44 protein-coding genes and 2 tRNA genes are annotated in these 40,711 nt (G+C 64.7%); 22 read left to right on the top strand and 24 right to left on the bottom strand.

What is annotated here, in order from left to right; genetic code table 11:
- A partial coding sequence (locus QZ189_RS03165) for a 4-hydroxy-3-methylbut-2-enyl diphosphate reductase (protein WP_296420902.1) occupies positions 1 to 890 on the bottom strand: 890 nt, incomplete at its 3' end.
- A 25-nt stretch (positions 891 to 915) separates the two neighbouring features.
- Positions 916 to 1,686, bottom strand: a complete 771-nt coding sequence (gene sfsA / locus QZ189_RS03160; protein ID WP_296420900.1) for a DNA/RNA nuclease SfsA — start codon at positions 1,684 to 1,686, stop codon at positions 916 to 918.
- Positions 1,687 to 1,731: 45 nt separating this feature from the next.
- Here sfsA and murJ point away from each other — a divergent pair, with 45 nt between their 5' ends.
- Positions 1,732 to 3,354, top strand: a complete 1,623-nt coding sequence (gene murJ / locus QZ189_RS03155; protein WP_296420899.1) for a murein biosynthesis integral membrane protein MurJ — start codon at positions 1,732 to 1,734, stop codon at positions 3,352 to 3,354.
- Here murJ and QZ189_RS03150 read toward each other — a convergent pair.
- From QZ189_RS03150 to QZ189_RS03140, 3 genes are read right to left on the bottom strand one after another with little or no spacing between them, the layout of a single operon-like run.
- On the bottom strand, positions 3,351 to 3,605 hold the full coding sequence (locus QZ189_RS03150) for a hypothetical protein (RefSeq protein WP_010314477.1): 255 nt from the start codon (positions 3,603 to 3,605) through the stop codon (positions 3,351 to 3,353). The two genes, murJ and QZ189_RS03150, sit on opposite strands and share 4 nt — an antisense overlap.
- Positions 3,606 to 3,630: 25 nt before the next feature.
- Complete coding sequence (locus QZ189_RS03145) at positions 3,631 to 3,918, bottom strand: DUF3181 family protein (protein WP_010314479.1); 288 nt, start codon at positions 3,916 to 3,918, stop codon at positions 3,631 to 3,633.
- Between the two features lie 23 nt (positions 3,919 to 3,941).
- Positions 3,942 to 4,181 carry a hypothetical protein gene (locus QZ189_RS03140; protein WP_010314480.1) on the bottom strand — a complete coding sequence of 80 codons (240 nt, stop codon included), beginning with the start codon at positions 4,179 to 4,181 and terminating at the stop codon, positions 3,942 to 3,944.
- A gap of 83 nt (positions 4,182 to 4,264) precedes the next feature.
- Between QZ189_RS03140 and QZ189_RS03135 the strand changes: the two genes are divergently transcribed.
- From QZ189_RS03135 to QZ189_RS03105, 7 genes are all read left to right on the top strand, one after another.
- Positions 4,265 to 4,338 (top strand) — tRNA-Arg (locus QZ189_RS03135).
- 107 nt (positions 4,339 to 4,445) lie between these two features.
- On the top strand, positions 4,446 to 5,735 hold the full coding sequence (glyA, locus tag QZ189_RS03130; RefSeq protein ID WP_247476331.1) for a serine hydroxymethyltransferase: 1,290 nt from the start codon (positions 4,446 to 4,448) through the stop codon (positions 5,733 to 5,735).
- A gap of 116 nt (positions 5,736 to 5,851) precedes the next feature.
- Positions 5,852 to 6,949, top strand: a complete 1,098-nt coding sequence (locus tag QZ189_RS03125; protein ID WP_296416384.1) for an MraY family glycosyltransferase — start codon at positions 5,852 to 5,854, stop codon at positions 6,947 to 6,949.
- Positions 6,939 to 8,180: a competence/damage-inducible protein A gene (locus QZ189_RS03120; RefSeq protein ID WP_296420896.1), complete on the top strand. Its 1,242-nt coding sequence runs from the start codon at positions 6,939 to 6,941 to the stop codon at positions 8,178 to 8,180. Before QZ189_RS03125 ends, QZ189_RS03120 begins: the two co-directional genes overlap by 11 nt.
- A gap of 32 nt (positions 8,181 to 8,212) precedes the next feature.
- The gene (gene leuC, locus QZ189_RS03115; RefSeq protein ID WP_296420894.1) at positions 8,213 to 9,622 is read left to right on the top strand and encodes a 3-isopropylmalate dehydratase large subunit; all 1,410 of its coding nucleotides are present in this window, start codon (positions 8,213 to 8,215) and stop codon (positions 9,620 to 9,622) included.
- 25 nt (positions 9,623 to 9,647) lie between these two features.
- Positions 9,648 to 10,271 carry a 3-isopropylmalate dehydratase small subunit gene (gene leuD / locus QZ189_RS03110; RefSeq protein ID WP_296420891.1) on the top strand — a complete coding sequence of 208 codons (624 nt, stop codon included), beginning with the start codon at positions 9,648 to 9,650 and terminating at the stop codon, positions 10,269 to 10,271.
- A 54-nt stretch (positions 10,272 to 10,325) separates the two neighbouring features.
- Positions 10,326 to 10,829, top strand: a complete 504-nt coding sequence (locus QZ189_RS03105; protein ID WP_296420889.1) for a pentapeptide repeat-containing protein — start codon at positions 10,326 to 10,328, stop codon at positions 10,827 to 10,829.
- On the opposite strand, the gene QZ189_RS03100 is transcribed toward QZ189_RS03105, so the two are convergent.
- The gene (locus QZ189_RS03100) at positions 10,823 to 14,086 is read right to left on the bottom strand and encodes a DUF3769 domain-containing protein (RefSeq protein ID WP_296420887.1); all 3,264 of its coding nucleotides are present in this window, start codon (positions 14,084 to 14,086) and stop codon (positions 10,823 to 10,825) included. The genes QZ189_RS03105 and QZ189_RS03100 overlap by 7 nt on opposite strands.
- 96 nt (positions 14,087 to 14,182) lie before the next feature.
- Positions 14,183 to 14,302 carry a photosystem II reaction center protein I gene (locus QZ189_RS03095; RefSeq protein WP_010312075.1) on the bottom strand — a complete coding sequence of 40 codons (120 nt, stop codon included), beginning with the start codon at positions 14,300 to 14,302 and terminating at the stop codon, positions 14,183 to 14,185.
- A gap of 100 nt (positions 14,303 to 14,402) precedes the next feature.
- Here QZ189_RS03095 and QZ189_RS03090 point away from each other — a divergent pair, with 100 nt between their 5' ends.
- Positions 14,403 to 17,381, top strand: coding sequence for a glycoside hydrolase family 38 C-terminal domain-containing protein (locus tag QZ189_RS03090; RefSeq protein ID WP_296420885.1), 2,979 nt, complete (start codon positions 14,403 to 14,405; stop codon positions 17,379 to 17,381).
- Here QZ189_RS03090 and psbN read toward each other — a convergent pair.
- Positions 17,378 to 17,518, bottom strand: coding sequence for a photosystem II reaction center protein PsbN (gene psbN / locus QZ189_RS03085; RefSeq protein ID WP_010314488.1), 141 nt, complete (start codon positions 17,516 to 17,518; stop codon positions 17,378 to 17,380). The two genes, QZ189_RS03090 and psbN, sit on opposite strands and share 4 nt — an antisense overlap.
- An 86-nt stretch (positions 17,519 to 17,604) precedes the next feature.
- Between psbN and psbH the strand changes: the two genes are divergently transcribed.
- The 4 genes from psbH to QZ189_RS03065 are packed head-to-tail and all read left to right on the top strand — an operon-like array spanning position 17,605 to position 18,966.
- Positions 17,605 to 17,805 (top strand): photosystem II reaction center protein PsbH, encoded by a 201-nt coding sequence (psbH, locus tag QZ189_RS03080; RefSeq protein ID WP_010314489.1) that lies wholly within the window; start codon positions 17,605 to 17,607, stop codon positions 17,803 to 17,805.
- A gap of 4 nt (positions 17,806 to 17,809) precedes the next feature.
- Complete coding sequence (locus QZ189_RS03075) at positions 17,810 to 18,061, top strand: TatA/E family twin arginine-targeting protein translocase (RefSeq protein ID WP_296418256.1); 252 nt, start codon at positions 17,810 to 17,812, stop codon at positions 18,059 to 18,061.
- A gap of 8 nt (positions 18,062 to 18,069) precedes the next feature.
- On the top strand, positions 18,070 to 18,702 hold the full coding sequence (gene pth / locus QZ189_RS03070) for an aminoacyl-tRNA hydrolase (RefSeq protein ID WP_029626095.1): 633 nt from the start codon (positions 18,070 to 18,072) through the stop codon (positions 18,700 to 18,702).
- A gap of 6 nt (positions 18,703 to 18,708) precedes the next feature.
- Entirely contained in the window at positions 18,709 to 18,966 is a 258-nt protein-coding gene (locus tag QZ189_RS03065; protein WP_010314492.1) for a DUF3146 family protein, read from the top strand.
- Here QZ189_RS03065 and QZ189_RS03060 read toward each other — a convergent pair.
- From QZ189_RS03060 to rph, 4 genes are all read right to left on the bottom strand, one after another.
- Positions 18,963 to 19,400 (bottom strand): resolvase, encoded by a 438-nt coding sequence (locus QZ189_RS03060; RefSeq protein ID WP_296420883.1) that lies wholly within the window; start codon positions 19,398 to 19,400, stop codon positions 18,963 to 18,965. The two genes, QZ189_RS03065 and QZ189_RS03060, sit on opposite strands and share 4 nt — an antisense overlap.
- Entirely contained in the window at positions 19,397 to 20,578 is a 1,182-nt protein-coding gene (locus QZ189_RS03055; RefSeq protein WP_296416444.1) for a DUF3084 domain-containing protein, read from the bottom strand. Before QZ189_RS03055 ends, QZ189_RS03060 begins: the two co-directional genes overlap by 4 nt.
- 75 nt (positions 20,579 to 20,653) lie before the next feature.
- A complete protein-coding gene (gene ntcA, locus QZ189_RS03050) occupies positions 20,654 to 21,394 on the bottom strand; it encodes a global nitrogen regulator NtcA (protein WP_029626096.1) in 741 nt (246 codons plus the stop codon).
- Positions 21,395 to 21,458: 64 nt separating this feature from the next.
- The gene (rph, locus tag QZ189_RS03045) at positions 21,459 to 22,193 is read right to left on the bottom strand and encodes a ribonuclease PH (protein WP_296420881.1); all 735 of its coding nucleotides are present in this window, start codon (positions 22,191 to 22,193) and stop codon (positions 21,459 to 21,461) included.
- A gap of 117 nt (positions 22,194 to 22,310) precedes the next feature.
- Here rph and QZ189_RS03040 point away from each other — a divergent pair, with 117 nt between their 5' ends.
- Together QZ189_RS03040 and dcd are read left to right on the top strand one after the other, a co-directional pair.
- Complete coding sequence (locus QZ189_RS03040) at positions 22,311 to 22,889, top strand: cob(I)yrinic acid a,c-diamide adenosyltransferase (protein WP_296416446.1); 579 nt, start codon at positions 22,311 to 22,313, stop codon at positions 22,887 to 22,889.
- Positions 22,889 to 23,482: a dCTP deaminase gene (gene dcd, locus QZ189_RS03035; RefSeq protein WP_010314503.1), complete on the top strand. Its 594-nt coding sequence runs from the start codon at positions 22,889 to 22,891 to the stop codon at positions 23,480 to 23,482. The genes QZ189_RS03040 and dcd overlap by 1 nt, the downstream gene beginning before the upstream one ends.
- A 3-nt stretch (positions 23,483 to 23,485) precedes the next feature.
- Here the strand turns inward: dcd and thyX are convergent, their stop codons facing one another.
- Together thyX and QZ189_RS03025 are read right to left on the bottom strand one after the other, a co-directional pair.
- On the bottom strand, positions 23,486 to 24,208 hold the full coding sequence (thyX, locus tag QZ189_RS03030; RefSeq protein ID WP_010314505.1) for an FAD-dependent thymidylate synthase: 723 nt from the start codon (positions 24,206 to 24,208) through the stop codon (positions 23,486 to 23,488).
- Positions 24,209 to 24,262: 54 nt separating this feature from the next.
- The gene (locus QZ189_RS03025) at positions 24,263 to 24,802 is read right to left on the bottom strand and encodes a thioredoxin domain-containing protein (protein ID WP_296416448.1); all 540 of its coding nucleotides are present in this window, start codon (positions 24,800 to 24,802) and stop codon (positions 24,263 to 24,265) included.
- Positions 24,803 to 24,886: 84 nt separating this feature from the next.
- Between QZ189_RS03025 and QZ189_RS03020 the strand changes: the two genes are divergently transcribed.
- Together QZ189_RS03020 and QZ189_RS03015 are read left to right on the top strand one after the other, a co-directional pair.
- A complete protein-coding gene (locus QZ189_RS03020; protein WP_010314511.1) occupies positions 24,887 to 25,315 on the top strand; it encodes an NIL domain-containing protein in 429 nt (142 codons plus the stop codon).
- Between the two features lie 11 nt (positions 25,316 to 25,326).
- Positions 25,327 to 25,842, top strand: a complete 516-nt coding sequence (locus tag QZ189_RS03015; RefSeq protein WP_156797807.1) for a hypothetical protein — start codon at positions 25,327 to 25,329, stop codon at positions 25,840 to 25,842.
- Between the two features lie 9 nt (positions 25,843 to 25,851).
- Here QZ189_RS03015 and QZ189_RS03010 read toward each other — a convergent pair whose 3' ends face one another.
- Complete coding sequence (locus QZ189_RS03010; protein WP_296420879.1) at positions 25,852 to 27,867, bottom strand: transglycosylase SLT domain-containing protein; 2,016 nt, start codon at positions 27,865 to 27,867, stop codon at positions 25,852 to 25,854.
- 97 nt (positions 27,868 to 27,964) lie between these two features.
- Here QZ189_RS03010 and glmM point away from each other — a divergent pair, with 97 nt between their 5' ends.
- Positions 27,965 to 29,341, top strand: coding sequence for a phosphoglucosamine mutase (gene glmM, locus QZ189_RS03005; protein WP_296418267.1), 1,377 nt, complete (start codon positions 27,965 to 27,967; stop codon positions 29,339 to 29,341).
- Here the strand turns inward: glmM and QZ189_RS03000 are convergent.
- Genes QZ189_RS03000 through QZ189_RS02985 form a run of 4 tightly spaced genes read right to left on the bottom strand, consistent with a single transcriptional unit; the run spans position 29,320 to position 33,570 of the window.
- Complete coding sequence (locus QZ189_RS03000; protein ID WP_296420878.1) at positions 29,320 to 30,279, bottom strand: BadF/BadG/BcrA/BcrD ATPase family protein; 960 nt, start codon at positions 30,277 to 30,279, stop codon at positions 29,320 to 29,322. The genes glmM and QZ189_RS03000 overlap by 22 nt on opposite strands.
- On the bottom strand, positions 30,272 to 31,579 hold the full coding sequence (locus QZ189_RS02995; protein WP_296420875.1) for an IctB family putative bicarbonate transporter: 1,308 nt from the start codon (positions 31,577 to 31,579) through the stop codon (positions 30,272 to 30,274). The genes QZ189_RS03000 and QZ189_RS02995 overlap by 8 nt, the downstream gene beginning before the upstream one ends.
- Positions 31,576 to 32,286 (bottom strand): tRNA (guanosine(46)-N7)-methyltransferase TrmB, encoded by a 711-nt coding sequence (gene trmB, locus QZ189_RS02990; protein ID WP_029626098.1) that lies wholly within the window; start codon positions 32,284 to 32,286, stop codon positions 31,576 to 31,578. The genes QZ189_RS02995 and trmB overlap by 4 nt, the downstream gene beginning before the upstream one ends.
- A 9-nt stretch (positions 32,287 to 32,295) precedes the next feature.
- Positions 32,296 to 33,570 carry an FIST N-terminal domain-containing protein gene (locus tag QZ189_RS02985; RefSeq protein ID WP_296420872.1) on the bottom strand — a complete coding sequence of 425 codons (1,275 nt, stop codon included), beginning with the start codon at positions 33,568 to 33,570 and terminating at the stop codon, positions 32,296 to 32,298.
- Positions 33,571 to 33,620: 50 nt separating this feature from the next.
- On the opposite strand from QZ189_RS02985, the gene QZ189_RS02980 reads away from it, so the two are divergent.
- Positions 33,621 to 34,238 (top strand): DUF3177 family protein, encoded by a 618-nt coding sequence (locus tag QZ189_RS02980; RefSeq protein WP_010314528.1) that lies wholly within the window; start codon positions 33,621 to 33,623, stop codon positions 34,236 to 34,238.
- Between the two features lie 9 nt (positions 34,239 to 34,247).
- Entirely contained in the window at positions 34,248 to 34,562 is a 315-nt protein-coding gene (locus QZ189_RS02975; protein WP_296420870.1) for a hypothetical protein, read from the top strand.
- Here QZ189_RS02975 and ileS read toward each other — a convergent pair.
- A complete protein-coding gene (gene ileS, locus QZ189_RS02970) occupies positions 34,559 to 37,423 on the bottom strand; it encodes an isoleucine--tRNA ligase (RefSeq protein ID WP_296420905.1) in 2,865 nt (954 codons plus the stop codon). The two genes, QZ189_RS02975 and ileS, sit on opposite strands and share 4 nt — an antisense overlap.
- 114 nt (positions 37,424 to 37,537) lie before the next feature.
- Positions 37,538 to 38,095 (bottom strand): Ycf66 family protein, encoded by a 558-nt coding sequence (locus QZ189_RS02965; RefSeq protein ID WP_010314535.1) that lies wholly within the window; start codon positions 38,093 to 38,095, stop codon positions 37,538 to 37,540.
- 51 nt (positions 38,096 to 38,146) lie between these two features.
- On the opposite strand from QZ189_RS02965, the gene QZ189_RS02960 reads away from it, so the two are divergent.
- Both QZ189_RS02960 and crtR read left to right on the top strand, forming a co-directional pair.
- Positions 38,147 to 38,228, top strand: a tRNA-Leu gene (locus tag QZ189_RS02960).
- 47 nt (positions 38,229 to 38,275) lie between these two features.
- Entirely contained in the window at positions 38,276 to 39,301 is a 1,026-nt protein-coding gene (gene crtR / locus QZ189_RS02955) for a beta-carotene hydroxylase (protein WP_296416457.1), read from the top strand.
- A gap of 3 nt (positions 39,302 to 39,304) precedes the next feature.
- Here the strand turns inward: crtR and gatC are convergent, their stop codons facing one another.
- The 3 genes from gatC to QZ189_RS02940 are packed head-to-tail and all read right to left on the bottom strand — an operon-like array spanning position 39,305 to position 40,569.
- Complete coding sequence (gatC, locus tag QZ189_RS02950; RefSeq protein ID WP_010314539.1) at positions 39,305 to 39,598, bottom strand: Asp-tRNA(Asn)/Glu-tRNA(Gln) amidotransferase subunit GatC; 294 nt, start codon at positions 39,596 to 39,598, stop codon at positions 39,305 to 39,307.
- A 9-nt stretch (positions 39,599 to 39,607) separates the two neighbouring features.
- A complete protein-coding gene (locus QZ189_RS02945) occupies positions 39,608 to 40,384 on the bottom strand; it encodes a creatininase family protein (RefSeq protein WP_296416458.1) in 777 nt (258 codons plus the stop codon).
- A gap of 47 nt (positions 40,385 to 40,431) precedes the next feature.
- Positions 40,432 to 40,569: a hypothetical protein gene (locus tag QZ189_RS02940; RefSeq protein ID WP_247476292.1), complete on the bottom strand. Its 138-nt coding sequence runs from the start codon at positions 40,567 to 40,569 to the stop codon at positions 40,432 to 40,434.
- Positions 40,570 to 40,711 lie beyond the last annotated feature (142 nt).

Raw genomic sequence — 40,711 nt, 5'->3', positions numbered from 1 at the left:
TCGCAGATGGTGTTGAAGGCCAGGAAGTGGTCGTTGAGCTCAGCGGGACCAAAGCGCTTGAGCATCGTGCGCTCGAACAAGCGACCGATTTCTTCGGTTTCGCTCTTGAGCATGGTGGTCTGGTTCGCCACGCCGACGCGAGCGAGATCCCGGTCGGGATCAAAGCCCGGTGAGCAGGCATTGGAGAAGCGCTCCATAAACGCCTGACGTTGCTCCGCGCTGGGGTTTGCTCCACCGCTGCTGGCGAGGATGTAATCGCAGACCAGCTGCGCTTCGGCCAGATCGAGCACCACCAGGTAGGTGCCGGCAAAGGAGCTGGTGGCGAGGGTCTCCTCGTGCTTCACCTTGCCGTGAATGATCGAGGTGATGTCGTGCTTCTTGTGCTTCTCCACGGTGTTCCACACCTTGGAGACCCAGGGGCAGGTGGTGTCGACGATGTGGCAGCCCCGCTCGTTGAGCAGTTGCATCTCCTGGACGGTGGCGCCAAAGGCGGGAAGGATCACCACATCGCCACTGGCGACCTTGGAGAAGTCTTTGACTCCGTTCTCAACGTCGATGAACAGCACGTCCATCTCCCGCAGGTGATCGTTCACCGAGGGGTTGTGAATGATCTCGTTCGTGATCCAGATCCGCTCAGTCGGATAGTGCTTGCGGGTTTCGTAGGCCATGGCCACGGCCCGCTCGACCCCCCAGCAGAAACCGAAGGCTTCGGCCAACTTCACCTGAAGTCGGCCATGTTTGAGCTCGTATCCGTTTTCACGGATGCTGGCGATCAGATTGCTTTGGTAAGCCTGCTCAAGGCTGCCGGCCACCTCTTCCCCCAGACCAAAGCCGCGGCGGTTGTAGCGATCGGAGTGATGCAGCGATCGCTTAAACGCGCGGGTATCCACAGCGGCTGGCTCGAGGTCCCTAACTCTATGAGCCCTCGCTCTGGGCTTGGACGCTGGCCACCCCAAGCCAGTCGATGCTCGTTGCACTGAAGCTGTAGCGGCAGGGCAGGACTTCCACACCAGCCTCCAGGGCTTCGCGGAAGAGTTCGCCGTAGCGCGGGTCGGCTTGATCGCCGGGGGCGAAGCGCCCGAGATCGGAGCGGCTCAGGCAGGGCACCAGCACTGCTCGGGCCTCTGGGAGGACCCCCATCAGCTCCTGCAGGTGTTTCTGCCCCCGTTCCGTGACCGTGTCTGGGAAGAGCGCGAGATCGCCGTCGCACCAGGTGGTGTTTTTGACCTCGAGGTAGATCGGGCGCGGGTCCTCCGCACCCTCGGCTGGGGTGAGCAGCAGGTCAATGCGGCTGCGGCGATTGAGGCCATAGGCCACCTCCGCGCGAATGCTCTCGATCGGACCGAGCCAGGGTTCAAGGCAGCCGGTCTCGATCGTGGCGCGCACCAGTCGGTTGGGCAGGGCCGTATTGATCCCGACCCAGACCGGCTGGCCATCGGCACCGGGCACCTCGGCCTGCTCCCAGGTCCAGGCGAGCTTGCGGGTCGGTGATGGGGCGTAGCGCAGCCTGACGCGCCCGCCGACGTGCAGCACGCCGGTCATCGGTCCGGTGTTGGCGCAGTGGGCCGTGACGACCTCGCCGCTGCTCAGCTGCACATCCGCGAGAAAGCGCTTGTAGCGCTTGAGCAGGACCCCCTCATGCAGGTCCTCCAGTGCCAGGACTGGCAGGGAAGTGGCAGCTGGCATGCAGAGCGGCAAGAATCGCCCGAGTTTGGGCCCTGCGGCGCCTCGATGAGCCAAGCCAACCGCTCACTGCGGCGAATCGCCCTAATCGTGGCGGTCGCAACGGCCCTCAGCAAATTGGCTGGCCTGGTGCGCCAGCAGGCCATCGCCGCTGCCTTTGGCGTGGGGGCGGCCTACGACGCCTACAACTACGCCTATGTGCTCCCGGGCTTTCTGTTGATCCTGCTCGGAGGGATTAACGGCCCGTTCCACAGCGCCATGGTCAGCGCCCTGGCCCGTCGTCCCCGCGAAGAAGGTGCCCATGTCCTCGCCGCCATCAACACCCTGGTCGGTGCGGCGCTGATTGGCGTCACCCTGCTGTTGTTTGTGGCTGCTGATCCGCTCATCGACCTGGTGGGTCCGGGGCTGGATGCCGAGCGCCATGCGATCGCGGTGCTGGAGCTGCGCTGGATGGCGCCGATGGCGCTGTTCGCCGGCTTGATTGGGCTGGGCTTTGGCGCCCTGAACGCCGCCGATGAGTTCTGGCTGCCCTCGGTCAGTCCCCTGCTCTCCAGCGTGGCGGTGATCGCCGGCCTGGGGATTCTGTGGTTGCACCTGGGTTCCGACATTGCTCTTCCCCAGTACGCCTTCCTGGGCGGTGCGGTCTTGGCGGGAACGACCCTGCTGGGGGCCATCTTTCAGTGGTTGATTCAGCTGCCGGCCCTGGCCAAGCAGGGGCTGCACAAATTCCAGTTGGTCTGGGATTGGAAGCACCCTGGCGTTCAGGAGGTGCTTCAGGTCATGGGTCCGGCCACCCTCTCGTCGGGGATGTTGCAGATCAACGTCTTCACCGATCTCTTCTTTGCCTCAGGGATCGTCGGTGCGGCGGCGGGTTTGGGCTACGCCAACCTTCTGGTGCAGACCCCTTTGGGTCTGCTCTCCAATGCGCTGCTGGTGCCGCTGCTGCCGGTCTTTGCCCGGCTCACAGCCCCTGGGGATCGCCCGGAGCTGATCGCTCGGATTCGCCAGGGCTTGATGCTCTCGAATGCCTCGATGCTCCCGCTGGGGGCGCTGATGGTGGCCTTGGCGGGTCCGATCGTCGCTTTGGTCTACGAGCGCGGCGCCTTCAACGCTGGAGCGGCGGCCCTGGTGGGCGGTTTGCTGATGGCCTACGGCGTCGGGATGCCGGCCTACCTGGGGCGGGACGTGCTGGTGCGCGTCTTTTATGCCCTCGGCGATGGCACGACCCCGTTTCGCTTCTCGATGGCGGGGATCGCGCTGAATGCCCTGTTCGATTGGGTCCTGGTGGGTGGTCCGACGCCCTGGGGGCTGCAGCTGCCCGCGTTGAACTTCGGCGCGCCTGGGCTGGTGCTCGCCACGGTTGGCGTGAATCTGATCACCTGCTTCGGTCTGCTGTTGGCCCTGCAGCGCCGCGTTCCAGGGATGCCGCTCGCCAACTGGGCACGGGACAGCGTGCTCTTGCTGGCGGCCGCTCTGGTGGCTGGTTTGATCGCTTGGGCGACGGCCCAGGCGATTGCCTGGCCCCAGGATCTGCTCGGCTTAGTGCTGCAGTGCAGCTTCAGCGGTGGCCTGGGCCTCTTGGTTTATGGCTTGATTGCAGGCGGCGCGAAGGTGCCTGAGGCCCTAGAGATCGGCCGTCAGCTGCGGGCGCGTCTGCCCGGCCGGGGTTAGAGCTCGACGACCCGCTCCTCGCGGACTTGGATCGGCAGCTCCAGGTGGCTTTTGCCGACCATCGCTGGACCATCGACGGAGTAGATCCGGGCTTCGATGCCGAAGTCGCGAAAGGCCGTTTCCATTTCTTGGATCAAGGCTTTCTCGACCTGAGCCTCCGCATCGACGACTTTGCCGATCAAACGGCTGCCCAGACGACCGATGCGCTGACGCACCACCTCGCGAGCGTTGGTGACCTCGATGACCAGCACTGGGCCCTGGCAGGTGGGAGCAACCCTAACTGTGGTTCTCCAGCAGATCCTCCAGGTCCTGCAGTTGTCCGGCCGGGACCAGGCGGGCAAGGGGAAGCTTGCTGCTCCCGCCACCAATCGGAACTTGCACGGCTTCGAGGGACTGCCGTGCGCAGACACCGGCGCCTTGATCGAGCCTGGCGGCGCATTCAATCGCCAGGGTTTCGGCGAGGCCAGCGTCTCCGAGGTAGAGGTGCCAGCCTCCGATTTGGATGTAGAGGCGATCGGCAATCGCGAGTTGCAGGTCGCGGATCTCGCCAGGGGAGAGGGCCATGCCAGCCGAGCTCAGAGCTGCGCTCAGGATGACGCCTTCGGACGTTGCGCGGCCACGCTGATCAGGTGGGCCATCAACAGCACGGCCCAGGTGCTGGTGAGCCAGTTGAGGTGGCTCCAGGGGTGCCGCATTTCCTGGACAAACCAGAGGCCGCTGTTGAGGGCGGCAAAGACCATGCCGTGCAGCACCAGATTCACGATCCGGTTGAAGTGCCGGTAGGTGGGGTCCTCAGGGTTGGCAGGGCCATACCAACGGATCGGCATGTCTGGGCGGCTCCTCGTTGACTCCAGTCTGGTCGGTTGACGTGTGGGCCCTCGATGTGGGCAGAATGTCCAGGCAAGCGCAGGCGCTTGTAGCTCAGCGGATTAGAGCATCTGACTACGGATCAGAGGGTCGGGAGTTCGAATCTCTCCAGGCGCGCCTTCAAAGAGTCGTCCTTCGGGGCGACTTTTTTATTGGCGAGGCACCGGCCAGCGAGCAGTGCTGCGGTTTCTTACGATTCAGGTCAACCTGAGCCCTGATTTGTCATGGCGGAGTCCACCGCAGCAGCCACCAATCGCCCCTTGGCTGCCAGCGATCCCGCCATCGCTGCCCTGATTGGCAAGGAGCTGCAGCGTCAGCAGACCCACCTGGAGCTGATCGCCTCGGAGAACTTCGCCTCCCAGGCTGTGATGGAAGCCCAGGGCTCCGTTCTCACGAATAAGTACGCCGAAGGTCTGCCCTCGAAGCGCTACTACGGCGGTTGCGAGCACGTCGATGCGATCGAAGAGCTGGCGATTGAGCGGGCCAAGGAGCTCTTTGGTGCGGCCTGGGCGAATGTCCAGCCCCACAGCGGCGCTCAGGCCAACTTCGCGGTGTTCCTGGCGCTGTTGAAGCCCGGCGACACGATCATGGGGATGGACCTGAGCCATGGCGGTCACCTGACCCACGGTTCACCGGTCAACGTCAGTGGCAAGTGGTTCAACGTCGTCCAGTACGGCGTCGATGAGACCACCCAGCAGCTCAACTTCGAGTCCATTCGCAAGCTGGCGCTCGAGCACAAGCCCAAGCTGATCGTCTGCGGCTACTCCGCCTACCCCCGCACGATCGACTTCCAGGCCTTCCGAGCCATCGCCGATGAGGTCGGCGCCTACCTGCTGGCCGACATGGCCCACATCGCTGGCTTGGTGGCTGCGGGTGTTCACCCCAACCCGGTGCCCGTCTGTGATGTGGTCACCACCACCACCCACAAGACCCTGCGTGGTCCCCGCGGCGGCCTGATCCTTTGCCGTGATGCGGAGTTCGCCAAGCAGTTCGATAAAGCCGTCTTCCCCGGCAGCCAGGGCGGTCCCCTGGAACACGTGATCGCGGCCAAGGCAGTGGCCTTTGGTGAGGCCCTGCAGCCCAGCTTCAAGGCCTATGCCAAGCAGGTGGTTGCCAACGCTCAAGCCCTGGCGGCTCGCATCAAAGAGCGCGGCATTGACGTGGTGAGTGCGGGCACCGACAACCACATCGTGCTGTTGGATCTGCGGGGCATCGGCATGACCGGCAAGGTCGCCGACCTCCTCGTGAGCGATGTGCACATCACGGCGAACAAGAACACGGTTCCCTTTGATCCCCAGTCCCCCTTTGTGACGAGCGGTCTGCGGCTGGGAACCGCTGCTTGCACCACCCGCGGCTTCGATGAAGAGGCCTTCCGTGAGGTGGCCGATGTGATTGCCGATCGCCTGCTCAACCCGGAGGACGCAGCGATTGAGGAGCGTTGCCGCCAGCGCGTCGCTGCGCTGTGTGAGCGTTTCCCCCTCTACGCCCACCAGCGCGAGCTGCAGCCCGCTTGAGCGACTGGCCCCTCAGGGGGGCCTTGCCTATCGCCGAACTCCCAGGCCCTGCTTAAGCTTTGGCTGGCAGGGCCTTTTGTTTGGGCTACTGCGCACTGCATTGAGCACCGCCTTCGATGATTTCCAGCCGGCCGGATCTTGCCGCTGTTCTGGCCTTCGGAAGCGCTGCACTGCTGACCGCCTTGATCGTCCCTCTGGTGCGGCAACTCGGGCTGCGCTGGGGCCTGATTGACCAGCCTGACCCCAGAAAGCAGCACACCACGCCGATGGTGCGCCTGGGGGGTGTTGGGATCGTTTCCGGCTTTGTGCTCGGGCTGCTCTTGATCTGGCGTCTGGGTGGCTTTGTGGAGCTGCCGCCTCAGCGGGATGCCCTGATTTGGACCACCCTGGCCGGCTCCCTTTGCTACTTCGTCATTGGCCTGGCCGATGACCTGTTTGCCTTGCCCCCGTTGCCCCGCCTCGGAGGGCAGGTCGCGGTGGCGATGGCCGTCTGGAGTCAAGGCGTTCGTATTGGTGCCATCGATCTGCCCTTCGCTGGCAGTGCAGGGGTCATTCCCCTGTCTGAACCGCTGAGCCTGCTGTTCACCGTGATCTGGCTCGTGGGGATCACCAACGCCATCAACTGGCTCGATGGCTTGGATGGCCTGGCCGCCGGTGTCAGCGGCATTGCAGCGGTTGCCTTGCTTTCGGTGAGCTACAGCCTCTCGCAGCCGGCCCCTGGTCTGCTGGCCGCGGCATTGGCTGGCAGTTGCCTTGGCTTTCTGCGCCACAACTTCAATCCAGCCAAGATTTTTATGGGCGATGGCGGCTCCTATTTCTTGGGCTTTGCCTTGGCCGCCATCAGCATCATTGGCCCGGCAAAGGGTTTGACGAGCGTCAGCCTGCTGTTCCCCTTATTGATCCTGGCCCTGCCGCTGGCGGACATGTCCGCCGTGATCATGGGCCGGGTGAGCGAGGGGCACTCTCCCTTCTATCCCGATCGCCGCCACCTGCATCACCGCTTGCTCAGAGCAGGCTTCAGCCACCGCCGCACGGTGCTGCTGATCTATGCCTTTACCCAGTGGCTGGCGGCTCTGGCTTTGGTCTTTGCCGGGGCGGAACTGCGTTTCCTTTGGTTGACGTTGGCGACCGCGGTCTTGATTGCTGCGGTGACGATCTGCCGCCGCAGCTTGAGCCGCGAGCGGGCCCAGCAGGACCAGGGCGTTGACGGCTGAGGTCCTCTGCGTCGGCAGCGAATTGCTGCTGGGCAACATCACCAACGGCAATGCCCGCTGGATTGCGGAGCAATTGGCAGCCCTTGGGGTCCCCCACCAGCGCCAGATGGTGGTGGGGGATAACCGAGAGCGCTTAATGGCTGAGGTCCGCCAGGCGGCTGGGCGCTGCCGCGTCTTGATCACCACCGGGGGGCTGGGTCCCACCCCCGACGACCTCACAACGGAGGCCATCGCCGCTGCGTTTGAGACCCCCTTGGTGGAGCATCCCGAGATCTGGGCCGAGATCCAGGCGCGCCTCTCTGCTCGCGGCCGAATCTGCTCCCCGAGCAACCGCCGCCAGGCCTTTTTGCCTGAGGGTGCTGCCGTGCTGCCGAACCCCACCGGAACGGCCCCGGGAATGATCTGGAGCCCAGTTCCAGGCTTCACGGTCCTGACCTTCCCGGGGGTTCCCAGTGAGATGAAGGCGATGTGGCAGCAGACCGCGGCCCCCTGGCTGCGTCAGTCCGGCTTGGCCGCGGGGGTCTTCGCCAGCCGGATGCTGCGGTTCTGGGGGGTCTCGGAATCAGCCTTGGCAGAAGAGATGGCGGATCTGCTTGAGCAGGCCAACCCGACCGTGGCCCCCTATGCCGGTGCCGGGGAGGTCAAGTTGCGCATCACGGCCAGGGCCGAGCATCAGGCGGATGCTGAAGCCCTGCTTCTGCCCGTGGAGCGCGAGATCCGCCGCCGCACCGGGCAGAGCTGTTTTGGTGTGGATGAGCAGAGCCTGGCTGAGGTTGTTCTGCAACAGCTGCGGCTGCGGGGGCAGACGGTCGCTGTTGCCGAGAGTTGCACCGGTGGTGGATTGGGCGCGGCCTTGGCCGCTGTTCCTGGGGCGTCTGATGTGTTCCTGGGTGGGGTGATTGCCTATGCCAATGGCGTGAAGCAGGGACTGTTGGGCGTTCCGGCGGAGCTGTTGCAGGCCCACGGTGCCGTGAGTGATCCGGTCGCGCAGGCCATGGCAGAAGGGGCGCGGCGCGTAACGGGTGCCGATTGGGGGCTGGCGATCACCGGCGTGGCTGGACCCGGTGGTGGCAGCGACGAGAAACCCGTGGGCTTGGTGCATCTGGCGATCGCCGGTCCGGATGGCTGCAGCAGCGAGGGGGTGCGCTTCGGTACGAGTCGCGGGCGGACCTGGATTCAGACCCTCAGCGCCGGTGAGGCCCTCAACCGATTGAGGCTGCAGTTGGCCTGAGTAGGCTCGTCGATTCCGCTGCAGGCATCGGCGTGAGCTCCGGCACCCTCTACGACAAGGTTTGGGATCTACATCAGGTCTCCCAACTGCCGGGTGGGGCCACCCAGCTGTTTATCGGCCTGCATCTGATCCACGAGGTCACCAGTCCCCAGGCCTTTGCTGGTTTGAAGGACTTGGGCCTGACGGTGCGGCACCCCGAGCGCACGGTCGCCACGGTGGATCACATCGTTCCGACCACCTCCCAGGCGCGCCCCTTTGCCGATCCCCTGGCGGAGGAAATGTTGGCGACGCTCGAGGCCAACTGCGCCGAGCACGGCATCACCCTGCACGGCATCGGCAGCGGTCGCCAGGGGATCGTGCACGTGATTGCCCCCGAGCTGGGTTTGACCCAGCCGGGCATGACCGTGGCCTGCGGTGACTCCCACACCTCCACCCACGGGGCCTTCGGCGCGATTGCGTTTGGCATCGGCACCAGTCAGGTGCGTGATGTGCTGGCGAGCCAGAGCCTGGCGATGGGCAAGCTCAAGGTCCGCCGAATCTGGGTGGATGGTCAGCTCCAGCGTGGGGTCTACGCCAAGGACCTGGTGTTGCATGTCATCCGCACCCTGGGGGTGAAGGGTGGTGTGGGTTACGCCTACGAATTCGCCGGTCCAGCGATTGAGGCCCTCTCGATGGAGGAGCGCATGACCCTCTGCAACATGGCGATTGAGGGCGGCGCCCGTTGCGGTTACGTCAATCCCGATCAGGTCACCTTTGACTACCTCGAGGGCCGGCCTTTCGCTCCGAGCGGTGAGGCCTGGGCTGAGGCGGTGCGCTGGTGGAGTGGCTTGGCCAGCGGCAGTGACGCGGTCTTTGACGATGAAGTGCGCTTTGACGCAGCTTCGATTGCGCCGACGGTCACCTGGGGCATCACCCCGGGCCAAGGAATCGGGGTTGACGAGGCCGTGCCCACCCTGGAGCAGACCGAGCCCGATGAGCGGCCCCTGGCGGAAGAGGCCTACCGCTACATGGATTTGCAGCCTGGTGCCCCGATCGCCGGTCTGCCGGTGGATGTCTGCTTCATCGGCAGCTGCACCAATGGCCGCTTGAGCGATCTTCAGGCCGCGGCAGCGGTGGCGAAGGGACGCCACGTGGCAGAAGGGATCAAGGCCTTTGTGGTCCCCGGCAGCGAGCAGGTGGCGGCCGCCGCTGAGGCTGAAGGTCTCGACAAGGTCTTTGAAGCGGCGGGCTTTGAGTGGCGCGAGCCGGGCTGCTCGATGTGTCTGGCCATGAACCCTGATCGTTTGGAAGGCCGCCAGATCAGTGCCAGCTCCAGCAACCGCAACTTCAAGGGACGCCAGGGCTCTGCCAGTGGCCGCACCCTGCTGATGAGCCCAGCGATGGTGGCCGCGGCAGCGATTCATGGCCGCGTCAGTGATGTGCGCGCGTTGCTCAACGCCTGATTGCTCGCGTTTTTCTTCTCAACCGATGGCTAGCTCCACTTCGTTCCCCTCCGGTTCAATCGGCCGCGTCTCTGGCACCAGCGTTGTGGTGCGCGGCGATGACATCGACACCGACCGGATCATTCCGGCCCGTTTCCTCAAGTGCGTCACCTTTGATGCCCTCGGGCCCGCGGCCTTCGCGGATGACCGCGCTGAGTTGGCCGGTGCCCATCCCTTTGATCGCCCGGAGCATCAAGAGGCCTCCGTGCTGCTGGTGAACCGCAATTTCGGCTGTGGCTCCAGCCGCGAGCATGCCCCGCAGGCCCTGATGCGCTGGGGTATTCGGGCCGTGGTCGGCGAGAGCTTCGCTGAGATCTTCTACGGGAACTGCCTGGCGCTGGGGATCCCCTGTCTCTCAGCCGACCACGACACCATGCTGGCCATCCAGGCCGTCGCTGAAGCCGATGCAACGGCCTCTTTCGTGGTGGATGTTGAGTCCTTGACGCTCTCGTGCGGCGACCAGCAGTGGGCCTTGACCTTGGCGGCGGGTCCCAAGCAGATGCTGCTGAGCGGCCAGTGGGATGCCACGGGCCAGTTGCTGGCCAATGACGACGCACTCAAGGCCACGGCCCAGCGCCTTCCCTATCTGCGTCAGTTCCAAGCCGCCTGATCCGTGGCGGACAGTTGCTCCACTGTCTATGAATGAGATAGCGGCGTAGGGGCCATGGCGAGCAGCTGGCTTGGGGGCGGATCGACAGCCCTGGTGCTCGCTTTGATCGGCTGCCCTGGCGCCGGGCAATCCGCTCCCCTGACCGTTGAGCCGTTTCCAGGGGAACCGGCGCTGGTTGCGCCCGCTTGGTCGGACTGCCGAGGCTGTGATCTACGTGGCGCAGACCTGAGTGGATTGATGCTGAACGGCATCGATCTGCGCGAAGCGGATCTGCGCGGGGCGGACCTCAGGGGCAGCAACTTGGAGGGAGCTGACCTCAGTGGAGCCAACTTGGAGGGTGCACGGCTGCAGGAGACCCGGCTGAGCAATGCGGATCTATCGAGAGCCAACTTGAGCAGCGCCGATTTGAGCGGAGCTGTGATGATTCAGGCCCTGACCCCTGGGCTGAGGCTCGATCAGGCCATCCTCGTCGGTGTTGATTTCACCGGCAGCCAGGTGATGGTCGGCGGTGAACTGCTGGATGGACCCAGCCCGTTGCCGGCGTTACCGCCTCAATAGAGGCCCTGGCGTTGTTTGGTGAAATCGGTCGGGGTATACGGCACGAATGGCAGACCAGTCCCGCGGTAGTTGAAGTCGTTCAGCTTCACGCGGACGCCACCGACCTGCTCGTAGGGGCTGTAGTAGATGGCGAATTCGTAGCCGCGGCGCTGCCAGATCAGCTCAGCGAAGGATCCGGTGATGTCGCCGTAGTAGCCCGAATTGCCATCGACGTTGAAGCCGATACCACCGCTGAAGAGCAATGGACCAAAGAGCTGTTGCTTCCAGCCGAAGGCCAGGGTGGCGAGGTCGACATTGCGATCAAAGCTGAAGGGGCTTTGTCCTTGCTGGAGGCTGCCGCCGCCTGAGATGGAGATCTCGGTGAAGTCGAAGAAGTTTTTCTCAAGCCGGCCCAAGGTGAGCGTCGGACCGCCGGTCAGGGTGATGGTGTTTTGGCTTGTTCCGTCGCCGTAGTAGTCGAGCCGGACGTTGGTGTTGGTGTTGAGCCGGAGTCCGGGCTCGATCGGACGGGGAGTGTTTTGGGTGGTTCTGGGGTTGTCCCGATCCCCCGCTTTGCCTCGCCAGAGCTGCAAGCTGCTGTTCACAGCCCCATAGAAACTGCCCCGGGTGCTGTCGATCAGGTTGGAGGTCTCGAATTCGGTGCCTTGGAAGTTGCCGAAGGCTGCGCGCCAGTAATAGTTGTGGTTGATCTTGCCCCAGGGCTTCAGGTCGCCTTGGCGCTCAATCGAAGCGCCCAGTGCTGAGTAGACATCCTGTTGACCGAGCGATCCGTTGTAGGTCTTGTAGCGATAGGCCCCAAAGAGGCGGGTGGTGTAGGTGCCGCCTGGGACAAAGCCAATTTTGGGGATAAAGATCTGCCGTGAGAAATCGCCCCAGCTGCGGGTGCCGTTGGCCATGTTTTGGGGATTCAGCGTCGGCAGGCTGACGGTGAAGTCGCTGGTGGAGTAGCCAAAGACAGAACCTTCGAGCTTGATCAGGGCACCGAATAGGTCGCCGATCTGAGCGGGTTGGGAGCCGTTGGGTCCGCCGATTGGATCGCCAGGGAGCACAAAGCTATTGACCTGCCCGTTCAGGGCCCGCGCCACCATGAACTGTGGCTGCACTTTGAGCTTCAGGGGTTGCTCTTCAACACGGACACCGTTGGGTTTGGTGAAGGAGCGACCTTTGATCAGTTCAATTTCTTTGAGGTTGTAGCCGAAGTAGATGCCGCTGCGATCCACGCCGTCATCCGCAATGACCCAAGGGTTGTCGGCGGGTTGATCCTTTTCGAGGACGATGTTCTTCCGCATCGGAATCGGAAGACGGTTTTCAAGAATCAAGCGACTGCGCTTGGCGCTGATCTTGGTGCGTTCATCGCTTTCTTGAACAGCGACGACGTTCTCGAGGTCGATCCAGGATTGGGCCGGCGTGAACGGGTCGTTGCTGAAGGCGGCGCGATTTGCGGTCCATCCCTCCGGCGTGATCCAGATGCGGGCCGCCTGAAAGCGCCAGCGACTGATGAAGCCTTCGATCAGTTTCTGATCGCCATTGGGATTCATCAACTGACTCGGTTTCACGGTGCCGAAGTCGTCTTCTTCCTGGGCTCGGCTGATGAACTGTGTTCCTGCGCGCCGCTCCACTTTCAAGCTGCGGACGTAATAGAGGTCGCTCACGCGCTGATCGACTGTGGCTTCGATCGCCTTGTGCCGTTCCGCCTCGAGTTCCGCGGCTGGGACAGTCGAAAGGGCCGGAGGTGCAGGGGGTTGGCTGGCACTGGTGGCCTGGGAGGGCTTGGCCTCAGCCACGGCGTTCAGCTGATCGGCCAGGGGCTTCATCTCCTCTTCGGCCTCTGGGCTTGGTGCGCCAGGACAGCCGGCCGCCGGAGGCATCAGCGGCGCAATCCGCGGCGGCTGGGATTGGCCATAGCGGTAGCGAACGCCGACGAGGTAGGCGTTACTGCCTTCGCTCACGCCGCCGTAGGTGCCGTAGGCACCAGAGCGGTGGTGCAGGCGACCGACCACGGACCACTGGGGTTTGACCAGGGCCTCGACTTCAAAGCCCAAGTAATTGAGGAAGGTCTGATAGTTCTCGCGGAAGGTCTGCTCGTAGAGGCTGTTGCTTGTGAGCAGGCTCACGCCTTCGAAGAAACCGAGGCTCAGCCAGGGCTGCAGCCATGCCCGTAGGCCCAGGGCCGCTGTGAATTCGCCAAAGGTTTGGGGGGGGAGCGGAGCAAAGGGTTCGCTGTTGTTGAACTCGCCACCGGGCTGCCAGCTGGTCTTGTGCAGCAGGGCGTTGGAGTCAAACTCCAGGGCTAGCGGCCCAGCGTCGACCAAACGTTTGTTGAAGTTCAGGCCCCAGACGTTTTCCGGGCGCCAGCGCCCGTTGAAGGTGAAGGAATCGCCGAAGTTGGCATCGATTGCTTGTCCGTAACCCCAGGCCGTGACGGCAAGGGGATAGGGATGCCAATCCGGAACGGGCGGGATCAGTGGCGCGCAGGCCATCGACTGAGCCGCAGGAGCAACAGCAATCGGTGGAACGCGCCACTCCGCGAGGTCCGGGCGCTCCGGTAGACCCAGGAGTTGTTCGGGGCTGGTGACTCCGTTGAGGGCTAACCCCGGCAGCAGTGATTCGCCGGATCTTTCGAGCGGCGATTGAGTCAGCGCCAGCTCAGCCGTGCTGGCTTGGTTGCTCCAGTCGGCACTGACCAGAATCTCTCCGCGGGGGCCTTTGCGAATCAGCTCTGGCGTTGCCGTTCCAAACGTCGCTTTCTCGTAAGGGCTGGAGGTTGGCCAGTAGCTCAGCGAGGGCAGAGCGACGGAGGGGTAGGCCTTGAGATCGAAGTCGACCTCACTGGTGTCGAAATCAAGGACGCCGTAGACCGCATCGGCATCGCCGCTGTTCTCGATCAGGCTGTAGCGCAGGCTGTTGGCCTGGAAGTACTGCTCACCGCGCTGGAAGCGAACGCGCCCGCTCAGCAGCAGGGTGCGCGTTGCGGTCTCGTATTCCAGCCGATCCGCCAGAACCCTGCCCCCGGCCAGGTCAATCTGGACATCGCCTCGCGCGACGAAACGGTTAATGCGTTGATCAAAGCCCTGCTCGTTGGCGAGCAGCTTGATCACCACAGGTGGGGACTGATCAGCGCTGGCCTTGGTGAGCACTGAAACAGGGGTGACCGCTGCCGGCTCTGCCGCCCAGGCAGCACCCAAGGGGACCAGGCTCGTGGCGGCAATGGAACATGCAGAAACCCCTTGGATCAGTCTCTTCCGGAGCTGAGTCACCAAGGGGTCGCGTAAGGCCGCGATCTTGCCACGGCCAACTGGTCAAAAAGGGCGAGGTGGTGCCGGTTGCTCAGCCCACCTCAGCCAGCCTGAGGATCACTCCTCCAGGTCTTTGCGGCTGGGCGTACGGCTGGGATCGCTGGCCAGAAAGCCGAAAACGAAGATCCCGATAAAGAAGAAAACGACCGAGTAAACCGAGATCTTGAGGGCAAGCATGGGTCTGTCCGGCGGGTGACAGGGAGTGACAAGCGCCAAATGGGCCCTGAACGAGCCGGCGGCAGCCGCATCATCCTATGGGTCGTGAACGCGTTGACCGATGTCAGAGGGGCCAGAGGGCGCTGTTCGCTCCTGGATTGAAACGTTTCAGGCACAAACCCGTTGGGACCTGCTGCCGCTCTGGAGCGTGCAGGCGCCTGACGGAGACAGCGTTTTGGCCCTGGATGACCCCTGGGGTGCATGCCACCGCCCCGACTGGCATCAACGTGGATTGCTGAGCTGGCCGCGCGGCGGGCGATGGATCAGCCTGCGCCTGCAGCTGGTCTGCCCTGAGTCCTGGCAAGTGGCTCAGCGCGGTGATCGGCGTGCCCGTCTGGCCCTCTGTTGGTGGGCCGATGCCGTGGAGCTCTGGGCCGATGGGGCCTTGGTGCACCAGGGCGACCTGTTCGACAGCGCCTGCCGCTGGGCCCTGCCGTCCCCTTGGTGGGAAGGCCAGCCATTGCAGCTGGAGCTGCGGCTGCGCTCCCCGCTGCATGACGACGGGGCCTTGATTCACAGCCGGCTCGAGCAGGAGCCGACGGATCCCGCTGACCCTGCTGGGGTGCTGGCGGCCGAAGCTCTGTCTCTGGGCGCCTCGCGTCTCTCTGGGGATGCCTTGGCTGCGTTGCAGCCAGAGCTCGAGAAGGGAGCCCTTCCCAACCTGTTGGCGCGGATGGCCCAGGCTCGCCCCCCGGGCGGTTTCCATCTCTTGGGCCACGCCCATTTGGATTTGGCCTGGCTCTGGCCGGTGGCGGACACCTGGCAGGCGGCGATTCGCACCTTCGATTCGGCCCTGACGTTGATGGAGCGTTTTCCCGAGCTCCACTTCGCCCACTCCACCCCGGCGCTCTACGCCTGGATGGAGCAGCACCGTCCGGCGCTCTTTGCCCGGCTGCAACTGGCCGCGTCACAGGGTCGTTTTGAGCCGGTCAATGGCCCCTGGGTAGAAACCGATTGCGTCTTGGTTGGGGTCCCCTCGTTGCTGCGGCAGTTTGAGGAGGGGCAGGCCTACAGCCGCAGCCGCTTCCCCCAGTGGACGCACGAGCTCTGTTGGTTGCCCGACAGTTTTGGCTTCGCAGCTGGGCTTCCTGCCATCGCCCAGCTGAGCGGAGTGCGTTGGTTCTGCACCCACAAGTTGGCCTGGAACAGCAGCAACCCTTTCCCCCATCGCCTGTTTCGCTGGCGCAGCGCCGATGGCTCGGAGCTGTTGGCCCTGGCGACGGCTCCCATCGGTACGGGCGGCGATCCCCAGGGGATGGAGACCTACCGCCAGCAGTGGCAGGCGGCGACGGGTGTGGATCAGGCCCTATGGCTCCCGGGGGTTGGCGACCACGGCGGTGGCCCAACCGCCGAGATGCTGGAGCAGCTGGCCCTCTGGCAGCAGCAGCCCGTGGCCTGCCCCCAGCAGCACGGAACCCTGCGCAGTTATCTCGAGGGACTGGAGCCCCTGGCGAGCCGATTGCCGGTCTGGCGAGACGAGCTCTATCTCGAACTGCACCGCGGCTGTGCAACCACCCGCCCGGATCAAAAGCGCCATAACCGCACCCTCGAGCGCTTGCTTCGGGAGCTCGATTGGGTGCAGGCCCTGCTGCACCTCCGCGGCAGCGAGCAGCCCGGTGCGGACTGGCGAACGCTGCTGTTTCAGCAGTTCCACGACATCCTTCCGGGCACCTCAATTCCTGAGGTGTTTGAGCAGGCGGAACCGCAGTGGCGCCAAGCGCGGCGCCTGGCCGCCCGTCAGCGCGACCACGGGCTGCAGGCCCTGCTCCCCGCGCGCGGCGGAGCTGAACCTTGGTGGCTGGTGCAACTCCAGCCCCAGCCTGCGGAGCGGGTCACCCTGCGCCTGCCCGCTGGCGCCTGGTGCATCGAGGGGGCCCCGGAGCAGCTCCCCAGTCAGGGGCGTCCAGCCGGTGGGACATGGGTTCAGCTCCCCTTGGACTCGGCTGTTCAGGCGGTTCCTCTTGAGCGCGCGGATGGGCTGCCGCGGGCCTCGGCAGCAATCACAGCCCCGGTTGTGTGCGAGGCGAGCGCTGGGCACTGGCGCTTGGACAACGGCTTGGTGCGGGTCGAGATCGGGGCGGACGGCGTTCAGCAGCTCTGGGGAGCCGATGGTGTGCCCCAGCTCTCGGGCCCTTTGCAATGGCGCCGTTGGAGCGATCAGGGCGAGTTTTGGGATGCCTGGGACATTGCGGCGGACTACCGCGAGCAGCCGCTGCCTTTGACTTGGCAGGGAGCACCGGAACTGGTGGAGCAGGGACCGCTCTGTTGCCGCTTTGTCGTCCGCGGCCGCTGCGGCCAAAGCACGCTTCGACTCGACATTCAGCTGCGGGCCGCCTCGCCGTATCTGGAGCTGGCTTTGACGGTCGATTGGCGCCAGCGCCATGAGCTGTTGCGGCTGGAATTGCCCTTGGCGCAGGTTGCTCAGCGCTATGCCGCGGATACCTCTGCGGGGGTGCTTGAGCGGCCGGCCCAGCCCCTGACGGCTAGGGAGCAGGCGCGCTGGGAAGTGACGGCCATCAGTTGGCTGGCCAGTCAGGCGAAGGCTGGAGCGGGTGGTCTGGCGGTGCTGCTGGATGGGCCCCAGGGCGTCTCCGCCACCCCCGATCAGCTGGGGGTCTCCTTGCTTAGAGCACCCACCTGGCCTGACCCCTCGGCCGATAACGGACACCAACGGCTTCGGCTCGCGTTGGTCCCTTGTGCAGCCGGGTGGGCGTCGGCCGGGGTGCCTCGTTTGGCGCAGCGTTTTCGAGAACCGCTATGGATTCGCCCGGCCCAAAAGGCGGCCCAGCAGGCGGAGGTCTTCGCTCCGATCGACTTGATGGAGGGCATGGGTCCAGCCAATCCCCAGATCCGCGTGCTCAGCTGCAGGCCCGGCTCAACCCCAGGGCAGCTGGCGCTGAGGCTGCAGAACCTCAGCCCTCAGCGACAGAGCTGGACGCTGGGCTCGCCACGGCGTTGGCGCCGGGGGAATGCTGAGACCTGGCAGAGCGGAGCTCTTGTGCTCAAGCCCTGGCAGGTCGTCGCGTTAGAGCTGGTTTAGTCGTCGTGGTCGTCAAAGGGGTCGCTGAGCTGCTTCGACGGAGGACCAAAGGCGGTGTAGATCCCGAAGCCGGTGAGGCCCAGCAGCACAGCCAAGACGGCCAGTGCCACAGACATGGCTGGGGAGGTGGTTTCCATCACAACTCTCGACGGGGCCAGCCGCTCAGGCGGCCAGGCCCCTTACAGTAACGAGACCTACTCCTTGCCAGAGAGCACAGCCCGACATGGCTCAACGCACCCGCCTGGGAGATCTGCTTCGCCCCCTGAACTCCGAGTACGGCAAGGTTGTGCCCGGCTGGGGCACGACCCCCGTGATGGGCGTGTTCATGGCCCTGTTCCTGGTGTTCCTGCTGGTGATCCTCCAGCTGTACAACAAGTCCCTGATCCTCGACGGCATCACCGTCAACTGGAACGGCATCGGCTGATCCGATGAACGTGTTTGGGATCGGATTGCCTGAGATGGCGGTGATTGCCGCCGTGGGTCTCTTGGTGTTCGGTCCCAAGCGCTTACCCGAATTGGGTCGCACCCTTGGAAAAACCCTGAAGGGTTTTCAGTCCGCCTCGAAGGAATTCGAGCAGGAGTTCCGAAAGGCGGTCGACACGGTGGAAGCGGAAGTCACCCAGGCTTCTGCTGAGCCCCAGCCTCAACTCAAGGCCGACGACGAGCAAGCGGCCGGTTGAAGGACTCCATGGCTCCTTTGAGTCTTGTTGTTGGTTTAGGGAACCCGGGCGAGAAGTACGCCGGAACCCGCCACAACGTCGGATTTATGGCGCTGGAGCAGCTGGCCAAGCGTCAAAACAGCAGCTTTAAGCAGCAGTCCAAGCTCCACGCCCTCGCCGCGGAGGTGGGACAGGGTGCTGAACGCCTGCGTCTGTTGATGCCTCAGACCTACATGAACGACAGCGGTCGTTCGATTCGTGCTGCTCTCGATTGGTTTGGCTTCGAGCCCAACCAGATGCTGATCCTGGTGGACGACATGGATCTCCCCCTCGGTCGCTTGCGCCTGCGGCTCTCGGGCGGTGCTGGCGGGCATAACGGTCTGCGCAGCACCATTGCCCATCTCGGTGGCCAAGAGTTCCCCCGCTTGCGCATCGGGATTGGCGCTCCTGCCTTGAATCCGGTGGAGCGTAAGCAGCGCACTGTCGGCCACGTCCTCGGCCGCTTTGCCGTCGCCGAACAGCCGGTGCTCGAGGAGGTCATCGATGAGGTCTTGGCTGGTCTGGATCTGATTCAGCGCCTGGGGTTTGAGCGGGCTGGTAACAGGCTCAACGGTTTTGTTGCTCCCTCTGCCGCCAAGCTGGTCGAGCAACCCACTGCCTGAGTCCGCGTGAGTCGCCTCCCCACGACAACGGCGCAATTGCGGGTGCTGCGCCAAAGCTTTAGCCAGCGGGTGCTGGAGGGTGAGGTCAGCGCTGGAGGGTTCGAGTGGACCTTCGCCTGGTTCTTTGACCGCGGCGAGCTGCAGGTGGAGCCCTCCCTGGGCCGGGCCTTGATCCAGGACGCGTTGCTGCGCTTCCTGTTGAAAACGGACTACCAGCTGGAGGCGGGTGGGGACTACGCCTTCAGCGTGCGGGCCAGGTTTTAGGCAGCGAGCTGGCGCAAGACGACCAAGCCAGGTTCCCGCTTGAGCTCCGTTCCCCAATGGCGCTCCAGCAGCAGTTGAGCCACGACATCGTCGTAGTCCCGTGGGGGCAACCTCAGGCCCTCGGGAAGCAATCGCCGCCAGCCCCTGGGGGGCTCCAGCTGCCAGTAGCGGGCTCGTGCGGCCAGGGTGGTTCCCGCTTCAGGGATGACCTGGACAGCCAGGCCAAGGTCGTTGAGTTGCCGCTGCCAGTGCTTGCTGCCCGTGCCATCGCCGAGCACAACACCCTCAAGACCCGGACGTTCTCGCCAGATCGCAATCTGCTTGAAGCACTCTTCCGGGGAGAGCACGGCGGCAACCTCGATCTGGCCTGTGCTGTGGTCAGAGCGCACCAAGCCGCATTTGCTGCGGCCGGGATCGAGTCCGATCCAAGTCATTGCGGGCGCTGCCAGCGAATGTCGACGGCAATCGGGTCGGCCAGATCACTGTTGCCTCTGGAGACGGCCTCGAGCTTGGCGGTCTCGCCCAGGGGGCGGTTGACCAGGGCCTCAGCCAGTTGATTGAGGCGTGCTGGGTCAAATTGCAGGCCGTTGGCCAGGGCCCCTTGGCGTTGGGCTCGGGTAAAGGCTGCGGCGAGGAGCAGGTTCAGGCGGCTACGCACCTGATCTGGGGAGCGCTCATCGGCCTCCAGCACGGTGGTGGCCAGTTGTTCTCCACTACGCACCACCCGTTTGTTGGGTCTGACATCCGGGAATGCCACGACCTGACGCTCCCCTTTGAGCACATTGGCCGCTGAGATCAGACTCACGACCCACTCGCCGCGTTTGCTGAGGGTGGTCTCCAATTTGCTGATGTCGCTGCGCGGCACCAACAGGATTTGACGGTTCGGTGTTTCGCCTGGCAGCACGCGCTGGTAGACGTTCAAATTCGTGCGCTGCAGCAGGGCGTGGATCACGTCTCGGGCCTGGCTTGGCTTCTCGATCCGCACCTTGGCCACCTCCAGGATTTGGCCACTGCTGATCACCACATCACCCTGACGTAGGGCAATCAGGTTGCGTTCGAGACGCTCGAGCTCTTGGCTGCTGCTTTTGATCTTGCTGTTGAGCTTGGCGAGCTCAGTGCGGTTGCGCTGGAGATCGGAATCCTTCGCGGCGATGTCACGGCTGAGGCGGTCGCGCTCGGCCTCCAGTTGTTTGCGTTGCTCCATCAGGGGAGCCAGTTCCTTCTGCAGCCGGCTGGCCTGCTCGGCCACCACCTTGAGTTGGCGTTGGGCCTCGCTGCGCTCGTTCTCTGCGCTGCGCAGGGCGCTCCGACTTTGGGCCAGGTCCTTGCGACTTGAGCTCAGGGCATCGCGGCTGTCCCGCAGGCGCTGTTCGATCTGATCGAGTTCGAAGAGCCCCGTGCGCAAGCGATCACTGACGAGCAGCATCAGCCCGAGGGAGATGGCACTGATCAAGCTGCCGGTCAGCACCGTGATCACCACGGCGGTTTTCTTGGGCCGCAACCGGAACAAGCTCAGCCGCGCCTTGCCGACCTTGGATCCCAAGCGATCCCCCAGGGTGGAGAGCACTCCCCCGAGGATCAGCAACGCCAGGATCAGGATCCAGCCGGACACGACGTTGGGCGACGACGATCAGTATCGGTTGCGGTGGCTTGGAACGCAGCTGGGATCGGCCACCAGTTCAGCCGTTTAGCTGAAGCGTTTGGCGAGGGCCAACGGATCGAAGACGGTGATTTTTTTGCGGTCGATTTGCACCAGGCCGTCGTTGCGGAGGTCGCCCAAGAGCCGGGTGATCGTGACGCGGGTCGATCCGATTGCTTCGGCGATGGCCTGGTGGGAGAGGCGCAGGTCGATCGTGATTCCTTCGCTGCTGGGTACACCAAAGTCGCGGCACAGCACCAGCAGGAAACTCACCAGTCGCGAGGACATGTCGCGGTGGGTGAGGGTTTCGATCATGGTCTCGGTTTGCAGGATCCGAGAGGAGAGACCCTGCAGAAGCAGTAGACCAACCGCCGGGTCTTGTTCGATCGCCTTGCGGACGGAGGTGGCGGGAGCCGTCACCAGCTCGACGCGGGTAAAGGCAATCGAGTGATAGAAGCGGTCCGAACGCTGGCCTGTCAGTAGAGACAGCACGCCGAAGAGGCTGTTCTCCCGCAGCAGTGCCACGGTGATTTCCTCGCCGGATTCGTAGACCCTGGAGAGCCGGACCGCACCCCGTTTCAGCAGATAAACCTTTTCGGCGGGGTCGCCGGGGAAAAAGATTGTTTTGCCGCGCTCAACGATTTCGGTGGTGCTACCGCTCAGGCCCCGGATGACATCCAGCAGCGTGGCATTGGGCGGCAGGGGACTCCCCGCGATCGGTGCGATCACTGACGTACCGGTCGTAGGGCTAGGGGAGTAGCGGCTGAATCCTTGCGTTGCCACGACCATTTCAGCGCGACTGAGTTGCCTGGAACCTACGGATCAGTCCAGGGCCGCCCTGTAGCCATTGAAACTAATTTGCTGCCTCTGCCAAGGCCTGCTTCTGGGCCTGCATCAGTTGATCGATGCCGCTTTCCGCTAGGTCAACCAGGCTGGAAAGCTGTTGGCGACTGAAGGGTGCGCCCTCCGCGGTGCCTTGAATTTCGAGCAAATGTTGCTCTTGATTCATCACCACGTTGAGATCGACTTCTGCTCGGCTGTCCTCGCTGTAGTCGAGATCGAGGAGTGCGGCCCCATCCACGAGGCCAACGGAAACCGCCGCCACCTGCCCCACCAGGGGCGATCGTTCCAGCACTCCGCGCTGCTCCAGGCGTTGCAGGCCGAGGGCTAAGGCGGCCCAGGCTCCAGTGATGCTGGCGGTGCGGGTGCCGGCATCGGCTTGAAGGACGTCACAGTCGATTTGCAGGGTCCGCTCCCCCAGAACCTCCAAATCCAGGCAGGCCCTGAGGCTGCGGGCGATGAGGCGTTGGATTTCTTGGGTGCGACCGGAGAGCTTCATCAGCTCCCGTGGCTGCCGGCTGGGGGTGCTGGCGGGGAGCAGCCGGTAGTCAGCGCTCAGCCAGCCCTTGCCGGAGCCTTTACGCCACTTCGGAACACCCTCCTCTAAGCAAACGCTGCAGATCACAGCCGTGTTGCCCGTGTACACCGTGACGGAGCTCAGGGCGAAGCCCATCGGATCCCAAGCGAAGCGCGTGCTGCGCAGGTCCGTTGCGCTGCGGCCGTCCCGCCTGGGTTGGGTGCTGCTCATCGCGGGCTGGCTCAGTGCCTCGATGGTACGGGTGTTTGCACTACAGGTAGTGCTTGTTGCTTGCCGGACGGCCTAACGCCGCTACATTCAGGATCCCAAGCGGCAGCCATGCACTCGATGACGGCCAGCATTGCAGCCACGCCCCGTGCTGGACACCTGCGTCCATTGGCTGTGGTCCCGGCGTCGGCCCCCGCTCGCAGCGTGCGCCTGGCGGCCCAGCAGGAGGGGCAGCTCCAGGTGCACACCGCTCCCTTCCGCGGCAGCTTCAGTGGGGTGTTCAGTCAGGCCCTGCGCAGTGCCGGGCTTGGTAGCCGCGTTCTGGTGAGCCAATTCCTCAAAGGTGGGGTCGATCAGGGTCTGGAGCGCAGTGTGTGGCTCTGTGGCCGCCTTCAGTGGCTGAGGCCAGCCGTGGCGGGTTGCCTGGCTGAGCCTGTGCCGGCCTCCCAGGCCGATGTCGAGGCTGTGCGCGAGATCTGGGCGTACACCCGTGAGCAGCTGCTGAGCGGTCAGCTGGATCAGTTGGTGCTCGATGAGTTGGGCCTGGCCGTCGAATTGGGCTACTTGTCCGAGGCGGAGGTCGTTTCAGCCCTGGAGCAGCGGCCGTCCCACCTGGATGTGATCCTGACGGGGCCCTCCATGCCCACCGCTCTGTTGGCCATGGCCGATCAGGTCACCCAGCTGCGCCGAGGTTTCTGATGCTCAAAAACGACCGTTGGATCAACGAGCAGGCCGCCTTGGGCATGCTCGAGCCCTTTCAGCCCCAGCTGGTTCGCCATCTCGATCCGGAGAACAGCGAAAAGCCGGTTCTCAGCTTTGGCTGCTCGTCCTACGGCTATGACCTGCGTCTCTCCCCGCAGGAGTTCCTGATCTTCCGGCACGTCCCCGGAACGATCATGAATCCCAAGCGCTTCAACCCCGCCAACCTGGAGCCGGTGCCCCTGCATGAGGACGAGGACGGCTCGTACTTCATCCTCCCGGCCCACTCCTATGGCTTGGGTGTGGCGCTCGAGAAGATGTGCGTCCCTCCCAACATCACCGTGATTTGCCTGGGCAAGAGCACCTATGCCCGCCTGGGGATCATCGTCAACACCACCCCAGCTGAGGCCAGTTGGGAAGGTCACCTGACCCTGGAGTTCAGCAATTCCTCCGGCGCGGACTGCCGCATCTATGCCAACGAGGGCATTTGCCAGCTGCTCTTCTTCGAGGGCGATCCCTGCGAGACGACCTACAAGGACCGGGCTGGCAAGTACCAGCACCAGCCCGAGCGGGTCACCTTGGCCAAGGTCTGAGCCCTAAGGGGCCAGGCGCGCCTTGTGCAGGCGGGTCTTCTCGTACCAAGCCGCGATCTCTGGGGCCCAGGCCTGGAGGTGGGGCCACATCAGATCGCAGAGCACCCGGATTTCCTCCTGGGCATCGAGCTTGGCGCGCAGGTCCATGAAGTGCAGGAACGCCCGCAGCGAGAAGCTCACCACGAAGTGCTGGCGGTAATCGAAGGGAAGGATGCCCCGGGCATGCTCCTCGGCGAACCCCGCCGCGAGCATGTCGCGATAGCGCTCGGCCGCGGCTTGGCAGAGGGCGAGATCCTTGGCGCGCTCGTCTGCGCTGTAGGTGTACTTCTTGCCTTGCCGATCGCTGTACTGCCCTTCGGGGCGCAGGTAGAAGACCTCTTCGAGTTCCAGCTCGCCGTTGGCGGCCCGGCAGATGCGCTCGCCGGTGTAGCGCATGGATTGGACGTCAAAGCTCACGCCCACCCGGTGGGTGCGGGCCTGCTGCATCACGGAGTGGGGGAACCAGCCCACGTTCAGCACAATCTGGGCGTGCTCCAGCGGACCGTAGTGACCGCGCTCACCAGCTAGGAGACGTTTGACGCAGATCTCGCCGGCCTTGGTCTCATCAGGCCACTCGGCGCGATCGGCCGCCACAAACCCTTCGCTGTAGTCCTGGTGCATCCCCGCATAGACGCACTGCTGGGGGTTGGGGGTCGCTGCAATCAGCTCAACCCGAAAGCGTTTCATGGGCGGGCGATGGCGTGGGGAGCTGGTGCTGCAGGGTAACGGGCTTTGGGGGACTCAGCTGTGGCTGCGGGGGCCTGCCATGGTGGTCGCCTCCGCTTGCGGCAGGACGCTGGTCTCGGCAACGCCCGCCATGGCCGGTAAGGGGGTGCCTGCCACCAAGGCTTCAGTCAGGGCTTCCAATTCGCTTTGGCTGCGGGCGCCGACGGCGCGGCCCACGCGGGTGCCACTGGCATCGAAGAATTCCAGCTGCGGGATGCCGTTGACGTCGTAGCGATCCACCTCCGGTTGCCAGCGGGGGTTGTCGACGTTCAGCAGCACCACATCGAGTTGATCGTGGTGTTGGCTCTCGACCTTCTCCATCGCTGGGGCCATGGCTTGGCAGGCCTCACACCAGTCCGCGTAGAACTCGACCACGCTGGGCCGGCCATTGCTGAGGGCAACGGCGGGCTCCAGCGACTGGCGGGCCAGCTTCTCCAGGGGCGCCGCCGGTGAGAGCCCGCCGCGCAGAAGGAAGAGCCCTAAGGCCAGAAGGGCGGCCACTGCAGCCAGCAGCATGCGCTCGCGCCGTCCCAGGGCTGCCGTGTTGCTGTCCACAGGTGGTGTGTTGATCCTTGGCGCCAATCTGCCAGGGCTGTTCCCATTCCGCGTCGATACCCTGACGGTGGCTGAGTTGCGCCCTTGAAACGCCGCATCACCCTTCACTTCCCGCGGGAGGCGGTGCACCAGCCGATCACCTATCGCCTGGCGGTCGAATTTGATATCGCCGCCAAGATCCTGCGGGCGCAGATCGCTCCGAACCAGAGCGGAACGATGGTGGTGGAGCTCTCCGGCGACATCGATGATCTCGATGCCGCTGAGCAGTGGTTGGAGGGGCAAGGTCTGGGCTTGAACCGGGCCTCCGGTGAGATCGCGATTGATCCCCAGCGTTGTGTGGACTGCGGCATCTGCAGCAGCGTTTGCCCGAGTGGTGCCCTGAGTTTCACCGCTCCCCACTGGCGACTGGAGTTCAACGCGCAGCGCTGCCTGGTCTGCGAGCAATGCATCCCCTCGTGTCCGTTTGAAGCGATCGCCCTGGTGTTGGATCAAGCTGTGGGCGCTGCCCAGTGATGCGCCCGTCCATGCGCCCTGTGACTGCTGTTCTTCGCTTCCTGGTCCTGCCGCTGCGGGCACCGATGTTGCTGGTGCTCTTTGCTGTCAGCGCCTTCATGGGATTGCACTGGGCTGATGTGTCTCCGCAGTTGCTGACCCAGGCCAGCACGCCGGTGCAGCAGGAGTTCGCGGGCCCTTGGTTCTGGCCGCTGCAGTGCATGCAGGCCCTTCTGGTGGTGGTGCTCTGCACCATGCCCGATCTGCTTCTGCGGGAGCTCTCGCAGTTGATGGCAGCCAGTAAGGCGCTGACCCTGGTGGTCACCCTGCTGGTGGTGATCACCGGGGGCCTCTACCTCCTGCACCTGGCGGTGCTCTCTGAGGTGTTGGTCTTGGCCTCGGCGGTCTTGCTCGCCCGGCTTGATCTCACCCGGCTTCGGATTGCACCGGCGCCCCTGCTCGGAGCCTTTGTGCTCTGCAGTTGGGTCCTGGCGGGAATCCTGGTGGGCCGCTCCCTCTATGCCCATCTCGGGTTCGTCTTTGCTTAGGGGCCGGCATCAGCGGCAGAGGGTCTCGGCGCTTTCTGCGAGCCGCCGGTAACTCCAGTAGTTGCCCAGCACTTTTTTGGTGTACAGCCGGGTTTCGGGGTAGGGGATGGCCTCGGTCCAGAGCTCCGGTTCGCGCTGCAGATCAAAGCCCCGAGAGTTGAGCCAACTGGCGACGGCACCGGGGCCAGCGTTGTAGCTGGCGATGGTTTGGAACAGGTTGCCCCCGGTGCTGCTGAGCAGTTGTTTGAGGTAGGCCGCCCCCAGGGCTGCGTTGCGGGCTGGATCGATCAGGGCCTGATGGTCCAGGGGTTCGCCCGCTAGTTCGCTGGCGGTGGCTGGCATCAGTTGCAGCAGGCCACTGGCTCCAGCCCCTGAGCGCACACTTGGGCTGAAGCGGGATTCCTGCTTGGCGACCGCCAGCAAGAGGGCGAGATCGACACCCGTCGCTTCACTGGCGGTGCCCAGTTCTGCGCCAAAACGCCGGGGGTGCAGCTGCCGTTCCCGATCCAGTTGTCCCCGGCAGCCGATCTGGGGCAGGCGAAAGCTGGCCCGCTCGAGTTGTCCGAGTCCGGTCCAGTCATCGCCGATTGCCGTGCGCAGTCGACCTTCGATCAGAAACTCCTCAGGTCGGCTGGGGGACCTGCCCCCTTGCTTGGTGCGCCAGCTTTCCCAGGCCTCCAGTGCTTGCCCCCGCTGCCAAAGGGCATCGATGCGTGTGTCACCACTGGCCAGGGGTTCCCAGGGCTGAAGCGGCTCTGTGCTGGTGAGTTCCTGGTGGGACTGTCCCAGGCGTTCGCTGGCCCGCCAGCTGTAGTAGCCCAGGGGTTGGCTCCGTTGGGTTTGCCGCCAGAACTGCTCCGCGCTCGCCTGGTCCCCCTGCTGCTGGGCACTCCAGCCGCGCCAGAACAACTGGCGCGCCGCTAGAGGTGCGGGCAGGTTGGCGCTCTCCAGTTGGCTGAGCCAGCCACTCGCTTGGCGCCAGTCCCGCTGCAGCAAGGCTTTGCGCGCCTCGCTCCACTGGAGTTCCCAGCTGGCTGGGTCATTGGGCCAGCGGCTGAGCACGGTGGCCGGATCGACCTGTCCCGCTTCGGCGAGTCGGGCCTGCACGGGGGCGCTGTCCTGGAGGGTTGGCGGCAGTTGTTGGAGCCGTTCAACCGCTCCTGCTGCCGGAGATTGCGCCAAGAGGCGTGCTGCCTCTGCACCCTGCGGGCCTTCGCTCTGGGCGAGGCGCAAGAGCCAGTCTTCGGCCTGCGTTTGTTGCGCGCGGTTCCCCCGCAGCAGGGTTTGAGCCAGGCGCAGCTGCAGTTCTGCTGTGGCGGGGGTGTTCCCAAGGCAGCGCAGGGCTGCTTCGCTGCGTCCCAGTTGCGCGAGCCCCGCGGCGAGCAGCTGCTTGTCTTCGGCGCTGAGCGCAGCGGCACGGGTCTCGCAGGTTTGCAGCAGGAGCGCTTCGGCACCGGGCCAGCGGGCACCCCAGCGGGCGAGGTGCAGGGCATCGCCTGCTTCGAGGGCTGCCGCCAGGGCCGCCGGGTGGGCGGCAAAGCGCTCCAGCAGCGTCAGCCGCAACTTGGGTTGCTGCCGGCCCAGGGCATAGAGGGCATCGGCACTGGCGGGTTCCTGCGGAAAGCGCCGCAGCAGTTCTGCCCAGAGGGCCTGGGCTTCCTGGGGGCGTCCACTCGCTTGGGCGGCGAGGGCCGCGCGTTTGAGGCTGATCGCCGCCAGCACTCTGCTGTTGCTGTGGTTGCCCCAGCCCTGGCCCTGGAGCCAATGGCGCCGCTCTTCAGGGCTGCTCTTGGCTTGAGCACTCAGCAGCAGTGCCGCATCCCGCCGCCGGTCTGGATCGAGGCTGTGTTTGCGGCTGCGGGTCAGCTCGGCTGGGCTGCTGTTGGGGGTGAGGGGCGGAGCCAGCTGCACCAGAACCTGCCGCCCGGCGGCCAGGGCAACGCCCGTTCCCAGGCAGCAGAGACCAAGCAGTGCTGTGCCAAGAAGGCTTTGGCGTCCTTCAGCGGAACGGGGGCGCTGGGCCAAAGCAGTGGGATAACTCTGCGCATTCTTGGTGAGATGCGCCCCGCTTGCATCGCAAACCAGGCGTAACCTGCCGCGAGCCTTGACCCATCAGCTCGCCATGTCTCCGCTTGGGGCGCCATTCCCTTCTGGTACGGCGAGTTTTGGAACCGATGGCATCCGCGGCCGGGTTGGGCAGGTGATCACGCCCGCCCTGGCCCTGCAGGTTGGCTACTGGTGCGGCCGGGTCCTCCCCGCGGGTGGTCCGGTCGTGTTGGGGATGGATTCCCGCAGCAGCGGACCGATGTTGGTGGCCGCCTTGGCCGCTGGGCTGACCGCAGCGGGCCGTGAGGTGTTGGATATCGGCCTTTGTCCCACCCCCGCCGTTCCCGGCGCCATTCGTCAGCTCGGAGCCAGTGGCGGCCTGATGGTGTCGGCCAGCCATAACCCGCCCCATGACAACGGCATCAAAGTGTTTGGAGCCTGCGGGGCCAAGCTGGCCAAGCAGCAGCAGGCCGAGATCGAAGCGGGTCTGCATGGCAGCGGCGATGTGCTGGGCGGCTTCAGCGCCAATGGACGGCTTGTGCAGCGCCCGGATCTGCTGAACGACTACCGCCAGCGCCTGCTGGAGAGCGTGGGTTCAGCTCGGTTGGATGGCGCCAAGGTGGTGCTGGATCTCTGCTGGGGTTCGGCGACCAGCTGCGGTGAACGCGTCTTCCGTGAGTTGGGCGCTGAGGTCACGGTGCTCCATGGCCAGCCCGATGGGACCCGGATTAACCAGGGCTGCGGCAGCACCCATCTCGAGGCTCTCCAGGCGGAGGTGATCGCCCAGGGGGCGGCGATGGGTTTTGCCTTTGATGGCGATGCCGATCGGATGCTCGCGGTCGATGGCCGTGGTCGGGTCGTCGATGGCGACCAGATCCTCTACCTCTGGGGCCAGGCCCTGATGGCCGAGGGGGCCCTACCGGACAACCGGATTGTCGCGACGGTGATGAGCAACCTCGGCTTTGAGCGTGCGTGGCAAGCGCGAGGTGGCGTGCTGGAGCGCACCGCCGTCGGTGATCAATACGTGCATGCCGCCATGGAGCAACTCGGCGCGTCTCTGGGGGGCGAGCAGTCCGGTCACATCCTCTCGGCCCGCCACGGCATGAGTGGTGATGGTCTGCTGACGGCGCTGCAGGTGGCGCGATTGATTCAGGCCCAGGGGGGTTCCCTGAGCGACTGGCTCGATGGCAGCTTCCAGCCCTATCCCCAGAAGCTGGTGAATGTCACCGTTCCGGATCGCAGCAGGCGCACCGGTTGGGAGAGCTGCGCGCCGCTGCTTGAGGCTGTGCAGGCTGCGGAAGCGGCGATGGACGGTACTGGGCGTGTGTTGGTGCGGGCCAGCGGTACCGAGCCGTTGCTTCGGGTGATGGTGGAGGCGGCTGAGCAGGCTGATGTCGACCATTGGAGTCGCCAGTTGGCGGAACTCGCCGATCAGCACCTCAACGCCGCCTGAACGGCCAGTTGCAGGGCGCCATCACAGGCATCGCCCTTGGGGGCCACCAAGGCGGCACCGGGGCAGCGTTGCTCGAGGTCCGCGGCGAAGGCGCGGCGCAGTGTCCCCAAGTGTGTGAGCGCGCCGCCGCTGCAACAGACCCGCGGAGCTTGCAGCTCGAGGGTGGAGGCAATGGTGCGCACCATCTGGCTGAGGGCCAGCGCTGAACGTTCAACGATGCGTTGAGCGTGGTCATCGCCGCCTGCGGCGCAGGCGTCCACCACGGGAGCGAGCTGGGCAAAGCCGGCCGCGCCAAACCCTTCGGCGACGACGGCGGCCTTGAGCTCTTGCGGGGTGCTGACCCCGAGGGCTTGCCAGAGCTGGTGCTTGAGGGAGGTCTCCCTCAGCCGTCCATCGGCCATCTGCACGCTGATCGCTAAGCCGTCCCGGCCCAGATCCATCGCGGAGCCCGCCCCATCCAGCAGCCAGCCCCAGCCGCCCGTGCGATGCCACTGCCCGGAGCTCGTTTGACCCAGCGCAATGCAGCCCGTGCCACTGATGACGAGCACGCCAGCGGCCTCGCCATGGGCGCCCAGCAGGGCGGTGTGCTCATCACCGCTGACTTGAACAGCGGGCTGGGGAAGCTTTAGGGCGGCGGCCGCCAAGGCCTCCCCTTGGCTTTGGACGGCGCTGCCCCTCTCAATGCCGCTGGCCCCCACTCCGGCTGCGGCGAGGGGCTGCTCGCCGCCCAGCCCGGCCTGCATCAGCCCATCGCGCAGGCTCGTTTGGAGAGCATCTTGGAAACAGGCCTCACCGCCCGGTGCGGCCAGATGCCGAACCCCCGGACCCTGGCCCAGGGCGATGGGGATCAGCGCTCCCGTGCTCGTCAGTCGAGCCAGTTTGCAGCTGGTGTGGGTTTGTCCGGCATCAAAGCCAGCGAGCAGCTGCCCTTCAGCCATCGCTGCTGCTGGCACTCAAGGTGGCCAGGCAGAACCAGCCGGTGAGTTGCACTTCGGGCCGGAAGAAGATCGTGTCGGTCGCGCCCTGGATGCAGAGGCCAGCGATGGCGGCCACGGCGGCCAGGGCCGGCAGGGCCCAGCTGGACTCGCCTTTGAGTTGGCTCAGGCCAGCCCTAAGGCTGGCGAAGAGCAGACCGAGCCCCGCGATGAGATTGGGGATGCCTCCTTCCACCAGCAGCTCAAGCGGCACCGAGTAGGCGCTCAGGGCATTGAACTTCGGCTGTTGATAAAGGGGATAAATCAGGTTGAAGGCGCTGTTGCCGGGGCCGATCCCCAGCCAGGGCCGCTCCTGGATCATCTCGATGGCGGCGAGCCAGACGTTGATGCGGAAGTTGTTGGAGCTATCCCCGCGGCCTGCCGCGAGGCTCATCACCCGGATCCGTAGGGGCTCGATTTGCGTCACGGCGACCACCAGCACGCAGACGGCTACCGCGATCAGCAGCAGGGGGAAGAGGCGGCGCCAGAGGGGCGGCCAATGGCGCGTCTGCCGCAGCACCAGCAGCAGGACCGCAACGCCGAGGGCTGCCACCATCCCAAGCCAGCCGCCCCGGCTGTAGCTGAGGAAGAGGGCGCTACTGCCCAAGAGCAGGGCACTGGCGGCAAAGAGGCGCTGGGGCCATGAGCGCCAGCGCAGCAGAGCGATCAAGGCAATGGGCAGGATCGGGATCAGGTAGCCCGCCAGCAGATTCGGGTTCTCCAGGGGGCCGTAGACCCGGATCGTTCCATCGGCGACGGAGTTGGGATCGGCCCAGCGGGCCAGCTCACTGGTGTCGCCATAGAGCTGCCGTATGGCGAGGACGCTGCTGAGCAGCTCACCCCCCAAGAGGGCTGCCACGAGCCGATCCCACCAGAGCGGCGCCTGCTCGAGCAGCTGCCGCAGTAGGGCGTAGACCCCCAGATAGCTGATCAGCTTCAGCAGACCTTTGAACGCGGCTGGGGTGACCGGTGAAAACCCTGTGGCCAGAACGGCGATGCCGAGCATCAGCAGGAGCCAACCGCTGATGCGGCCGATGCGACCGGCGGGGAGGCAGAGCGACCACACCAGCCAGAGCAATCCCGACGCGAGGATCAGCAGGCTGAGGCCTGCCCGCGTGACGAAGGGCATTGCGGCCAGAAGCACGCAGAGCACGCTTCCGGCGATCAGGCTCAACCGTGATCCCAGGGGCCCCTCGCTGGCGTCGCCCAAGATCCCCTGCCAACGCAACAGCCAGGGGGTGGATGGCGCCGATCCTGCGCTCATGCCGAGGGGTGGGTTGATGTCTCGGGATTATCGGCGGCTTCGAGCTGTTGCTCCAGCTCTTGGAGGCTCGGCAACGGCGTTTCGTTGCGTTCATAGAGCACTCGGTAGACCGGTAGCCCTTGCTCGAGGACGTAGGTCTCCCGCTCGGTTGGCACGGGCAGGGGGTTGGTTGCCCGCCAGGGGCGGGCGTCAGTTGCCGGTCGGCTGAAGCAGCCGCTCGCTTCGGTGACGGCGACCATCGGTTCGATGACGTCCAAAATGTCGCTCTGCATAAAGAGCCGCTTACCCGGCTCCAGGGCCGCGGCGATGGCCAGCAGCAGCGCAGGCTGCAGGACCCGTCGCTTGTGGTGCCTTTTTTTGAACCAGGGATCGGGGAATTGGATGGAGACCAGATCCAACTGACCCGGAGCCAATGCCGTCAGCCAACCCTCAACGCTGATGTTGGCGTTGCAGAAGAGGTAGTGCAGATTGCCAAGGCCGAGCTGCTGACGGTCCGCTTCCGCTGCGGCCACCAGGGCGCGCCGGATCTCGACCCCCAGGTGGTTGAGTTCGGGTTGTTGCTGGGCCAGCGCCAGGAGAAAGCGGCCCCGGGCACAGCCAATGTCGAGGTGCACTGGTCGGCCTGGATCGCTGAACAGCTCCTGGGGTGGGGGCAGCTCCAGCGGCAACTGGAAGAAGCGGCTCAGCGGGTTGACGTGTTGGCGCACCATCGGAAGTCAGGGAGTGTTCGGCACCAGAAAGCCCCAGCTGGCGGTGTAGCCATGCAGGTGGGTTGCACCGGCGACGGGGCCAATCTCGCCGTTGCAGAAGGCACCGCTGATGGGAACAGCAGGGAATTGTTGACGGCATCCGTCCACATCGCCATTGGGGGAGCCGTAGAGCCCCTCCCCGCGGCCTAGGCAGGCAAAGAGCAGTGCGGCCATTGGCTCGGCGTTGCGGCTTCGCTGTTGCCCCAGGAGTTGCTGTTGTTCCTGTCTGGAGGTCTCGGCGTCCCGCAATTGAAACTGCACCTGCTGCCCCACCCGCAGCCGCTCGGCCACCGCCACGGAACCGGTGCGTGGGTCGACGCCGATCAGGTTGCGGACCAGGACCGCTGGCCCTGATGCCGGGGCGCCATCGCTGGGCAGCTGGAAGTTGGTTTTGGCCACCCCTAAAAACAGCGAGTGCCGCACGAGCTCCTTCTCCTCTGGAGAGAGGCCCTTGAGGATTGTTTGCAGGCAGGCCACGGGCGTGTCGGCTTCCCCGTCATGGCTGAGACGCAGCAGCACGTTGCGTTCGGCCTGCTCAATTTCAAAGACTGGACCGATCGGCTTGCAGCCCTGAGCGACCACTGGATCAAGGCGCCAGTCCCCTTTGATCAAACAGCCAACGGCACCATCGACGACGTCATCGCCGATCAAGAGTGAGCCGTGCTGGGCGCTGTGTTGTCCGGCAATGCCTCCGATCTTTTGGGCCTCGGGGTAGGCGAAGTCCAAACCGCTGATGACGTCGTTGATCGCCGTACAGGTGGGATCCAGGAGCAGAAGCATGGAATGCCCGCCGTTGGGGTCGACCCCGGCCCAGTCGATCCAGCTCTGCCGGGATCCGTCGAGATCAGGCAAGGACTCGCTGTTGAGGCTGAAGAGCTCGATCTGCGTCTGGGGCAGGGTGAGCAGGGTCACGCTGATGGCGGGCTGGTGTTCCAGCTCCTGGGCCAATCCCTCGGTGTTGGTGCCGACCACGCCACCGCCGCAGCACCCCAGCCAGTGCTGGGCTCCGATGGCCTGCTTCAGCAGGGGCATGAACCGCTGCAGATCGCTGGCATAGGCGCTGGAGCAGAAGACCAGACCAAGGTCCGCCGGGCTCCGTTGACCGGCCTGTTTGAGCTGCTGTGCCAGATCGGCGATGGCGGCTTCGAGGGCGGGTTCGCAGCTCAGTGCCGTGGTGCACTGCGCCTGCTGCGGCGCTTGTCGCCAGGGCAACAACGAAGAGAGGCGAGCGGTCCAGGCCATCGGCGGACCTTACAGCCGCTGGATAATGACCACTGACTGCCTGTTGCTGAGTGCCAGATCTGCTGCTCTATCGCACCCTCGTCTGGCTGGATTACCGCTTGGCTGCGGTTTTTGCCCTGGGGTTGCCCCTGGTGCTGCTGATTTGGTCGGCATTGAAGCGGGAGCAGGCGCTCACCCGCTTGATGGGGATCTATTGGAAGGTCGCCAGCCTGCTGCTGATCACGGTGCTGCTGCTGACGGACAACCGTCCCCTGGGTTATCTGCTGGCGGTCCTCTCCCAGCTGCTGGTGGTGATCAGCGTCTGGTTCTGGGTGGATCTCAACGAGGAGTTGGCGGACTTGCCCCCCTGGCGCCCCTTGCCCTTTGTGGTGCGCGCCTGGCGTTGGGGTCTCACGGTGTTCGGCCTGCTTGGTGCGGCCTTGAGTGCCGTGGCCCTCAACTGCGTTGGTGGCGGATTGACCCGTCCGATCTGCAGGGTTTGGCTCGAGGCCCCCGATGATCTCCATGGCGGAGTCGCCGGTTTCTTTGATTTCGTCTTTGGTGGCAGCTGGACCGCGGCCATCGCTGCCTTTGTCGGCTACGTCTCCCTCGTGGCCTATGGCGTTGGCCTTCTGCAATGGCTGATCGTGCGCCTGCCCAAGCAGGGCCGGGTCGCAGGCGGCTTCTAGGGCGTGCCGATGGGGATCAGCGTGGCTGAACTGCTGCAGCAGCTGGAGGAGATCAGCCGAAGCCGGGCTGATCGGGTCCTGCGTTTGCGGGGGTCTTTGCCGGTGGATGAGGGATGGGAGCCGTTTGAGCTGCTGATCTTCCGTGGCTTCTCCAGCAGCGTCTCCCACCCCACGGATTTCGATCCTGATCAGCCCCTGCTGCCTGAGGCAGCCCGGATCGAGCAGGCCGAGCTGCTGCAGGGCCCGCTCAACCCACAGGCCGAGCAGTGCCTCTCACGCGCCTCCGGGGCCGAGACTTACCTCGACCCATCCGCCTGGCTTTAAGAGAGAACCTCGACGCAGCGGCCGCAGAGGGTCGGGTGCGCAGCGTGCTCGCCAATGTCGCTCTCGTAGTGCCAGCAGCGCTCGCACTTCTGACCGGCCGCTTTGCGGATCTGGACGGTGATGCCGTTCTCACTGGCTTCGGCCAGCACGGCTTCGGGGTTTGAGCCGCCGATTTCCAAGGCCGAGACCAGGAGCCAATCCGCCAGGTTGTCGACCTTGGGGTGGGCGCTGTTCTCCAGCCAGGTGAGGGCTGCCTGGGTGGACTCGCTCCCTTCGCCGAGGCTCAGCTGAACCTGCGCTTCCAAGGAGGCCCCCAGCTTGGCGGCGCTGCGGCAGCTTTCCAGTTGCCGATTGACCAGCGCGCGCAGCTCCAGGATCTGGGCCATCGGTTGCTCAAGGGCACTGTTGCGCCATTGCTCGGGTGCCGTGGGCCAGCCCCGCTCAAACACTGAGGTCTCGGCAACGGAGTAGGGCAAGTTCTGCCAGATGTCCTCCGCCATGTGGCACAGCACTGGGGCGATCAAACCGGCGAGCCGCTCCACCACCAGCGCGAGAACCGTTTGACAGCTGCGGCGGCGGAAGTCGTTGGCGCCGCTGACGTAGAGGCGATCCTTGGCGATGTCCAGGTAGACGTTCGAGAGATCGACGACGCAGAAGTTCTGCAGGGCCTGGAAGAAGCGGTAGAACTCGTAGCGCTCGAAGTCGCCGCTGACGCTGTCAATCAAGGACGCGGTGCGCTGCAGCATCCACTGATCCAACAGCGGTAGCTCTTCGTAGGGAACGGCGTCTTTGCTGGGATCAAAGTCGTGGAGGTTGCCCAGCAGGTAGCGCGCCGTGTTGCGCACCTTGCGGTAGACGTCCGCCAGCTGTTTGACGATGCCGGGGCCCAGGGGGACGTCGGCGGAGTAGTCGACGGAACTCACCCAGAGCCGAAGGACATCGGCGCCGTAGGGCGGTTCCTGCTTCTGGTTCTTGCCGCCCGAGACCAGCACCGCCGGATCGACGACGTTCCCCAGGGATTTGCTCATCTTGCGGCCCTTCTCATCGAGGGTGAAGCCGTGGGTGAGCACCCGCTTGTAGGGGGCATGTCCGTTGACTGCAACGGAGGTGAGCAGGCTGCTTTGGAACCAGCCGCGGTGTTGATCGCTGCCCTCGAGGTAGAGATCAGCCGGGTAGTGCAGTTGGGGTGCGCGGCTGCTGGCGCCCTCGATGCCCCCGAGCACGCCGGCCCAGGAGGAGCCGGAGTCAAACCAGACATCCATCGTGTCGGTGCCCTTGCGCCATTGGCTGGCTTCAGCGGCGTAGGTCTCAGGTAGAAGCCCGGCTTCGTCGCGCTCCCACCAGACATCGGCGCCGTGCTCGGCGATCAGCCCTTGGATGTGGCTGAGGGTGGCTTCGTTGAGCAGCACCTCACCGGTTTCACGGTGATAGAAGACGGGAATCGGCACACCCCAGGTGCGCTGACGGCTGATGCACCAGTCCCCCCGCTCGCTCACCATCGCTTCGATGCGGTTGCGGCCGCTGGCCGGTAGCCACTCCACCTGGGCAATGGCATCGAGGGCGGCCTGGCGGAAGCCCTCCACCGAGGCGAACCACTGCTCGGTGGCGCGGAAAATCGTCGGCTTTTTCGTGCGCCAGTCGTAGGGGTAGCGGTGCTCGTAGCGCTCCTGCTTCAGCAGCAGGCCCGTCTCTTCCAGGGCGCTGATGATCGTTGGGTTGGCGTCCTTGAGGACATTGGTGCCGGCGAAGGGGCCGGCTTCTGCCGTCAGGTTTCCGGCCTCATCCACCGGGCAGAGCACCGGGAGTTTGTACTTGCGGCCGGTATTGAAGTCGTCGACGCCATGGCCCGGGGCGGTGTGGACCAGGCCGGTGCCTGCTTCGGTGGTGATGTAGTCCCCGCCGATCACGACCGGACTGGTGCGCTCCAGCAGGGGATGGCGGTATTGCAGGCCTTCAAGAGCACTCCCTTTGACGCTGACCAGGGGTTTGAGGCTCAGCCCCAGGCTGGTTTCCAGGCTTTCCCGCAGTTCGGCGGCCACCACCAGGTGGCTGGCGGCTGGTGCGGGGTTGTCGCCCTGGGCCTCAATGGCACAGATGGCGTAGTCGAGCCGTTCATTGACGGAGACCGCCAGGTTGGCCGGCAGCGTCCAGGGGGTCGTGGTCCAGATGGCGACAGCTAGGCCGCCTTTGGCCGTGGCTTGTGCGGGGCTCAGGCCCGCCTGCTCGAGGGTGCCGGCCAGCTCGCTGGGGAGTTCCACAGCAGGGAAGGCGGCAAACACGCTGGGGGAGCTGTGGCCGTCGGGGTACTCGAGCTCGGCTTCAGCGAGGGCCGTGCGGGAGCTGGGGCTCCAGTGGACCGGCTTGAGGCCCCGGTAGATGTGACCGGCCAGCACCATGGCGCCGAACACCCCGATCTGGGCGGCCTCGTAGTCCTTCTGCAGGGTCAGGTAGGGCTGATCCCAGTCGGCCCAGATGCCCCAGCGGCGGAAACCAGCCTTCTGGCCTTCCACCTGCTCGAGGGCGTAGGCATGGGCCTTCTTGCGCAGGCTGACGGGGGTGAGCTCGGCCCGCTCGCTGCTCTTGAGCCCCTGCAGCACCTTCAGCTCAATCGGTAGGCCGTGGCAGTCCCAACCGGGGACGAAGCGAGCCCGCTTGCCCTGCAGCAGGGCGGTCTTATTAATGATGTCCTTGAGGATCTTGTTCAGCGCGTGCCCGACGTGCAGGGCGCCGTTGGCGTAGGGCGGCCCGTCGTGGAGGGTGAAGCAGGGACCTGTGTTCTCTTCGCTCAGGCGCTCATAGAGCCGCTGCTCAGCCCAGAACGCCTGGATCTCGGGCTCGCGCACCTGTGAATTGGCCCTCATGTTGAAGGGCGTTTTCAGCAGGTTCAGGGTGTCCTTGTAGGAAATCTGCCCGGCGTTGGCGGAGGACTCGGAAGCAGTGCTGGCGGTCACAGCGCTTGGGGCAGCAAGGGTCGATTATCCCGCTTGGGGGCTGGAGGCCTCGATCAGCTCCTCCACCTCATCAAAGGAAGCCACCACGGTGGGCTCAACAGTGGGTTCGATGGTGGGCTCAACAGCGGAAGGGGGTTCAGCGGCGTTCTCGGTTTCAGCGCGAACCCAGCGCTTGCTGCTCTTGCCCGGTTTGGGCCCGCCTTTGAAAGCGTTCAGGAGCGATCCACCCGTTTCGTTCAGGACCGAAGCGGCCTGGGTGCTGCTGCTGAAGAGTTCGCTCAGGCTGGTTTGCCAGCGCTCGATGGACGCGATGCGCTGCTGTTCCTCGAGGCTGAGCATGCGCCAACGGCTTTGCAGGACCTCGCTGCCGAGGCGGGCAATGAGTAGGCCTCCGCAGAGGACGGCCAGCATCGGGGAGCCCGTCAGCCGGTCCGCGCTGGTGACCAGGGTCAGCCCCAGCAGCAGAACCACAGCCCCCCAGGCGGCATCGCGGGGGCGACTGAGCTCAGTGGCGAGCAGCGGCAGCAGCATCACCGTCAGGCCCACCAGCAGGGCAAGGGTTCCGCCAAGGGTGGCCAGCATCGGAATTGAGGCGTTGACCCCATTCTGGGCCGCTCTCTACAGTCGTCGCCTGCCCACCTGGCGGAATTGGTAGACGCGCTGGTTTTAGGTACCAGTGGCTTCGGTCGTGGGGGTTCAAGTCCCCCGGTGGGCATCCGTTCGAGAGGTCGGTTTTTCTAAGCTGGCCCTTATTCAGTAGGAATGACGCAAACCTTGGCCCCATCTGAGTTGCAAGAGCTTGGACGCCAAGAGGTGCGTGCTTCCGTCAGCGCAGTGCCTCGGGAATACCTCGATCCCCCGGCGCCCTGGAACCCAACGGTGGGTCTGTTCCTCGGGGGATATGCCCTTGCGGCGTTGAGCATCGCGGGCTGGTTCCTCTGGGGTTGGCCCCTGCCTGTGCTTCTGGCCACGGGTTTTCTCGCCCTGCATCTCGAAGGGACGGTCATTCACGACGCTTGCCACAACGCGGCGCACCCCAGTCGCTTCTGGAATGCCTTCATGGGGCATGGGGCGGCGTTGCTGTTGGGCTTCAGCTTTCCGGTCTTCACCCGGGTGCATTTGCAGCACCACGCCCATGTGAATGATCCGAAGAATGATCCGGATCACATCGTCAGCACCTTCGGTCCGCTTTGGCTGATTGCGCCCCGTTTTTTCTATCACGAGTACTTCTTTTTCCAGCGCAAGCTTTGGCGCGGACATGAGCTTCTTGAGTGGGGGATTGCCCGGGGAATCTTCTTCGCGATTGTGCTAGCTGGGATCAAATATGGCTTCATTGATTTCATCTTCAATGTCTGGTTCGCGCCAGCCCTGATGGTCGGGGTGACCCTGGGCTTGTTCTTTGATTACCTGCCTCACCGCCCCTTCTCGTCCCGCAACCGTTGGCACAACGCCAGGGTCTATCCGGGGCGTTTAATGAATTGGCTGATCATGGGTCAGAACTATCACTTGGTTCATCACCTATGGCCTTCAATTCCCTGGTTTGAGTATCGGCCGGCTTATCACGCCACCAAGCCAATCCTGGATGCCAAGGGCTCGCCTCAGCGCCTCGGTTTGTTTGAAACCAAGAGCGATTTAACGAACTTCCTCTACGACATCGTTCTGGGCGTGCGCAGTCACCGCCGCCGCCGCAGCAAACTTCGTCCGATTGCAGGACTGTTGCCGTCCTTCAGGGCAAGGCGCCACGTGGTGGCTCTGCTCCACCGCACGGCTGTCTCGCCCAGGCGCTGAGATTCATTCAGCCAGGATTTTGGGAACCCTGAAGAAGTCGCCTTCGCGCAGAGGTGCTTCGTTGAGCAGTTGCTCCCGCACGTCGGTCGCAACAACGGTGTCTTCGCGCGTCACGTTGACCACTTCGACAGCCCGGGTGGTGGCGGGAACGCCATCGGTATCGACGGCCTGCAGGTGGTCGACGTAATCGAGAATCCGCTCGAGCTGACCGGTGTAGGTCGCGATTTTGTCTTCGGGCAGATCCAGGCGAGCCAGCTTGGCCACCTTGCGGACGTCGTCGGCGCTGATGTTGCTCATGGGGTGAACCTAGCTGGCCGACTCGCTTAAAAAGCGCTCCAGATCAGCCACCAGCCCCGTCGCGGCCACGTCCAAAAAGCGGCGGCCGTCCTCTGCAGTGGCCAAGGAGGGATGGGAGCCCATGCGGCCATCGGGGTGGCGGCGGCGGAAGTCCTCGGGGCTGTGAATCGGTCCGGCGGGTGCTGGGTCGGGCAACGGTTGTTGCTTGCTCTCCAGGCTGGGCTCGAGCGCCAGGGTGATGGCGATTTCACTGGGGGTGGCGTGGTGTCCTTCCTTGTCCCCGTAGAGCTCTCGGGCCAGGCCCATGGCCTCTGAGGTCATGAACCAGTTGGCCAGCTTGCAGCGCAGTTGAGCGGCATTGGGCAGTCCGCGGGCGGCAGCGGTGCCGTAGGCCTGGGCAAAGGCTGCCTTGCAGGTGGCGATGTTTCCGCCATGGCCATTGATCACGTAGATCCGCTCAAACCCGTGGCGGGCCAAGGAGAGGATCAGGTCATGCAGCACCGCCAGCAGGGTGGAGGGCTGCAGGCTCATGGTCCCGGCAAAGCCCAGATGGTGCTCCGCCATGCCGAAGGCCTGGGCCGGGGTGACCAGGACTCCTAGGCGCCGTCCGACCTCCAGGGCCACGGCTTCGGCGGTGAGGGCGTCGGTGCCGATGGCTCCGGTGGGTCCGTGCTGCTCGGTGGAGCCCAGGGGAATGATCACCCCTTTGTTCTGGGTCAGATAGGCCTCCACTTCAGGCCAGCTCCGCAGCTGCAGTCGGATGTCTTCGGTGCAGTGAGCAGTCACGGGGGTGAGGCGTGAGATCGCTTCAGTATCCCTAGATCTCGGCCGCGTCAGTGCGCGGTGCCGTTGCCGTCGTACTTGTCCGTGTCGTAGTAGCCGCCCTTGGTTCCGAAGAACAAGGTGGCCAAGACAAACAGCCCGCTGCCGCCAATCAAGACCGTTGCCAGGGTGAATCCTTCGGTGTGCATCGCCGGGGCTGAGCCGATGGGCTGATTCTGGCGTCCGCGGCTTTCGCGCGCAGCGCTGGGTCGGTTAACTGTGACCTGCCTGCTTGGTGGTGGCGATGCCGAAGCAACCTCCAGCGCTCCCCCAAGCCTTCTTCGCCCGCCC

Source organism: Vulcanococcus sp. CPBay_Sum15L08_68 (assembly GCF_017855895.1).
GTDB lineage: Bacteria > Cyanobacteriota > Cyanobacteriia > PCC-6307 > Cyanobiaceae > Vulcanococcus.
The sequence above is the reverse complement of the archived record's forward strand: the minus strand, read 5'-3'. Positions and strand labels throughout refer to the sequence as shown.

Excerpts from the sequence above, each read along its gene's own strand:
- ileS (WP_296420905.1), bottom strand. The coding sequence starts at position 37,423 with ATGAGGGCCAATTCACAGGTGCGCGAGCCCGAGATCCAGGCGTTCTGG.
- leuD (WP_296420891.1), top strand. The coding sequence starts at position 9,648 with ATGGCTAGCTCCACTTCGTTCCCCTCCGGTTCAATCGGCCGCGTCTCT.
- sfsA (WP_296420900.1), bottom strand. The coding sequence starts at position 1,686 with ATGCCAGCTGCCACTTCCCTGCCAGTCCTGGCACTGGAGGACCTGCAT.
- QZ189_RS03140 (WP_010314480.1), bottom strand. The coding sequence starts at position 4,181 with ATGCCGATCCGTTGGTATGGCCCTGCCAACCCTGAGGACCCCACCTAC.
- psbN (WP_010314488.1), bottom strand. The coding sequence starts at position 17,518 with ATGGAAACCACCTCCCCAGCCATGTCTGTGGCACTGGCCGTCTTGGCT.
- glyA (WP_247476331.1), top strand. The coding sequence starts at position 4,446 with ATGGCGGAGTCCACCGCAGCAGCCACCAATCGCCCCTTGGCTGCCAGC.
- QZ189_RS03060 (WP_296420883.1), bottom strand. The coding sequence starts at position 19,400 with ATGACTTGGATCGGACTCGATCCCGGCCGCAGCAAATGCGGCTTGGTG.
- ntcA (WP_029626096.1), bottom strand. The coding sequence starts at position 21,394 with ATGGTCGTGGCAACGCAAGGATTCAGCCGCTACTCCCCTAGCCCTACG.
- pth (WP_029626095.1), top strand. The coding sequence starts at position 18,070 with ATGGCTCCTTTGAGTCTTGTTGTTGGTTTAGGGAACCCGGGCGAGAAG.
- QZ189_RS03015 (WP_156797807.1), top strand. The coding sequence starts at position 25,327 with ATGCGCCCTGTGACTGCTGTTCTTCGCTTCCTGGTCCTGCCGCTGCGG.
- gatC (WP_010314539.1), bottom strand. The coding sequence starts at position 39,598 with ATGAGCAACATCAGCGCCGACGACGTCCGCAAGGTGGCCAAGCTGGCT.
- rph (WP_296420881.1), bottom strand. The coding sequence starts at position 22,193 with ATGAGCAGCACCCAACCCAGGCGGGACGGCCGCAGCGCAACGGACCTG.
- thyX (WP_010314505.1), bottom strand. The coding sequence starts at position 24,208 with ATGAAACGCTTTCGGGTTGAGCTGATTGCAGCGACCCCCAACCCCCAG.
- QZ189_RS02995 (WP_296420875.1), bottom strand. The coding sequence starts at position 31,579 with ATGAGCGCAGGATCGGCGCCATCCACCCCCTGGCTGTTGCGTTGGCAG.
- murJ (WP_296420899.1), top strand. The coding sequence starts at position 1,732 with ATGAGCCAAGCCAACCGCTCACTGCGGCGAATCGCCCTAATCGTGGCG.
- QZ189_RS03000 (WP_296420878.1), bottom strand. The coding sequence starts at position 30,279 with ATGGCTGAAGGGCAGCTGCTCGCTGGCTTTGATGCCGGACAAACCCAC.
- QZ189_RS03075 (WP_296418256.1), top strand. The coding sequence starts at position 17,810 with ATGAACGTGTTTGGGATCGGATTGCCTGAGATGGCGGTGATTGCCGCC.
- QZ189_RS03040 (WP_296416446.1), top strand. The coding sequence starts at position 22,311 with ATGACGGCCAGCATTGCAGCCACGCCCCGTGCTGGACACCTGCGTCCA.
- glmM (WP_296418267.1), top strand. The coding sequence starts at position 27,965 with ATGTCTCCGCTTGGGGCGCCATTCCCTTCTGGTACGGCGAGTTTTGGA.
- psbH (WP_010314489.1), top strand. The coding sequence starts at position 17,605 with ATGGCTCAACGCACCCGCCTGGGAGATCTGCTTCGCCCCCTGAACTCC.
- QZ189_RS03095 (WP_010312075.1), bottom strand. The coding sequence starts at position 14,302 with ATGCTTGCCCTCAAGATCTCGGTTTACTCGGTCGTTTTCTTCTTTATC.
- QZ189_RS03090 (WP_296420885.1), top strand. The coding sequence starts at position 14,403 with ATGTCAGAGGGGCCAGAGGGCGCTGTTCGCTCCTGGATTGAAACGTTT.
- QZ189_RS02965 (WP_010314535.1), bottom strand. The coding sequence starts at position 38,095 with ATGCTGGCCACCCTTGGCGGAACCCTTGCCCTGCTGGTGGGCCTGACG.
- dcd (WP_010314503.1), top strand. The coding sequence starts at position 22,889 with ATGCTCAAAAACGACCGTTGGATCAACGAGCAGGCCGCCTTGGGCATG.
- QZ189_RS02975 (WP_296420870.1), top strand. The coding sequence starts at position 34,248 with ATGGGGATCAGCGTGGCTGAACTGCTGCAGCAGCTGGAGGAGATCAGC.
- QZ189_RS03145 (WP_010314479.1), bottom strand. The coding sequence starts at position 3,918 with ATGGCCCTCTCCCCTGGCGAGATCCGCGACCTGCAACTCGCGATTGCC.
- QZ189_RS02940 (WP_247476292.1), bottom strand. The coding sequence starts at position 40,569 with ATGCACACCGAAGGATTCACCCTGGCAACGGTCTTGATTGGCGGCAGC.
- QZ189_RS02985 (WP_296420872.1), bottom strand. The coding sequence starts at position 33,570 with ATGGCCTGGACCGCTCGCCTCTCTTCGTTGTTGCCCTGGCGACAAGCG.
- QZ189_RS03105 (WP_296420889.1), top strand. The coding sequence starts at position 10,326 with ATGGCGAGCAGCTGGCTTGGGGGCGGATCGACAGCCCTGGTGCTCGCT.
- QZ189_RS03125 (WP_296416384.1), top strand. The coding sequence starts at position 5,852 with ATGATTTCCAGCCGGCCGGATCTTGCCGCTGTTCTGGCCTTCGGAAGC.
- crtR (WP_296416457.1), top strand. The coding sequence starts at position 38,276 with ATGACGCAAACCTTGGCCCCATCTGAGTTGCAAGAGCTTGGACGCCAA.